This is a genomic window from Natronospira elongata (assembly GCF_034931365.1).
Taxonomy (GTDB): Bacteria; Pseudomonadota; Gammaproteobacteria; order Natronospirales; family Natronospiraceae; genus Natronospira; species Natronospira elongata.
Map to the genome: position 1 here is coordinate 57,672 of NZ_JAYGII010000005.1, position 57,671 is coordinate 115,342.

At 63.1% G+C, this 57,671-nt stretch carries 48 protein-coding genes (2 of these 48 cut by a window edge); 14 read left to right on the plus strand and 34 right to left on the minus strand.

Annotated elements, in window-relative coordinates:
* From secB to VCB98_RS03935, 3 genes are all read right to left on the minus strand, one after another.
* Positions 1–402: the 5' portion of a protein-export chaperone SecB gene (secB, locus tag VCB98_RS03925; protein WP_346050592.1), read on the minus strand. The gene continues 105 nt to the left of window position 1, outside the view; 402 of the gene's 507 nt are visible here — the first part of the coding sequence; it begins with the start codon at positions 400–402; the stop codon falls past the left edge of the window.
* A 99-nt stretch (positions 403–501) separates the two neighbouring features.
* A complete protein-coding gene (gene grxC, locus VCB98_RS03930) occupies positions 502–762 on the minus strand; it encodes a glutaredoxin 3 (RefSeq protein WP_346050593.1) in 261 nt (86 codons plus the stop codon).
* Between the two features lie 63 nt (positions 763–825).
* Entirely contained in the window at positions 826–1,263 is a 438-nt protein-coding gene (locus VCB98_RS03935) for a rhodanese-like domain-containing protein (RefSeq protein WP_346050594.1), read from the minus strand.
* Positions 1,264–1,453: 190 nt separating this feature from the next.
* Between VCB98_RS03935 and gpmI the strand changes: the two genes are divergently transcribed.
* From gpmI to VCB98_RS03960, 5 genes are all read left to right on the plus strand, one after another.
* Positions 1,454–2,989, plus strand: coding sequence for a 2,3-bisphosphoglycerate-independent phosphoglycerate mutase (gpmI, locus tag VCB98_RS03940; RefSeq protein ID WP_346050595.1), 1,536 nt, complete (start codon positions 1,454–1,456; stop codon positions 2,987–2,989).
* Between the two features lie 126 nt (positions 2,990–3,115).
* Positions 3,116–4,282 (plus strand): murein hydrolase activator EnvC family protein, encoded by a 1,167-nt coding sequence (locus VCB98_RS03945; protein WP_346050596.1) that lies wholly within the window; start codon positions 3,116–3,118, stop codon positions 4,280–4,282.
* A 145-nt stretch (positions 4,283–4,427) separates the two neighbouring features.
* A complete protein-coding gene (locus VCB98_RS03950; RefSeq protein ID WP_374729191.1) occupies positions 4,428–5,690 on the plus strand; it encodes a S41 family peptidase in 1,263 nt (420 codons plus the stop codon).
* A gap of 74 nt (positions 5,691–5,764) precedes the next feature.
* Complete coding sequence (locus tag VCB98_RS03955; RefSeq protein WP_346050598.1) at positions 5,765–6,493, plus strand: divergent polysaccharide deacetylase family protein; 729 nt, start codon at positions 5,765–5,767, stop codon at positions 6,491–6,493.
* Positions 6,453–7,007 (plus strand): DJ-1 family glyoxalase III, encoded by a 555-nt coding sequence (locus tag VCB98_RS03960; RefSeq protein ID WP_346050599.1) that lies wholly within the window; start codon positions 6,453–6,455, stop codon positions 7,005–7,007. Before VCB98_RS03955 ends, VCB98_RS03960 begins: the two co-directional genes overlap by 41 nt.
* A 114-nt stretch (positions 7,008–7,121) precedes the next feature.
* Here VCB98_RS03960 and ubiB read toward each other — a convergent pair whose 3' ends face one another.
* The 12 genes from ubiB to ubiD all read right to left on the minus strand — a co-directional run bounded on the left by ubiB (position 7,122) and on the right by ubiD (position 20,250).
* Positions 7,122–8,765 (minus strand): ubiquinone biosynthesis regulatory protein kinase UbiB, encoded by a 1,644-nt coding sequence (ubiB, locus tag VCB98_RS03965; RefSeq protein WP_346050600.1) that lies wholly within the window; start codon positions 8,763–8,765, stop codon positions 7,122–7,124.
* Positions 8,762–9,373 (minus strand): ubiquinone biosynthesis accessory factor UbiJ, encoded by a 612-nt coding sequence (locus VCB98_RS03970; protein WP_346050601.1) that lies wholly within the window; start codon positions 9,371–9,373, stop codon positions 8,762–8,764. Before VCB98_RS03970 ends, ubiB begins: the two co-directional genes overlap by 4 nt.
* A 32-nt stretch (positions 9,374–9,405) precedes the next feature.
* On the minus strand, positions 9,406–10,158 hold the full coding sequence (gene ubiE, locus VCB98_RS03975; RefSeq protein WP_346050602.1) for a bifunctional demethylmenaquinone methyltransferase/2-methoxy-6-polyprenyl-1,4-benzoquinol methylase UbiE: 753 nt from the start codon (positions 10,156–10,158) through the stop codon (positions 9,406–9,408).
* A 420-nt stretch (positions 10,159–10,578) separates the two neighbouring features.
* The gene (locus VCB98_RS03980) at positions 10,579–10,965 is read right to left on the minus strand and encodes a gamma-butyrobetaine hydroxylase family protein (RefSeq protein ID WP_346050603.1); all 387 of its coding nucleotides are present in this window, start codon (positions 10,963–10,965) and stop codon (positions 10,579–10,581) included.
* Positions 10,966–11,179: 214 nt separating this feature from the next.
* Positions 11,180–12,544, minus strand: a complete 1,365-nt coding sequence (hslU, locus tag VCB98_RS03985) for an ATP-dependent protease ATPase subunit HslU (RefSeq protein WP_346050604.1) — start codon at positions 12,542–12,544, stop codon at positions 11,180–11,182.
* A gap of 211 nt (positions 12,545–12,755) precedes the next feature.
* The gene (hslV, locus tag VCB98_RS03990) at positions 12,756–13,289 is read right to left on the minus strand and encodes an ATP-dependent protease subunit HslV (protein WP_346050605.1); all 534 of its coding nucleotides are present in this window, start codon (positions 13,287–13,289) and stop codon (positions 12,756–12,758) included.
* Positions 13,290–13,351: 62 nt separating this feature from the next.
* Positions 13,352–14,299 (minus strand): tyrosine recombinase XerC, encoded by a 948-nt coding sequence (xerC, locus tag VCB98_RS03995; RefSeq protein ID WP_346050606.1) that lies wholly within the window; start codon positions 14,297–14,299, stop codon positions 13,352–13,354.
* The gene (locus tag VCB98_RS04000; RefSeq protein WP_346050607.1) at positions 14,283–14,972 is read right to left on the minus strand and encodes a DUF484 family protein; all 690 of its coding nucleotides are present in this window, start codon (positions 14,970–14,972) and stop codon (positions 14,283–14,285) included. The genes xerC and VCB98_RS04000 overlap by 17 nt, the downstream gene beginning before the upstream one ends.
* 32 nt (positions 14,973–15,004) lie before the next feature.
* Positions 15,005–15,817 (minus strand): diaminopimelate epimerase, encoded by an 813-nt coding sequence (gene dapF / locus VCB98_RS04005; RefSeq protein ID WP_374729192.1) that lies wholly within the window; start codon positions 15,815–15,817, stop codon positions 15,005–15,007.
* A 31-nt stretch (positions 15,818–15,848) separates the two neighbouring features.
* On the minus strand, positions 15,849–16,280 hold the full coding sequence (locus VCB98_RS04010; protein ID WP_346050609.1) for a CoA-binding protein: 432 nt from the start codon (positions 16,278–16,280) through the stop codon (positions 15,849–15,851).
* Between the two features lie 67 nt (positions 16,281–16,347).
* A complete protein-coding gene (locus VCB98_RS04015; RefSeq protein WP_346050610.1) occupies positions 16,348–18,639 on the minus strand; it encodes a diguanylate cyclase in 2,292 nt (763 codons plus the stop codon).
* A 144-nt stretch (positions 18,640–18,783) separates the two neighbouring features.
* Positions 18,784–20,250, minus strand: a complete 1,467-nt coding sequence (ubiD, locus tag VCB98_RS04020) for a 4-hydroxy-3-polyprenylbenzoate decarboxylase (protein WP_346050611.1) — start codon at positions 20,248–20,250, stop codon at positions 18,784–18,786.
* 182 nt (positions 20,251–20,432) lie between these two features.
* Here ubiD and VCB98_RS04025 point away from each other — a divergent pair, with 182 nt between their 5' ends.
* Positions 20,433–21,062, plus strand: coding sequence for a nucleotide-binding protein (locus VCB98_RS04025; RefSeq protein ID WP_346050612.1), 630 nt, complete (start codon positions 20,433–20,435; stop codon positions 21,060–21,062).
* On the opposite strand, the gene VCB98_RS04030 is transcribed toward VCB98_RS04025, so the two are convergent.
* The 11 genes from VCB98_RS04030 to VCB98_RS04080 all read right to left on the minus strand — a co-directional run bounded on the left by VCB98_RS04030 (position 21,025) and on the right by VCB98_RS04080 (position 36,112).
* Positions 21,025–25,230, minus strand: coding sequence for a hybrid sensor histidine kinase/response regulator (locus tag VCB98_RS04030; RefSeq protein WP_346050673.1), 4,206 nt, complete (start codon positions 25,228–25,230; stop codon positions 21,025–21,027). The two genes, VCB98_RS04025 and VCB98_RS04030, sit on opposite strands and share 38 nt — an antisense overlap.
* Before the next feature lie 51 nt (positions 25,231–25,281).
* The gene (locus VCB98_RS04035; protein ID WP_346050613.1) at positions 25,282–26,154 is read right to left on the minus strand and encodes an NAD-dependent epimerase/dehydratase family protein; all 873 of its coding nucleotides are present in this window, start codon (positions 26,152–26,154) and stop codon (positions 25,282–25,284) included.
* Between the two features lie 6 nt (positions 26,155–26,160).
* Positions 26,161–27,393, minus strand: coding sequence for a heme biosynthesis HemY N-terminal domain-containing protein (locus tag VCB98_RS04040; protein WP_346050614.1), 1,233 nt, complete (start codon positions 27,391–27,393; stop codon positions 26,161–26,163).
* Complete coding sequence (locus VCB98_RS04045) at positions 27,393–28,487, minus strand: uroporphyrinogen-III C-methyltransferase (protein WP_346050615.1); 1,095 nt, start codon at positions 28,485–28,487, stop codon at positions 27,393–27,395. Before VCB98_RS04045 ends, VCB98_RS04040 begins: the two co-directional genes overlap by 1 nt.
* Complete coding sequence (locus VCB98_RS04050; protein ID WP_346050616.1) at positions 28,484–29,272, minus strand: uroporphyrinogen-III synthase; 789 nt, start codon at positions 29,270–29,272, stop codon at positions 28,484–28,486. The genes VCB98_RS04045 and VCB98_RS04050 overlap by 4 nt, the downstream gene beginning before the upstream one ends.
* Positions 29,265–30,194, minus strand: a complete 930-nt coding sequence (gene hemC / locus VCB98_RS04055; protein WP_346050617.1) for a hydroxymethylbilane synthase — start codon at positions 30,192–30,194, stop codon at positions 29,265–29,267. Before hemC ends, VCB98_RS04050 begins: the two co-directional genes overlap by 8 nt.
* 86 nt (positions 30,195–30,280) lie before the next feature.
* Positions 30,281–31,021, minus strand: a complete 741-nt coding sequence (locus tag VCB98_RS04060) for a LytR/AlgR family response regulator transcription factor (RefSeq protein ID WP_346050618.1) — start codon at positions 31,019–31,021, stop codon at positions 30,281–30,283.
* 5 nt (positions 31,022–31,026) lie between these two features.
* On the minus strand, positions 31,027–32,112 hold the full coding sequence (locus VCB98_RS04065) for a sensor histidine kinase (RefSeq protein ID WP_346050619.1): 1,086 nt from the start codon (positions 32,110–32,112) through the stop codon (positions 31,027–31,029).
* A complete protein-coding gene (locus tag VCB98_RS04070) occupies positions 32,081–32,995 on the minus strand; it encodes an NAD(P)-dependent oxidoreductase (protein ID WP_346050620.1) in 915 nt (304 codons plus the stop codon). The genes VCB98_RS04065 and VCB98_RS04070 overlap by 32 nt, the downstream gene beginning before the upstream one ends.
* Positions 32,992–34,908, minus strand: a complete 1,917-nt coding sequence (gene speA / locus VCB98_RS04075; RefSeq protein WP_346050621.1) for a biosynthetic arginine decarboxylase — start codon at positions 34,906–34,908, stop codon at positions 32,992–32,994. Before speA ends, VCB98_RS04070 begins: the two co-directional genes overlap by 4 nt.
* On the minus strand, positions 34,901–36,112 hold the full coding sequence (locus tag VCB98_RS04080) for a threonine synthase (RefSeq protein ID WP_346050622.1): 1,212 nt from the start codon (positions 36,110–36,112) through the stop codon (positions 34,901–34,903). The genes speA and VCB98_RS04080 overlap by 8 nt, the downstream gene beginning before the upstream one ends.
* A gap of 135 nt (positions 36,113–36,247) precedes the next feature.
* Between VCB98_RS04080 and VCB98_RS04085 the strand changes: the two genes are divergently transcribed.
* Positions 36,248–37,939 carry an amidohydrolase gene (locus tag VCB98_RS04085; RefSeq protein WP_346050623.1) on the plus strand — a complete coding sequence of 564 codons (1,692 nt, stop codon included), beginning with the start codon at positions 36,248–36,250 and terminating at the stop codon, positions 37,937–37,939.
* A gap of 49 nt (positions 37,940–37,988) precedes the next feature.
* Here the strand turns inward: VCB98_RS04085 and VCB98_RS04090 are convergent, their stop codons facing one another.
* On the minus strand, positions 37,989–39,281 hold the full coding sequence (locus VCB98_RS04090) for a tetratricopeptide repeat protein (RefSeq protein ID WP_346050624.1): 1,293 nt from the start codon (positions 39,279–39,281) through the stop codon (positions 37,989–37,991).
* Between the two features lie 144 nt (positions 39,282–39,425).
* Between VCB98_RS04090 and VCB98_RS04095 the strand changes: the two genes are divergently transcribed.
* The gene (locus tag VCB98_RS04095; protein ID WP_346050674.1) at positions 39,426–40,007 is read left to right on the plus strand and encodes an RNA ligase partner protein; all 582 of its coding nucleotides are present in this window, start codon (positions 39,426–39,428) and stop codon (positions 40,005–40,007) included.
* A gap of 44 nt (positions 40,008–40,051) precedes the next feature.
* Here the strand turns inward: VCB98_RS04095 and VCB98_RS04100 are convergent, their stop codons facing one another.
* Positions 40,052–41,152, minus strand: a complete 1,101-nt coding sequence (locus tag VCB98_RS04100) for an RNA ligase (protein ID WP_346050675.1) — start codon at positions 41,150–41,152, stop codon at positions 40,052–40,054.
* Positions 41,153–41,281: 129 nt separating this feature from the next.
* On the opposite strand from VCB98_RS04100, the gene VCB98_RS04105 reads away from it, so the two are divergent.
* A complete protein-coding gene (locus VCB98_RS04105) occupies positions 41,282–41,992 on the plus strand; it encodes a hypothetical protein (RefSeq protein ID WP_346050625.1) in 711 nt (236 codons plus the stop codon).
* Positions 41,993–42,123: 131 nt separating this feature from the next.
* Positions 42,124–43,047, plus strand: a complete 924-nt coding sequence (locus VCB98_RS04110) for a hypothetical protein (protein WP_346050626.1) — start codon at positions 42,124–42,126, stop codon at positions 43,045–43,047.
* A 27-nt stretch (positions 43,048–43,074) separates the two neighbouring features.
* Here the strand turns inward: VCB98_RS04110 and VCB98_RS04115 are convergent, their stop codons facing one another.
* From VCB98_RS04115 to VCB98_RS04140, 6 genes are all read right to left on the minus strand, one after another.
* A complete protein-coding gene (locus tag VCB98_RS04115) occupies positions 43,075–44,532 on the minus strand; it encodes a glutamate synthase subunit beta (RefSeq protein ID WP_346050627.1) in 1,458 nt (485 codons plus the stop codon).
* Positions 44,533–44,602: 70 nt separating this feature from the next.
* Entirely contained in the window at positions 44,603–49,078 is a 4,476-nt protein-coding gene (gene gltB, locus VCB98_RS04120) for a glutamate synthase large subunit (RefSeq protein WP_346050628.1), read from the minus strand.
* 138 nt (positions 49,079–49,216) lie between these two features.
* A complete protein-coding gene (locus tag VCB98_RS04125) occupies positions 49,217–49,471 on the minus strand; it encodes a Smr/MutS family protein (RefSeq protein ID WP_346050629.1) in 255 nt (84 codons plus the stop codon).
* Positions 49,472–49,480: 9 nt separating this feature from the next.
* The gene (locus tag VCB98_RS04130) at positions 49,481–52,612 is read right to left on the minus strand and encodes a ligand-binding sensor domain-containing diguanylate cyclase (protein WP_346050630.1); all 3,132 of its coding nucleotides are present in this window, start codon (positions 52,610–52,612) and stop codon (positions 49,481–49,483) included.
* Positions 52,613–52,774: 162 nt separating this feature from the next.
* Positions 52,775–53,464, minus strand: a complete 690-nt coding sequence (locus VCB98_RS04135; RefSeq protein WP_346050631.1) for a DUF4919 domain-containing protein — start codon at positions 53,462–53,464, stop codon at positions 52,775–52,777.
* A 15-nt stretch (positions 53,465–53,479) separates the two neighbouring features.
* A complete protein-coding gene (locus tag VCB98_RS04140; protein WP_346050632.1) occupies positions 53,480–54,295 on the minus strand; it encodes a hypothetical protein in 816 nt (271 codons plus the stop codon).
* Positions 54,296–54,456: 161 nt separating this feature from the next.
* Between VCB98_RS04140 and VCB98_RS04145 the strand changes: the two genes are divergently transcribed.
* The 4 genes from VCB98_RS04145 to VCB98_RS04160 form a co-directional block, all read left to right on the plus strand.
* Entirely contained in the window at positions 54,457–54,696 is a 240-nt protein-coding gene (locus VCB98_RS04145) for a DUF4282 domain-containing protein (protein ID WP_346050633.1), read from the plus strand.
* Between the two features lie 154 nt (positions 54,697–54,850).
* The gene (locus tag VCB98_RS04150; RefSeq protein ID WP_346050634.1) at positions 54,851–55,888 is read left to right on the plus strand and encodes a YeiH family protein; all 1,038 of its coding nucleotides are present in this window, start codon (positions 54,851–54,853) and stop codon (positions 55,886–55,888) included.
* Between the two features lie 278 nt (positions 55,889–56,166).
* Positions 56,167–56,946, plus strand: coding sequence for an energy transducer TonB (locus VCB98_RS04155; RefSeq protein WP_346050635.1), 780 nt, complete (start codon positions 56,167–56,169; stop codon positions 56,944–56,946).
* Positions 56,947–57,113: 167 nt separating this feature from the next.
* Positions 57,114–57,671: the beginning of an acetyl-CoA C-acetyltransferase gene (locus VCB98_RS04160; protein ID WP_346050636.1), read on the plus strand. It continues 726 nt past the right edge of the window; the window shows 558 of its 1,284 coding nt (coding positions 1–558); its start codon is at positions 57,114–57,116; its stop codon lies off the right edge, out of view.

The following is a 57,671-nucleotide window of genomic DNA, read 5'->3' on the forward strand; positions in this document are numbered from 1 at the left end:
CCCGTTGACGACCGTGGAGGTGATCACCTCTCGGGCATAGGGGTAGAGCTGCGCGGGGCAGAAGGACCCCAGGACCACATCGGCCTCTTCCTTTTCGAAACCGGTCACGGTGAACAGGCCCGCATGGTGCAGTTCGGCCAGGAACACAGGCTTGTCATCCTGGCGGGCCTCCACCGACACGGTCAGGACCACTTCGTATAGATCCTCACCTACCTGGCGGGCCTGATTGCCCAGATTCATCTTGAACTCCGGCCGGAAATCGGCCTGGCTGAAGACCTGAGGCGACTGGGGGGATTCGAAGGAAAAATCCTTGACGTAAATGCGCTGGATCTGCAGCGATTTCTGGCCCTGTTGATTGGCCTGGGCACCCGCGCCGTTATTGGCATTATCCTGTTCGGCCATACTTCCTCCACGATTCGGTCATAAGCAAGCGGGTGCATCACCCGCGTTCAAAGTAACGCCGGGACTGATGTCCCGGCGGTGATTTCCTGCTGGCGGCGTTCAGGCCGCCAGCAACTGATCCAGGCGACCGTCGCGCTCAAGGGCGGACAGTTCATCATAACCGCCGATGGGCTGGTCGCCGATAAAGATCTGGGGCACGGTCCGTGCCCCTGCCCGGCGGATCATCTCATCCCGCCGTTCAGGTTCAATGATGAGGTCGATTTCCTCGAATTCCACACCCTTGGACTGCAAAAGTGCCTTGGCACGAACACAGAAGGGGCAGGAACGCTTGCTGTACATCAATACGGGTGGATGGTCCATGACATCTCTCCTGGCGGCTGGTGGGTCAATTGAGACGCCGGCACCCAGCTACCGTTACCGGCCTCAACCCTTGCGCAGGGGCAGGTTTTCACGCTGCCAGGCGGTGATGCCGCCCTTTAAGTGGACCACGTCCAGTTCCGCCTGTTTCTTGGCCAGTTGCGTGGCGGTGCGCGCGCTGGTCATGCCCATCTCGCAGTAGAGCAGCACCATCTGGGTCTTGGCCTGCTTGAGCCGCTTGTTGAGCTCATCCTCAAAGGCATCGAATCGATCGGCGGGATAGTTGGCTGCCCCGGCGATATGTCCCCGTTTGAAGACATCCGGCTGGCGAACATCCACGACCACGGCACCGTCATTGATCAGCCGGGTCGCCTGACCGGGTTCCACCTCCCGGTAGGGGCGGGACAGACGCCGGAATTCGGTGAACAGAAACAGGGCGAAAACCGACACCAGGGCCAGCACCAGGATGGGGTGATGGCTGGCAAATTCGAGAACTCTATCCATGGTGGTGAGCGGCTCCAGTTGCGCGCGTTCAGGCAATGTTCATGGCCCGGTCCCGCCGACCGCTGCAGGGTCGCCGGGCGGGAACGGGCGCGCATTATAGCAGGGCCCCGCGAACAGGACCGCCGGGATGCAAATCGGGCCGGATTTCAATACACTTGCGGCCCCCGCAAAGATCAGACCAGGATACGACATGGCCGACACGCCCAGACCCGTGCTTCTCGTCATTCTCGATGGCTGGGGCCAGGCCCCGGATGGCGAAGACAACGCCATCAGCCTCGCCCGCACCCCCAATTGGGACGAGCTGCAGCAATCCTGCCCGCATACCCTGATTCACACCTCCGGGCCGCGGGTGGGCCTGCCGGAGGGGCAGATGGGCAACTCCGAGGTGGGCCACATCAATCTCGGCGCGGGGCGGGTGGTCAAGCAGGAATTCGGCCGGATCAGCGCCGCCATCGACGATGGCAGCTTCTTCGAGAATCCGGCCTATTGTCAGGCCGTCGACGAGGCCATCCGGCGCGGTGGCGCGGTCCACATCACGGGGCTGCTCTCTCCCGGCGGCGTCCACAGCCATGAATCCCATCTCCACGCCATGGTGCGCCTGGCCGCTCGTCGGGGGGCCGAGAAGATCTTCGTGCATGCCATCCTCGACGGTCGCGATACCCCGCCGCGCAGTGCCAAGGCCTCGCTGGAGGCCCTGGAAGCCGTGTTTCAGGAGGTCGGGCGGGGCCGGATCGCCAGTCTGGTGGGCCGCTTCTACGCCATGGACCGGGACAAGCGCTGGGACCGAATCCAGGCCGCCTATCAGTTGATGACCAGCGGTGAGGGCGAGCATCGCTCGGCCACCGCCCTCGAGGCGTTGGAGGCTGCCTATGCCCGCGACGAATCCGATGAGTTCCTCAGCCCCACCTGGATCGACGGTGACGATGGCGTGATCGCCGATGACGACGCGGTGATCTTCATGAACTGGCGCGCCGACCGGGCCCGTGAGCTGACCCAGGCCTTCACCGCCGAGGATTTTGACGGCTTCCAGCGTCGCCGCCTGGCACTGGCCGGCTTTGTCACCACCACCGAGTACCAGGAAGACTTCGATCTGCCGGTGGCCTTCCCCCCCAGCCAGCCGAAGAACAATCTGGGCGAATACGGGGCGGCCCTGGGTCTGCGCCAGCTTCGCATTGCGGAAACCGAAAAATATGCCCACGTCACCTTCTTCCTCAACGGTGGCCGCGAAGAACCCTATCCGGGCGAGGATCGAGTGCTGGTGCCCTCACCGGGGGTCAAGACCTATGATCTCAAGCCGGAGATGAGTGCACCGGAGGTGACCGACAAGCTGGTGGCAGCGATCGAGTCGGGCCAGTACGACTTCATCATCAGCAACTACGCCAATGCCGACATGGTGGGTCACACCGGTAATCTGCAAGCGGCAATCCAGGCCATCGAGACGCTGGACCAGTGCCTCGGCCGTCTGCACAAGGCAATCCGCGCAGCCGGTGGCGAGATGTTGATCACCGCCGACCACGGCAATGCCGAGAAGATGGCGGATGCCGAAACCGGTCAGGCTCACACAGCCCATACCACCAATCTGGTGCCCCTGGTCTATGTGGGTCGCCAGGGCCGTTTGCTGGACGATGGTGGGCTTTGTGACATCGCCCCCACCATGCTGACACTGATGGGCCAGCCCATTCCCGATGAAATGAGCGGCCACAGCCTGGTCGAGCTCAAGCGCTAGCACTCCATCCAGCGACCGGGAAACCATCGCCTGACAGCGTCTGCTGGGTAGACGCCGGGAGTGCTTGCGGGCTCGACCCCTTCGGGCCTATCTTGCACCCTCGGACGAACTCGACTGGACCCTTTCATGGATCGCCATCGCTCACTCGCCTTGCTGCTGTGCTGCCTGCTTGGCCTCGGGCTGGCAATGAGCGGTCATGCCGAGGAATCGAGCGACAGTGAAGCCCGCCAGGCGGAACTGGAGGCGCTGCAATCCCGCATCCAGTCATTGCGCGAGAACCTGGAAGCCGAGCGCGGCCAACGGGACCAGGCCAGTGAAGCCCTGCGTGCGGCCGAAGAGGAGGTCAACCGCTTGGGCCGCGAACTGCGCCGGATCGAATCGGATATTGCCGCTCGCGAAGCCCGTCTGGATGATCTGCAGTCAGAGAAGGCCGAGCGTGAGCAGGAGATCGCCACCGAACGGGAGGCCCTGGCACGACAGATCCAGGGCGCCTACCGGACCGGCCGGGAAGAACAGCTCAAACTGCTGCTGAACCAGGAAGACCCGGCCGCATTCGGTCGCATGCTGGTCTATTACGACTATCTCAATCGCGCCCGCAGCGCCCGCATTGAACGGATCGGCGAACATGTCCGCCGCCTTGCCAGCCTGGCCGAGGAAGTGGATGAGGCGCTGGAGGAGCTGGCGTCGGCCCGCAGTCGTCAGCGGGACTCCCTGCAAGCCATGGAAGCAACCCGGGAATCCCGGGAAGAAGCGGTGGCAGAGATCGAGGCCCGACTCAGGGACCGGGGCGAGAGACTGACCCGGCTGGAAGAGGACGAGGCCGAACTGCAGCAGCTGATCCGTTCCCTGCAGGATGCACTGGAAGACATTCCCTCCGATCTGCACCGTGGCCGGCGCTTTACCGAATTGCGTGGCGAACTCCCCTGGCCGGTGGACGGCCGACTCACGCGCCGCTTTGGGGATTCCCGCGCCGGTGGCCGCATGCGCTGGCGCGGGCTGGTGATCCAGGCCGACCGGGGCAGCGAGGTGCGGGCCGTGTCCCATGGCCGCGTCGCTTACTCCGGCTGGCTGCAGCATTACGGCCTGGTCCTGATTCTCGACCATGGCGAGGGCTATCTGAGCCTTTATGGTCATAATGAAGCCGTCTACCACGAAGTGGGCGACTGGGTTCGGCCGGGTGATGTGATCGCCTCTGTTGGCGACAGTGGTGGCCAGGATCGCAGCGGCCTGTACTTTGAAATCCGCAACGGCCGCGATCCGGTCAACCCCGCCAACTGGCTCGCGAACCGCTGACGAGTCGATCATCGCCGCCGGTCAGCAAGCACTGAAACCTGCGCCTGCGGCGGTGGTCCGATTAAGCGTGGACTTGCTAGTATCAGGACAGGGCTTTCAAGGGCTTGCCTGGGCCTCCCCGAAATAGGGCACAACCATGGATCTGATGTCGATGAAAACACGCACCGCGCTGGTTCTGGCCATCGGCTTTCTGCTGGGAAGCCTGTTGTCGGTCACCCATGGCGTCTTTGCCGAGCGGGAGCGACAGGCGGAGCTGCCCTATGAGCAGGCGCGGCTGCTGGCGGAAGTACTGGAACGGGTACGCCAGGGCTATGTTGACCCCATCGACGACGAGGAGCTAATGGAGCATGCCATTCGCGGCATGCTCTCCAGCCTGGATGATCACTCCGGCTTTCTCGATCCCGAGGAGTATCGCCAGATGCAGGACACCACCTCCGGCCGCTACGGTGGGCTGGGCCTGGAAGTGACCCAGGAGGACGGCGTGGTGACCGTGATCGCTCCGATTGCGGGCAGCCCTGGTGAACGGGCTGGCCTGAAAGCCGGTGACCGGATTCTCAGCGTTGACGGCGATTCCCTCGAGGGCATGAGTCTGGATGAGGCGGTACGCCTGATGCGCGGCGAACCCGGCAGCTCGATTACCCTCGGCGTGCTGTCGCCTGACAAGGACGCGCCCCGGGATGTGGAGCTGGTGAGAGAACGTATTCAGACCCGCAGCGTGCGTTCCCGTCTGCTGGAGCCGGGTATCGGCTATCTGCGGGTCAGTCATTTCCGTGACCAGGTGGGGCGTCAGGCCAGGGAGGCCATCGCCGAGTTGACCACCGAGAACGGCGGCCATCTTGAAGGTCTGGTGCTTGATCTGCGCAACAACCCCGGGGGCATCCTGCGGGGCGCGGTGGAAATCAGCGACCTGTTTCTGGAAGAAGGGGTGATCGTCTCGGCGGAAGGACGAACCCGCTCGGCACGCTTCAGTCACAAAGCCAGCCAGGGTGACCTGATGCTGGGCGCCCCCATCGTGGTGCTGGTCAACCGGGGCAGTGCCTCGGCCTCGGAAATCGTTGCCGGTGCCCTGCAGGATCACGGGCGGGCCACGGTCCTGGGCAGCTCTTCCTTTGGCAAGGGCTCGGTCCAGACCATCATGCCCCTGTCCGGGGAAGCGGCCATGAAATTGACCACGGCACGCTATGTCACCCCTCTTGGGCGGGCCATCGAAAAGGATGGCGTGCATCCGGACCTGGATTTTCGCGACGATGAAGCGGTGCCACGGGAAGGGGCTGCCATGGGGGAACGTGCCCGGCAGGCCTGGCAAACGGCCGAACCGGTGGCCTTTGATGACGATGACGAGGTCCTGGGGCACGCCGTGCGTGTCCTCCGTGGCATGGACGGCAAGCGGATGGCGGAAGGCCAGTGAGGTTCGTAAGCAGGCTCTGGGTATTATTTCTGCTGAGCTGTCTCCCGGGCCTCACGGTCGGGGAGACGCCCCGCATGGCGGTCATCATTGACGACCTGGGTGACCGCCTGCTGCTGGATCGTCGGGCCGTTGACCTGCCCGTGCCCTTGAGCTGCGCCATTCTCCCCCATACCCCGCATGCCCGGCGGGTCGCCAGCGATTGTGCCGAGAACGGCAAGGAAGTCATGCTGCACCTTCCCTTGCAGGCGAAGGAAAATAATCAGCTTTTGGGGCCCGGGCGGCTGGAACTGGACATGGATGAGGCCACTTTCCGCGAGACCTTCCGCCGCAGCCTGGCGTCGGTTCCGGGCGTTCGGGGCGTCAACAATCACATGGGCAGCCTGCTCACCCGCCATCCCGGAGCCATGGCCTGGCTGATGGAGGAGTTGCGTGAGGCGGGCCTGTTTTTCATCGACAGCCGCACCACGCCGCACAGCGTGGCCTATGATGTCGCCCGTGAACACGCCGTGCCGGCGGGCCGTCGGGACATCTTCCTGGATCGCAGCCGGGATCCGGCGGAGATTGAAGCGGCCCTGGACCGAGCCATTCGCATTGCCCACCAGCGGGGAGAAGTCGTTGTCATTGGCCATCCCTATCCCGAGACCCTGGAGGTGCTGGAGGCACGGCTGCCCTGGCTGGAAACCGAAAGTGGTGTGGAATTGATCAACGCATCGGCCCTGCTTGAAGGCGGGGACGATCCTGTCCTTTCAGAGGGGGCGAGCGATGAGCAAGCAAGTGCTGGTGCCACTGGCGGACGGCTGTGAGGAACTGGAAGCGGTCACCATCATTGACCTGCTGCGACGCGCCGGTGTCGAGGTAAGCATTGCCGGGCTCGACGGCACCGCCGTCACCGGCAGTCACGGCATTCGTTTGGGCATCGAGATGAATCTGGACGAGGCCCTGGAGAGGGACTTCGACATGGTGGTATTGCCCGGTGGCATGCCCGGTGCGAGCCATCTCCAGGAAGACGAGCGGGTGATCAAGCTACTCAAGCAGATGACGGAGTCGGGCAAGTTCACCGGGGCCATCTGCGCCGCGCCCAAGGTGCTGGCCAGCGCCGGCCTGCTGCGCGGAAAGAAGGCCACCAGCTTTCCGGGCTTTCTCGACCATACCGATAATCTGGTGGGGGAGTACCGTGAGGAGGCGGTGGTCCAGGACGGCAAGGTCATTACCTCTCGCGGGCCGGGCACCGCCATGGATTTTGCCCTGCATCTGGTCGAGCTGTTGCTTGGCCGTGAGAAACGGGAAGAGGTTGAAGGCCGCCTGCAACGGCCCTGACTCAACCCCAGGCGGTACCGACGCGGGCGAGGATAAACAGCGCCGCCATGATTACAGCAATAACAAGAACGGTTCGGGGTTTGGGTCGCCACATATCGTGCTCAATCTCCCTGCTTATTTCTCGCCTCGATAAAGCCCGAACAGCAGTAACAGCCCGCCCAGACCGGCACCGCCCAGGCTAGCCCAGACCGGCAGGCTGCCAAGGCTGAAGCCGGCGGCGACGATCAGGCTGCCACCACCGATCACCGCCCGGGTGGCACGGTGCTGGCGGCGGGTATCCCGCTGTATTTCAGTCAACTGCCGACTGTGGGCGCGGAAATCCAGCTCGCCACTCTCCATCCGACTCAGGACCTGCTCGGCCAGTACGGGGACACGATGAAGGGCATCCCCGAGCTCGGGTAAGGCATCGCGGAAACGCCGAAACACCGCCCGCGGACCAATCTGCTGGCGCATCCAGTCTTCCAGGAAGGGCTTGGCCGTCTGCCACAGATCCAGGTCAGGGTAGAGTTCCCGTCCCAGGCCCTCGATATTCAGCAGGGTCTTTTGCAGGAGTACCAGTTGTGGCTGGACCTCCATCTGGAAACGCCTTGCCACCTGAAACAGGCGCAACAGGAGTTTGCCGAAGGAGATCTCCTTCAGAGGCTTGTCGAAGATGGGTTCGCAGACGGTGCGGATGGCGGTCTCGAATTCGTCCACCCGGGTCTCCGGCGGAACCCAGCCGGACTCCACATGCAGTTCCGCGACCTTGCGATAGTCGCGATTGAAGAAGGCGAGAAAGTTTTCCGCCAGGTAATGCTGGTCACGGGGACTCAAGGTGCCGACGATGCCGAAATCCACTGCCAGATAGCGGGGATCCCGGGGATCCGTGGCATCGACGAAGATGTTGCCTGGATGCATATCGGCATGGAAGAAATTGTCGCGAAAGACCTGGGTGAAAAATATCTCCACCCCCCGCTCTGACAATGTCTTCATATCCACGCCGGCGGCTCTCAACTCCTCGGTGCGACTGACCGGGATGCCGTGGATCCGCTCCATCACCATCACATCGGGATGGCAAAGGGGCCACTCCACTTCAGGAATGTAAAGCAGCGGCGAACGCTCAAAATTGCGTCTCAGCTGAGAGGCATTGGCCGCCTCCCGCATGAGGTCGAGCTCGTCGAGAATGGTCTTCTCGTACTCAGCCACCACCTCCACCGGCCGCAGTCTCGGGCCTTCGCTCCAATAACGTTGGGCAAGGCCGGCAATCAGGTAGAGCAGGGCGATATCGCGCCGGATGAGACGTTCGATGCCGGGACGCAGGACCTTGATGACCACGGCCCGGCCATCGCGAAGCTGTGCGGTATGGACCTGGGCGATGGAGGCGGAGGCCAGCGGGGTTTCATTGAAGTGATCAATGACGGCATCCACCGGCTCTTCCCAGGCCCGTTCCACCACGGCCCGGGCCATGGACCCGGGAAAGGGCGGGACCCGGTCCTGGAGCCGGGCCAGTTCATCGGCCACATCCTGAGGCAGAAGGTCGCGCCGGGTGGAAAGCATCTGGCCAAACTTGATGAAGATTGGCCCGAGATCTTCCAGGGCCCGACGAATACGCACCGCCCGCGGCGTGCGCCGGCGACCAAACCAGTGCCAGGGGGCGAGAAAGAGCAAAAAGCGAAACGGCCTGAAGACACGGGTGGCGAACAGGACTTCATCGAGCCCATGACGCAGCAGGACCCACTGGATATGTATCAGACGCAGGAGATGGCGTGGACGAATCAAGAACGGCGCCCCTGTCCGAAATGGTCAAAACGGGCGGTGAGCCGGTCCACATCCTCGCGCAGTTGATCCACGGCGTCCAGGTAGGCTTCCACCTCGCTGCGGTCCGGCACGGCCCGCAATTCGTCCCGCAGGTATTCGGCCAGATTGCGGGCCAGGATGTCACGGCTTTGCCGGCCCCAGGCCAGGACCTGGCGAGTCGCCTGACCCAGACCATGGGCCACGCTGTCGCCAGTGATCCCCGCCAGGGCTTCTTCCCAATCGGGATCAATCGCAGTCAGCAAGGCCTGCACCTCGCGGGCAGCCTCCATATTGCCCTCGACGGTGACTTCGCGCGGGAAGCTGCCGCCGGCACGGCCTTCCAGCGCGGCCTTGAGCAATTCAGGGGCGCGCCCGGAGAGCTTGAGATCCTGCCGCTGGGGATCCACCGCCGACAGGCGCAGGCTGCGGCCGTTGGAGGCAATCCAGACCGAAATATCCAGATCTTGAAGGTACAACTGGATGACGCGACCTTCCAGGCCCTGGATGGCAGCGGGACCGCCGGCCGCGCTGGCCAGGACGCGGTTGATGGAGCGCTCCAGTGTTGTCAGCAGGATGTTGGGTATTTGCATTGACGCCCCCCAGGCGTTTCCTGGTGCCGGAATCAGAGACGATAGCCGCGATGCAGGGCCACCACCCCGCCAGTGAGATCAAACCACGCCACCCGCTCGAAGCCGGCGGCCGTCATCATGGCCTTGAGCGTGGGCTGGTCGGGGTGCTTGCGAATGGACTCGGCAAGATAACGATAACTGTCGGCATCACCCGCGACCCACTGCCCCAGACGAGGCAAAACCTGAAACGAATACAGGTCATAAAAGGGCCTGATCAGGTCATTGGGGCGGGAGAATTCCAGCACCAACAGCCGTCCACCGGGCTTGAGCACGCGATGCATTTCCGCCAGGGCGCGGTCCTTGTGGGTGACATTGCGCAGGCCAAAACCGATGGTGACGCAGTCAAAATGCCGGTCCGGGAAGGGCAGGACCTCGGCATCGGCCTGGACCACGGCAAGGTTCTCGCCCGCACCTTCATCCACCAGGCGATCCCGACCACGGCCCAGCATGCTGGCATTGATATCCGACAGAACCACGGCGCCGCTGTCGCCCACCTGCTTGAGCAGGCCCCGACTGAGGTCACCGGTACCGCCGGCCAAATCCAGGGCCCGGTCGCCGGGTCGCAATCCGGTCCGGGCCAGGGTGAACTGCTTCCAGATTCGGTGCAGGCCGCCGGACATGAGGTCATTCATGACATCGTAGCGTTCGGCCACGGAGTCGAACACGCCCCGCACCCGCTGGGCCTTCTCACCCACCGGTACTTCCTGGTAACCGAAATCCACCGTTGCGCGGTCCTGCTCGGCCATACCCGGCTCCTCTGTCTCGGGCGCCCATTCTAGCAGTTGGAAGTCGGCTTCGGGTGCGAAGCCTGTTCGCTTTTGATCCTTGCGGGATCGGATCTGTTTCCGCGTACGGAGATCGTGATTGAGGAAGGCTGGAGCGGCACAAACGATTGCTGCGTGTGTTTGCTTTTCATTGGGAGCTAACGGCCAAGTGAGCCTTAGGACCGTTCCGCTTCGGTGATGGGTGTGTCCCGACCTTGATGCCGACAGCGATTTGCAAGGACGCTATGGATACATCCCTGTACGCTCTGGGTTCGGCATCCTGCCTCACACAGCCTTGCAAATCGCAGCCGGCACCAAGGTCTACTGTTGTGGGCGATCACCTGGGCAGTGCCGACCGCAAGGCTAATTCAGGTCGCAAAGTATCTTATGAGCTTTTTCGCTTCACTTACCAGGATGGCGCTTGACGCCACCGCTGGCGGCGCGCTCGACGCGTTGCTTGTAGTCGGCCCAGTTCTTTTCGAAATCACGGCCCATTTCAAACAGGAACTGCCAGGTGTAGAGGCCGGAGTCGTGGCCGTCATCGAAGACCAGGCGCACGGCATAGTGACCCACCGGCTCGATGCGATCGATGGCGACCGCTTCCTTGCCGGTCACCAGCATCATGGGCCCACCATGACCCCGGACCTCGGCCGAGGGCGAGAACACCCGCAGATATTCGGCAGGCAGTCGATAGACCTCCCCGGAACGAAACCTGACCTCCAGTTCCCGGGACCGGCGGTGGTAGATCAGGTCTGTGGGGCGAGGGGTTGGGGGGTTGCTTTGGGTCATGGTGCGTCCAAAAAAGTTGGGTCCAGAGGTTTAGGGCTCGGCTTCGAGCCTCGCCAGCTACGAGCTACGAGCGGCGAGCGCAGAGCTGGCCGTGCTCCTTCCCTTGCCGTGCGCGTCATATAGCCACCGGCGGGCTCAAGGCGGGGTCACGGCACGGCCTGTCAAACTGCACGGCCAGCTCGAAGCTCGAAGCTCGAAGCTCGAAGCTCGAAGCTCACAGAATATACCTTGATAGATCCTCGTCCACGGCCAGGTCTGCCAGATGGTCATCGACGTAAGCCTGGTCAATGGTGAATGTCTGTCCACTCTTGTCGGGGGCGTCGAAACTGAGTTGCTCGAGCAGCCTTTCCATGACGGTATGCAGACGACGGGCACCGATGTTCTCGGTGCGTTCATTGACCTGAAAGGCAATCTCCGCCAGCCGCTTGACGCCATCGTCGCTGAACGTGAGCTTGATCCCTTCGGTCTGCAACAGCTCCCGATATTGACGTGTCAGGGAGGCGGACGGTTCGGTGAGGATGCGCACGAAATCCTCAGCGTTGAGCGCTTCCAGTTCGACCCGAATCGGCAGACGGCCCTGGAGTTCGGGGATCAGGTCCGAGGGCTTGGACAGGTGAAAGGCCCCGGAGGCGATGAAAAGAATGTGGTCGGTGCGCACGGTGCCGTGGCGTGTGGAAACCGCGGCACCCTCTACCAGCGGCAGCAGGTCCCGCTGCACCCCCTCTCGGGAGACGTCGGCACCACCGCGGTTTTCATGGCCTGAGGCGACCTTGTCCAGCTCATCCAGAAAGACGATGCCGTTCTGTTCCACGTTCTCCAGCGCTTCCTGCTTGATCTCCTCGTCGTTGACCATGGCAGCTGCCTCTTCCTCGGTCAGGATCTGCATGGCATCGACGATGCGCAGCTTTCGCGTGCGGCGCTTGTCCTGCCCCATGTTCTGGAAAAGCCCCTGCAACTGGCTGGTCATTTCTTCCATGCCGGGGGGCGCCATGATTTCAACGCCGGGCGGCATGGCCTGAACCTCGACCTCGACCTCCCTTTCATCCAGTTCACCGGCGCGCAGCTTGCGGCGGAACTTCTCCCGCGTCTCCGAGCCACTGCTGCTGTCCCGTGCCGGGGCCGGTTCATTGGTGAATCCGGGCTGAGGACGAGGGGGTGGGAGCAGGGCATCCAGAACCCGTTCTTCGGCGGCAACCTCGGCCCGATGGCGGACATTGGCCATGGCCGCTTCGCGGGTCATCTTGATGGAGGCATCCACCAGGTCCTTGATGATGGAGTCCACTTCCCGGCCCACATAACCGACTTCGGTGAACTTGGTGGCCTCCACTTTCACGAAGGGTGCATCGGCCAGCTTGGCCAGACGCCGGGCGATCTCGGTCTTGCCCACACCGGTGGGGCCAATCATGAGGATGTTCTTGGGGGTGATTTCGGGACGGAGTTTTTCATCCACGTTCATCCGCCGCCAGCGATTGCGCAGGGCAATGGCCACCGCCCGCTTGGCCTGTTCCTGACCAATGATGTGCCGGTCCAGCTCCTGCACGATCTCCCGCGGGGTCATTATTGGGGGGGTTGTTGACATCTCGGGGCTCCGATTGAATCTGGTTCCAGTCTGGTCTTCTCAGGAATTCTGAGGGATAGCTACGAGCTACGAGCGGCGAGCGGCGAGCTGGCCCTGCCGGCCCGCGGGGCCGTGCTCTCTAACTCGCTCATCGCTGACTGAACCGCCGCCATGGGCACGGTCCTTAGGGCTGCACGGCCAGCTCGCCGCTCGCAGCTCGAAGCTCGCAGCTCTACAACGCTTCAAGCACGATATTCCGATTGGTATAAACACAAATATCCGCCGCGATCTCCAGCGACTTTTGCGCCACGTCGGCGGCGGGCAGGTCGGTGTTTTCCATCAGGGCTCGGGCCGCAGCCTGGGCGAAGCTGCCACCGGAACCGATGGCCATGATGCCTTCTTCCGGCTCGATCACATCGCCATTGCCGGAAATAATCAGCGAGACCTCCCTGTCCGCCACACAAAGAAGGGCCTCGAGTCGCCGCAGGGCACGATCGGTCCGCCAGTCCTTGGCCAGTTCCACCGCCGCCCGGGTGAGATTGCCACTGTGTTTCTGGAGCTGACCTTCAAAGCGCTCGAACAGGGTAAAGGCGTCGGCGGTACCACCGGCAAAGCCGGCCAGGACCTTGTTGTCGTGCAGCTTGCGGACCTTGCGGGCATTGCCCTTCATGATGGTATTGCCCAGGGAAACCTGGCCATCGCCGGCCATGGCCACCTGCTCACCACGGCGCACACTGAGTACGGTGGTACCTCGATACTGCTCCATTGCTGGCTCCTGCTTGTCCGGGATGGGGATGATGCCGGGAAATGGCGGCTACTGAAACCCGGTCACTCCTGATCGTCGACGGCCTGTGGCGGCTTGCGGCGACGGGCGCGCGGATGCGCCTTGTCATATGTGCGGGCGAGATGCTGAAAATCAAGGTGGGTGTAGATCTGGGTGGTACTGATGTCGGCATGGCCGAGCAGTTCCTGCACCGCGCGCAGGTCGCCGCTGGACTCCAGCAAGTGGCTGGCAAAGGAATGGCGCAGCAGATGGGGGTAGGCAGGGACGGGCAGCCCCAGGACCCGGGCCCAGTGACGGATGCGGGCCTGAATATTGCGATGGCTGAGGCGGGTCCCGCGCTGGCTGACAAAGACCGCCTGCTCACCTTCCTCGGCCATGGCGCTTCGATCCCGCAGCCAGTCCCTAAGGGCATCGGCTGCCTTGCGCCCCATGGGGACGATGCGGGTCTTGCTGCCCTTGCCGGTGACCCGAACCATGCCCTCGGCAAAATCGATCTGATTCAGATCCAGGCCAGCCAATTCGGCCAGACGCAGGCCGGCGCCATAGAACAGCTCCATCACCGCCCGGTCACGACGCGCCAGCACCGTGTCGGCAGGCATGTCCAGCAAAACCCCAACCTGATCGGCATCCAGGGTGGCCGGAAGTCGCTTGCCGGCCTTGGGGGCCGTCACCTGCTCGGCCGGGTTGTGGCTGAGTCGGCGCTCGCGGATCAGATGCCGACAGAGATTGCGGACCGCCGACAGGCGCCGCTGGATACTGCGCGCGGACTGGCCCCGGCGACGCTGGAGAGCGGCCCACTGGCGAACATGTTGACTGTCGAGCGCCGTCCAGCCAGTGATGCCCTGGGCAGCCAGCCAGTCGAGAAATCCAGCCAGATCGCGGCGATAGGCGTTTAGGGTGCGGGGCGAAAGCCGACGCACATGGGCAATGTAGTGAAGGTAGGCATCAACGTCCCCGGCCAGCGGAGACCGGGATTCAGACGCCACGCTCACCCGGGGCCGGTTGCCGGGCCAGGGTGGCGGCCACCAGGTCGGCCATCCGCTCCAGGAAGAGGGTTCCCTGGGTCGCGCTGAAATGGTCCTTGTTGCGGCTGCCGATGGCGATCATGCCCTGGCTGGCATCGGCCCCCAGGGGTACCAGGGCAGCCGAGCCCACCCGACCCTCGGCCTTCTCGCCGAAGAGAAAGGCGAGCTGGGCCTCGCTCAGACGGCCCAGTTGGGGGCGGCCACCGCGAAGGAAATTGCGGAAGGCTGACAGCCCGGGATCCTCCGGATGCACCAGGCGGGCCGGTGAATCGCCGCCGTCATCGGAGCGATCGGCAAACAGGCAGATGATCACCTCGTCGGCGTCGAAACGGTTTCTCAGCACATCGTCCAGCCCGGCGACCAGTTCCTGGCGATCGCTGGCGGTGACCAGGGCCAGGGCCAGTTGGTGCATGCGGTCGATCAGACTGTCATTGCTGCGGGCCACATCCACCAGGTCCACCAGCCGGCGCTCCAGCTGGCGATTCTGCTGGCGCAGCACGGCCACCTGCTTTTCCACCAGGGAGACAGCCTCGCCGCTGTGGTGGGGCACGCGCAGCCGACTCACCAGCTCCGGATGGCGATCGAAGAAATCCGGTTGGCTGTTGAGGTAGTCGATGACCGACGCTTCATCCGCCGCCATCGAATTATCATTTCCAAGTTTGCGCTCTGTGCTCATAACCGAATACTTCCCTTGAATACGTACTCGGCCGGGCCCTGCATCCAGAGCGGCCTGCCGTCTCCCTCAAAGCTTATCACGAGATTTCCACCTTGCAGCCCCATATCCACCCGTTCATCAAACCAGCCGGCCCGCCGACCAGCGGCCATGGCGGCACAGGCGCCGCTGCCACAGGCCAGGGTCTCGCCCGCGCCACGCTCCCAGACCCGCAGGCGGGCCCGGTCACGACCGCGGACCTCCAAAAAGCCCACATTGACCCGCTCGGGAAAGGCCGGGTGGTTCTCAATGCGCGGGCCCAGCTCGCTCACCGGCGCCCGCTCAACATCCTCAACGCGAATCACCGCGTGGGGATTGCCCATGGAGACCAGGTGCAGCGTCACAAGCTGCTCGTCCAGCTCAAGGGTAACCGGGCCCGGGGCGGGCTGATCGAAGCGGGCCGGCAGGCTGCCCGGGCGAAAATCCGGGCGGCCCATATTCACCTTCACCCCGGCCTCGCCGGCCAGTTCGGCAATCATGACACCACCACGGGTGCCAAGGCGGATGGGGCCGTCAGCGGCATGGCCGGCGTCTACCGCCAGGCGCGCCACGCAACGGGCCCCATTGCCGCATTGGCTGACTTCGCTGCCGTCGGCGTTGAAGACCTGATAAAAGAAATCGCTGTCCCGGTCACGCGGCGCGGCCAGCACCAGGATCTGGTCACAACCCACGCCCAGGCGGCGATGGGCAATCCGGCGAACCTGTTCGGAGCTGAGTGAAACCGGCCTGGCCACCGCGTCGAAGACGACGAAGTCATTGCCCAGGCCCTGCATTTTGAAAAAATCGCGCGCCAAGTAAGCAGCCTCAGTTCGCATCGGCCTGCATCAGGGGCACGCCATCGCGATAGATGCAGCGATCCATGACCACAAACAGGCCGGCATCCACGGCGCGTCTTGCGGCATCCCGGTCGATCACGCCGTCCTGCAGCCAGAGCGCGGGCACACCGGCGGCGATGGCGTCATCCACCACCTCGGCCACATGCTCGGGTCGGCGGAAGACCACCGCCATATCCACCGGACCGTTCAGATCCCGAAGGCTGGGCACTGCGGGTACCCCCATCACCTCGTGGCTGCCGGGCCGCACAGCGGTCAGCTCGAAACCGAGGCGCTTGAGGGCAGCGCCCACGCCGTGGCTGGGACGCCCTTCCTTGGGCGAGAGGCCGACCACCGCAATGCGGCGGGTGCGATTCAACTGCTCTGCAATGGCTTGCTCGTCGGGATTCCTGAATCCACTCATCCGTGATCCTCCTGCGCTGGGCGATTGCGCCCCATTATGGGGCCGACCCCCTGCGCTTGCCACCGGCTCAGGCGCCGGCTGGCAAATCCGGCGCCGCAATTACCCGATTGCGCCCCCCTCGCTTGCCCGCATACAGGGCTTCATCGGCCCGGCGAATGCTGTTTTCCACCGCCTGAGCGGGGTCCAGCGGGGCCACGCCGAAACTGAGGTTGACCGCGATCCGGTCATCCTGATAAGGCACCTCGCTGGCGGCAATACGGGCACGGAGGGCCTCGGCAAGCTCCACGGCGCCGGCGGTATCGGTTTCCGGCAGCAGGATCAGGAATTCCTCGCCACCCCAGCGGGCGACACTGTCCTGAGCCCGCAGGCGTTCGCGGAATTGAGCGGCCACGGCTTGCAGGACCGCATCACCGGCTTCATGGCCCAGACTGTCGTTGATGCGCTTGAAATGATCGATATCGCACAGTATCAGGGCCGCCGGCCGCTGACTGCGCTGAATCCTTACCCACTCGTCGTCCAGACGCTCCTGCATGCAGCGCCGATTCGGCAAGGCGGTAAGGCTGTCGCTGCGCGCCAGCCGCTCCATCTCGCAACGCGCATGTTCAGCAGCTTCCTTTTCAACGGCCAACTGTTCCAGGTGCCGTGCCCGCCGGAAGGCGGAAACCGCATGCTCCCGGAAACGCCGATAGCTGTCCCGGTCGGCCACGTTAAAGGCATCTTCATACTTCTGACTCTGAAGAATGAGATAGCCGGCCACTTCCCCATCCATGGTGATGGCGATGGCCAGCATGGCGAGACTGGGGTCTTCCTTCTGAAGGGACTCATGACCGCGGATGCCTTCGGGCCGACGACGCAAATACACACCCTCGCAGAGGCTTTCCGCATCATTCAAGTAGCGGGCCCGAGCCTCGGCCTCGCTAAGCCGTACCTTGCGAATGCCCTGGTAGCGGAACCCCTTCCAGACCGCCGGGTAGAAAGTGCCTTCCGGCGATCTGACCATGAAGGCCCCTCGATCAGCCGGCTCGAAAAAGTCGGTGGCCTCTTCCAGGATGCGGGAGAGCAGACTGGCGAACTCTTCCTCATTGTTTAGGGCCGCCACCAGACGGTCCATGGCATTGAGTTCATCGTTTCGGGCGGCGATGAGCCGGTTACTGCGACTCTTGATGAGAAAGCGGTTCCACAGCAGGATGAGGATCAGCGCAAGGCCGAGGGCACCGATGAGCAAGGCATTGCGTACCACACGCTGAGTCTGGCGTTCCTGCTCCAGCAGGCGAATCTCCTGTTCCCTTTCATCGGCCTGAAACAGGGCACGCATTTCCGCAATCTGGCGTTGCCGGTGCTCACCCTGCAGTTCCTGCACCAGCTCCAGCTGGCGGGTGCGGGCCTCCAGGGCCGCCGGGTAATCACCGCGAGCGGCATGCAGCTCGGCCATTCGATTGAAATGCCCAACACGGAGATTATCGGAATCGATCTCCTCAATGATTTCCCAACTGGCCGCCAGGTATTCTTCCGCCCTTGGGAAATCCTCCTGCAGGATGTAGGTGTAGCCAAGGTTATGCAGGGAGCGGGCCTCGCCTCGTCGATTGCCCACCTCCTTGTAAAGTGCCAGCGCCCGCTGATGCCAGCGCTCGGTCTCCGCCAGCTCACCCTCAAGCCAAGCCACCACGGCGAGATTGTTGTAGGACGCCGCCATGCCCTCGCTATCGCCAATGGCTTCGCGAATGGCCAGGCTTTCTCGATTGAGCGCTTCGGCGCGCGCCAGATCCTGATGGTGGCGGGCGATCACCGCCAGGTTGTTCAGGGCCGAGGCATAACCTTCCTGATAATCACCGCCCTCGAAGCGCTCCCGCATGCGTTGGAAATAATTTTCGGCAGCATCCAGGTCCTGGGTATGAAAATGTACTTCCCCGATCCGGGCCTCCAGTTCACCGGCAGCCTGTGGTTTTTCCAGGTTATCGGCGAGACGGAGGGCGTCATAGAGAACTTCCAGGGCACGATCGTATTCCTCCAGATCGGTCAGGGTATTGCCGAGACCGGTCAGGGCCTCGAGCGCTCCCACCTGATCCTCGCTGCGGCGAAAGGCATCCAGGGCCCGTTGAAAAGCCTGACGTGCCAGTGACGGCCGCTCGAGCTCCTGGTTGATCTGGGCACGCTCGATTTCGGCCTCGGCAAGTTGCTGGAAGTCGCCGACCTGCTCGGCAGCGGCCACCCTGTCTTCGACGGCGGCCAACCGGGCCTGAATATCATCTGCCTGCGCCGCCCGGGCGGCGACTGGCATCGCCGTCAAAAGCAGCAAAAGCCCCAGCAGCAAGCAGCCGGTCCAGGCACGCAGTTTGTCATCCGGGGCAGGGATCCCCATGTCGACACCTCAGGCGCAGGCGAAGGAGCAGCGGGCAAATCCGCAAAGGCCTTCTCACAACATAGAATCCGCATCCCTCGAATTGTCAGATTTCGAGGACTAACGGATCAACCACGAGTACAGGCGGCGGCAATGCCGTCATCGTCAATCGATGCCCAACTCATCCCAGATGGCATCAACACGCTGCTTGGTCTCGACATCCATGTGGATTGGCCGACCCCATTCCCGTTGCGTCTCTCCAGGCCATTTGCTGGTGGCATCCATCCCCATCTTGGAGCCGAGTCCGGATACCGGGGAGGCGAAATCCAGATAGTCGATGGGCGTGTTCTCCACCATGACGGTATCCCGAGCCGGATCCATGCGTGTGGTCATGGCCCAGATCACGTCCTGCCAGTCCCTTGGGTTGACGTCCTCGTCGACGACGATGACGAACTTGGTGTACATGAACTGGCGCAGAAACGACCAGGTTCCCATCATCACCCGCTTGGCGTGGCCCGGATACTGTTTCTTCATGCTGATCACCGCCATGCGATAGGAGCAACCCTCCGGCGGCAGGTAGAAGTCGATGATCTCGGGAAAGGTCTTCTGTAGGATGGGCACGAAAACCTCGTTGAGGGCGACCCCCAGCACGGCCGGTTCATCCGGCGGCCGGCCGGTGTAAGTGCTGTGATAGATGGGTTCTTTACGCCGGGTGATGCGAGCAATGGTAAAGACCGGAAAGCGCTCGACTTCGTTGTAGTAGCCGGTGTGATCACCGAAGGGGCCTTCGGCGGCCATGTCATCGGGATGGATATGGCCTTCCAGCACGATCTCCGCCGAAGCAGGGACCTGGAGATCCGAACCCAGGCATTTGACCAGTTCGGTACGGGCACCACGGAGCAGGCCGGCGAAGGCGTATTCAGACAGACGATCAGGCACCGGGGTCACGGCGGCCAGGATGGTCGCCGGATCAGCCCCCAGGGTGACGGCAATGGGAAAGGGCTCTCCCGGGTGGGCCTGCTGCCAGGACTGAAAATCCAGGGCACCCCCGCGATGGCCCAGCCAGCGCATGATGACCCGGTTGCGGCCGATCAGCTGTTGACGATAGATGCCCATGTTCTGGCGGCCGCCATCCGGTCCCCGGGTGGTAACCAGGCCCCAGGTGATCAGCGGCCCGGCATCGCCGGGCCAGCAGGTCTGCACCGGGAGCTTGCCCACATCCACATCCTCGCCTTCCAGGACCTCATCCTGGCAGGGCGCCTTCTTCACGACCTTGGGCGCCATACTCATGACCTTGCGGAATATCGGCAGCTTCTCCCATGCGTCCCGCATCCCCTTGGGCGGATCCGGCTCCTTGAGAAAGGCCAGCAGGCGCCCGATCTCACGCAGGGACTCGATCGACTCGGCCCCCATGCCCAGGGCCACGCGTTCGGTGGTGCCGAAGAGATTGGCCAGTACCGGCGTGTCATGACCGGTGGGATTCTCGAACAGCAGTGCCGGGCCCCCGGCGCGCAGGGTGCGATCACCGATTTCCGTCATTTCCAGTTTCGGATCCACCGGATGGCTGATCCGCTTGAGCAGGCCGCGCTGTTCCAGTTGATCGATGAAATCGCGCAGGTCTTTGTATTCCATGCCATTGCACCCTGGGTCGCTTGAATGAGCGCATGATAGCAGCCCGTGCGTTTGCGAGCCGCTGGTTCAATCGGTTCCAGCGTCGCAAGCGGAGGGTGTTCGGGGGATGCTTCCGACGTTTGCCGCGAGTTCTTCTATACTTCAGGCGACACACACCGAGGAAACGGACCGAAGGAGCCGGCATGCGCCAGATCATGGTTCTGAATCCCAAGGGTGGTTCAGGTAAGACAACACTCGCCACCAATCTTGCCGCCTATTACGCCAGCGAGGGACACGATGTGGTTCTTGCGGATTTCGATCCCCAGGAGTCGAGCCTTGCCTGGCTGGAACGTCGAGACGAGAAATGGCCGGATATCCGCGGCATGGTCGCCCATGAAGAAGGCCTTCAGGGGGTGGGACAGCCGGATTATCTGATCATTGATGCGCCGGCCGGGGTGCGCGGCCCGGCATTGACGGAATTGCTGCGGCGGACCGAAACCGTGCTGATCCCGGTGCTGCCCTCCCCGGTGGACATGGAGGCAGCCACCCGTTTCGTCAAGGAATTACGAGAAAACGCCCGCTATGATCGGGTCAAGACCGCCCTGGTGGGTAATCGGGTCAAGGACCATACCCGCATTACGGCCAGCCTCTATCGTTTTCTCGAGCGCCAACGGGTCCCCTATGTCGGCGCCCTGCGGGATACCCAGAACTACGTCAGGGCCTTTGACCGCGGCATCGGTGTCTGGGAGATGGCGCCCTATATGAGCTACCAGGATTGGGAGCAGTGGGACCCCATTATCGAGTGGCTGGATTCGGCTCGGAGTCGTCCCTGAGCGCTCCAAGCAGGGCCTGGCGCAATGCCTCAAGCATGGGCCCAGGATTGCCGTCCTTGACGACCACCCGATCCATGCCGGCTCGACGACATTCGGCGTGTTCCTCACTGGAAATGGCGGCCGTCAATCCAATCACCGGCAGCTCGGTGTAACCCTGTTCACGCAGGGCGCGGGTGGCGGCGAGGCCGTCCATATCGGGCAGGTGGCGATCCATGAGTACCACCGCGGGCTGCCACGCCTGAACGGCAGCGAGTACGGATCGACCGTCGCCCACCAGATGTAATTGATAGCCGGCCGTCTCCAGAACATCGCTGATCACGCGTGCATTGACCGGATTGTCTTCGGCCACCAGAACGCGGGCGCCCTGAGCGGATGATTCGACAGCCGCTGAGGACGGCTCTTCTTTCCCTCCAACCGCCTCAAGACCCGAGAGTCGATCCAGCAATTCCGCCAGACGCGCCTCCCGGATCGGCCAGTCCAGCCGCCATTCCGGTTTTTCTCGGGGATAAAGCCCCTGCTCATCGCAGACCAGGACGATCTCGTCAGCCGGCATGTTGCGGTCCAGCGCCGTTTCCAGGCGGACCTCCAGGCCGGACTCGGACAGGCGAAGCGCAATCATTTTGCCGGCCGGTCCTGGTGACGCCAAAATGGTGAACCGCCGCGTACTGCGGGTCAGCGCCCGTTTGCCGCCGGCACTTTCGGCCCGAAAGATCACCTCGAAACGGCTGCCCGCGCCCGGCTCGGTATCGAGACGGATCTCACCGCCCATCAAGCGGGCCAGCTCCCGGCAAATGACCAGGCCGAGCCCCGTACCGTCGACCTGGGCCACCTCATGGGCACGGGCAAAGGGCTGGAACAGGCGTTCCACTGCCTCATCGGTCATACCGGGACCGGTATCGGCAACGCTCATGCGCAATCGCTCGGCATCAAAGCGATCCAGTTCGACGGTAATCGCCCCTTCGGTGGTGAACTTGGTGGCGTTACTGAGCAGATTGCCGAGGATCTGGCGCAGGCGGACCTCATCGGTGACCACACGGGCCGGCAGCTCACGATCGATGTGCGTGACCACGGCCAGGCCCTTGGCGCTCGCCTGGCCGGCGTGGAGGGCGGCGGTATCCTCGACCGCCGCGACCAGGTCGAAGGGGGCCGGATGGATTTCCACGCGCCCGGCCTCCAGCCGCGCATTGTCGAGAATGTCACTGAGAATGGCCATCAGGCTGCGCCCGGAGCTGGCGATGGCACGGGCATAATCGCGGCTGCGCTCGTCCAGTGATTCGCGCAGCAGCAGGTCGGCAAGGCCAAGGATGCCACTCACCGGTGTCCGGATCTCGTGGCTGAGCTTGGCCAGGAACGCTGTCTTGGCCCGGTTGGCGGCATCCGCTTCGGCAACCAGCAATGCCGTATCCAGGGCCTGGGCGGCCTGATCGGTGAATGCCGATACGGCCGCCCGGTCCCGTGCCTTGAGTGGCCGGCCGGCCAGGGGGCGTAAATGCAACTGACCGAGATGACGGCGTCGCGTTTCCAGGGGCAGAGCCATGACCCCCGCATCCTGGCTGCTGAGTGGGGACTTGCCTTCCCGGGATCGGGTCACCCGGGTCGGTGGCAGATTGCCGTATCGTTCCAGGCGGACGGCTGCCGCTTCCACGGGCAGCACGGCCAGAAGCTGGGAGAGGAAACGATCCAGCAGTCGGCTGCGATCGGCCGGCTCGGCGAGACGACGGGAAAGCTCGTGCAACTGCTCGATCCATTGGCGCTGCTCCCGCTCTCGTTGCAGGGCCCGTTCCCGCAAACCGCGGCGACGCCAGAGGATGAACAGGCCGGTCAGGGCAAAAACAGTGAAAATGGCATAGGCGAGCATGGCCTCGGGACGGCGCCAGGGCGCAGCCGGCAGCTCGATCAGCAGGGGCGCATCCAATTCCCGCCAGGCACCGCTGGCATCGCGCACCGCCAGCTCAAATCGATAGTCACCAGGGTCCAGATTGGTATAGGTCGCCGTGGGCCGGGTGGCATCGGTGTATTGCCAGTCATCATCCTGACCCAGCAAGCGGTAGCGGTACTGATGGGACCGCGGATCGCGGTAGTCAAGCAAGGCAAAGTCCAGCGACAGGGCGGTCTGCTCATGAGCGAGCCGCAGGGAGCCTTCAGTCCAGACCGCCTGATCATTGTCACCACCCCGCCATCGGTCTTCGCCCATTACCCTCAGCGCGGTCAGGCGCAGGGGGGCGTCCACCTCCTGCACCGTCACCACCGCCGGGTCCACGACCAGAATGCCGTCGGCTGCCCCGAACAGGGGTCTGCCGGCCGGGTCCAGGCCATGGGCACCGGCATGAAAAGTCAGCTCGGGCAGACCCTGGGCAGCACCCAGACGGGCGAGCCGTCCGTCCGGGTCGATTCGAGCCAGCCCGGTGCTGGTCATCACCCAGACCCGGTCCTCGGCGTCCACTTCCAGGCCGACCACCACATCGCTGGGCAGGCCCTCGGCCTGACCGAAGACTCTGATCTCGCCATCGGGGCTGAGACGGGCCACCCCGCCGTCATAGGTGGCAACCCAGACACGGCCCTGTTGATCGTGGCGGATAGCCTCGATGACGCCGCCCGGCAGTCCCCGGGGTCCAACGGGGATATGCCGAAAACGGCGCTGATCCGGGAGCCAGACATAAAGGCCATCCCCCTCGGTCCCGACCCAGATCCGCCCCCGACTATCCTCGTGCAACACGGTTACCCGATCACTGCCCAATCCATGCTCCTCGGACTGGTCGGCACGAAAGGCGCTGACGACCTCACTGCCCGGATCCCAGCGGTGCAGTCCATCGCCATTGGTGCTGATCCACAGCCTGCCCTGACTGTCCTCGAGCAAGTCCCAGAGGGCGGCGGAACGGCTGAGTCGGATATCGGCCAACAGGGCAGAACGGTCCTCGACGCCGCCGTCAGCGATCAGATGGAGCTCCTGCTCGTCGGTGCCCACCCAGACACCCTGGCCGCCGGTCGCCAGACTCCAGATATTCTCGCCTTGGCCGCGGTCCGCGTCATAGAGCCAGGCCCGCTGCAGCCGGCCCTCGGCATCCAGCGCCAACACCCCGTCCCGCTCGGTGCCCACCCAGCTCCGCTGCTCGTCGCGAGCCAGGGCCCAGATGGAAACGGTGTTGCCGCCGTGTTGCAGTCGATGGACATCAAGCCCGGGCGGTATCGGCAGGGCGCGAATCAAGCCCGCGGCTTCACTGCCCAGCCATAACAGGCCCTGGCGGTCGATCAGGGCCGTGCGCAGGACCTGGACAGGCAGACCCGCCTCCCCGGGCGACGCAGCCCCCAGGTGGCTGGGCTCACCATCCGGCGGAATGGAGAACAAACCATGCCGCGAACTGAGCCAGATCGTGCCGTCCTCATGCCGGGCAATGGCCGACAGCGAGGGGCTGACCTCGCCCTCCAGGGGCAGGGGAACCCGAGTCAGGCTGTTCGCCTCGCGGGAACCGCGCCAGAGGCCGGCGCCACCGGCAACCAGAACCTCCCGGTCGGGTCCCAGGGCAATGCTGGTGATGCCACGATAATCGCTGTCGCTGTCGGCCTTGGGCAGCTCCACCGTGCGGGCTTGATGAGCGCCCCAGGGCAGAAAATCCAGACCGGGACCGCTGCCGATCCACAGGCCCTCGGTATCCGCGGCCAGGGCATGGGCACCGGGGCGGTCATTATCCTCACCCCAGGAACGGAGCCGAGGCGTGGCGGTCATTCGGAGTGGGTCAATTCGGCTCAGGCCGGCCGCCGGGTGGGCGGCCCAGATGCCACCGTCCGGGGCCACCGCCAAGGCACTGACATGGGGGTCGGCCAGGCCCTGCTCCGGGCCGACACGCTCGACCCGCCCCGTGCCGCCATCGATGCGCGCCACCCCACCGCTGAGCGTGGCGACCCAGATATTGCCGGCCCGGTCTTCCACCAGATCCCGCACATGACTGCCCGGCAGACTGTCGGGGTCATGGCGGTCGTGGCGATAAAGGCGCATACGGTGGCCATCCCAGCGCGCAAGCCCGCCCTGGGTACCAATCCAGATGAAACCATGTCGGTCCTGGAGCAAGGCTTCGATGCTGTCATGGGGAAGGCCGTCATCACTATCGATGACAAAGAAGTTGGGCTCGGGGGGCAGGTCCGCCAACACGGACAGCGGCGCAACCAGCATCAGCAACACTATGATGACTCTGCTAGCCCCCAAGATACCCCCTCAAACGCTTCAGGCTGGTGCCGATGATTGAACGATGGCGGGCACGGCTACGGCCGGGTCAGGCCAGCGAAGCCGCAGCCCTAGCTCACGCTGCAGACGGCTGGCATCAAGCGCTCGCTGGGCCTGCAGAAATCCCGCCGCCGAGTCCCCCTCGGTGGATGCGCGCGGTGGACGCGGCAACCCCATCAGATCGGCGCAAAGATCGAGATAGTCACCAAAGGCGATGGGGTTATTGTCACTGACATTGTAGACCGAGTCAGCCGGGGCCCGGAGGGCAGCCAGGAACAAGGCCTCGGCGAGGTCGTCCCGGTGAATTCGGTTGGAGGGACGGCTGGCCAGGATGGGATCCAGCGACTTGCCGGCCCGCAAGCGGGCCTCGGGCAATCGCCCCGGGCCGTAGATCGCTGCAATACGCAGTCGGACCACGGTCATGCCCTGTTCCCGACCCAGTGCCAGCGCGGTGTTTTCCGCGTCGAGCCGACGAAGGCCACGATCATTGCTGGGTTGGGCGGGGGTGGATTCGTCTACCCGGCCCTCGGCACGGCCATAGACACTGGTGGTGGAGGCATAGACAAGGCGCTCGGGTCGTCCGCCCTGCAACAGCCAGCGCATGCCCTGCAGCAGACGAGGATCCGTTCTGCCCTGCCGGGGCGGCGGGGCCAACCAGACCACGCGGGTATCCGGGAGGATGGCCGGTGGCGGGGATTGCAGTCGATCCAGATCGATGCCCTGCCACGCCATGCCCTCGGGGGCGTCGCTTGGCGGGGTTCGTGACAGGCCCAGGACGGCGCCGCCAGCGGTCAGCCATCGGCGGGCTAGGGCATCACCGCTATAGCCATAGCCAACGATCAGCAGCGGTGGTTGGGTTTGCTCCGCCTGCATGGCCGCCTAGCGGGGCGAGGGAACAATGGGTGCCTGGGTGCCCGGCTCGCCGACCTGCCGTCGCACAGCCAGCTCCAGGCCCTGCCGATAGGCCGTAGCGGCGCGATCCTGCTCTCCCAGATGTTCCAACAGGCGCCCCAATTCCTCGAAGCCGTCGGGACTGGGCTCAAGCGTCAGGCTCTGGTCCAGATACTGGCGCGCCTTGCCCCAAAGCTCATTGCGAACACACAGACGGGCCAGGCTAAGCAGCAGGCTGGGGTCTTGCGGGTGATAGCGGAGCCAGTCCTCGGCCCGTTTCAATCGCCGGGCCGGGTCGCCACCTTCAAGCGCGCCATAGAGCAGTACCAGCTCAATATCCCACTCCGCCTTGAGGTAATCCTCAATCGCCCGTTCGGCGGTCTGCTGGGCATCCGTGGCCAGCAGGGCACGAATGTAATCACGATACAGTCCCTGTTCCCGACGCAGCCGCCGCGGGACCTTTTGCCAGAGCTCGGCGACCACATCGTGACGGCCTTCACTCCCCCGTTGCTGTAGCAGACGACGAAAGCAATCGCGCTCGATGGTCTCCATTTCCTCGCGGCGAAACACGTCCTGGCGCCGCAATTGGGGCAGGATCTGGTGCAAGGAGGCCCAATCCTCCACCGCCTGGTAGGCACGGGCCAGAAGACGGAGACCGAAACGGTGGCCGGGGGACAATTCCTGCAGCCGCCTCAGGGTGGCCAGGGCGTGCTCGTGCTGGCCGTGGGCCAGTTGCAGTTCCGCCTGGGTCAACAGCACCGCCACGGTCGCCGACGGGGTCTGTTCGTAGGCATTCTTGAGATAGACATCGCGACGCTGATGGGCCCCTTGCAGTTGCGCCGCCCGGGCCGCCACCAGGTAATTGATGAGCGGGGTTTCACTGTCCTCGGCGGTTCGGCCAAGGGTTTTTTCCGCGGTCTGCCAGCGGCCTTCGGCCAGATCAATCAGGCCACGAGTCAATGCCCGCCGGGCGCGACGACGACGCCAGCTGCGCAGGCCGGCCCGCAGGCGCCGAGGCATCCGAAACAGACCGCGCAGCAAGCGCAGCAGGTAATAGAGGACGGTCAGACCAAGGAGCAGGAACACCGCCAACATGGCCAGGCTCATCTCCACCGACCAGCCTGCCCAGCTCATCAGGGCATAACCGGTGTCCTGACGCAGCAGCAGGCCAATACCGATGGCCAGCAACAGGATCAGCAGAAACCAGAGCAGGCGGCGCATCAGTCCCGGGCCTCCATGAGGCCCTGCAGGCGCTCAAGACTCCTGGCGATGTCGGGCCGCTCGCTGACGATGCGTTGCTCGGCCAGCCGCGCCAGCTCTTCGTCCATGGCCGCGACGGCATCGTCATCCAGGTCATACCAGCTTTCCAGCCAGTCCCGGGCCTCGCTCAAGGTCGCCCGCCAGGTCTCGGGCTGGCCCCGCAGCAGGGCGAGACGGGCACTCTCCAGTTTCAGCTCCAGATTGCGGCGCAGAAAGTATTCCTGCTCCGGGGCCAGCAGGGGCCGGATGGGCATGTCCTCGTGGCGGATGGTCACCATCTCCCGCAGGACGCCGCTGCCGCGCTCGCGCAGGCGGTCCCAGAGCCCGTCGGCGTCGTCGCCCGGCGGCCGCTCGGCCGGGTCACGCTGCAGTTGATCGCGACGAAAGCTGAGCCGATCGACACGCTCGATCAGACTCGCCAGGGTCATCGCCATGCCGGTCACATCCGGGTCGGCAGTGGCGCGGAGGCGTTCTCGGTCGCTGGCCAGGGCCTCCCTGACCGGGGTCAGGGCCGGATCGGCAAGGGCCGCCAGACGCTCGTCGGCCGCTTCCAGGGCCGCCATGGCGGTGTCATGGCGACCGGCCAGTTGCAGTTCGGTGGTCGCCAGACGCAGGAGATACTCCACCTCCGCAACCCGCCAGGCAGACCGACCGGCATCGACGAAATCGCGCAGCGCTTCGGTGCGCTGATCCAGACGGCTGATCTCCGCCTCCAGTTCGGCCTGGGTCGAGGCAACCGCCGCGGTGGCTTTACGGGCATCGTCCACAGTATCCGGCAGGCCCGCCAGCTCAGCGGTGCGGCTTTCAAGCTGCTCCAGCCGGTCCGCCTGCTCCCGCTGGCTCTCGGTCAACTGGTCCAGGCGGTCGAGACGCTCACCAAGCTGCTCCCAGGCCCACCAGGCCGCCGCCAGCAGACTCAGACTCAGCAACAGGGCCAGGACGGACAGGCCGTTACCAGCGCTCTGGCGGGCCCGCCCCCTGGAACGGCCTGCACTGGCGGCAGAACGCTGATCGGTTCGCTTCCCGGATTCCGGCTTGTCGTCTTTCTCGCTCATGAAACAGTCCTGTTGCCCTGCCACCAATCGGCGGCGGTTCGCACCATGGCACGGTCACTGGCGTCGGGCGCGGCAAGCAGCGGACCCGTAAATCCCGCCTCGGCCGCCATTTTTAACACACGCTCACTGGGGGCCACCACCGCCAGGCGCTGAAGCGATGGCAGCAGAGACGCATCGAGACGGGCCAGCAGCGCTTCAAGACTGCTGGCGCTGGTCAATAGCAGGCAATGAAGGCGCGAGGCCTTGAGCCATTGCCCCAACCGAGCCGGATCGGACTCTGCCGGGGCACGCCGGTAAAGGGTCAGGGCCAACACCTCCGCGCCCCGGGCCGGGAGTTGCTGATCCAGAACACGCCGACCTCCCTCTCCGCGACAGATCAGAACGCGGCGTCCGTCCAGGTCCTTGAAATCCGGACTGGCCAACAGCGCCGCGGCGCCATCGCCTTCCGTGGGTGTTGCCGAGACCTGCCAGGCCTGCTCACGCAGGGCCTCGGCCGTGGCCTGGCCCACGGCGGCGGCACGCAGGCGGGGCAATGCCGGCCTGCACCCGGCCAGCCAATGGCCGAGGGCTTCCACCGCCCCGGGGCTGACCGGCAGCAACCAATCGTCTTCCTGCAACTGCGCCAGGGCGGCCGTTTCCTCTGCCGCCGGTTCGCGCCACTCCAGCTTCAAGAGGGGAAAGGCCAGGGCGTCGCCGCCGGCGTCTGCCACTGCCCGGATGGCGCCCGCCAACTGTGCCGCCGGGCGGGTGACCAGAATGCCGGCACCGTGCAGCGGGCTATCCATGATCCTCGGCCAGGCGCTTGAGGATTTCCCGTCCGCCCGCCGCCAATATTTCCCGGCCCACCGCGTCGCCCAGTGCAGTCGCCTCACTGGCGTCTCCCTGGCGCTCGGCGCGGACCACCTGGCTGCCGTCCGGCCAGCCCACCATGCCGCGGATCCGCAATGCCTGCCCGTCCAGCTCCGCATAGCCGGCAATCGGCACCGAGCAACTGCCTTCCAGCGTGGCGTTCATGGCACGCTCGGCACTTGTCCGGGTCCAGGTCTCGGCATCGTTAACCGCCTGCAGCAACTCGATGATCTCATGATCGTCTTCCCGGCATTCAATACCGATGGTGCCCTGACCCACGGAAGGCAGGGACTCTTCCGGGCTCAAACGGCGACGAATTCGCTCATTGAGATCCATGCGATCAAGCCCGGAGGCGGCCAGGATGATAGCGTCATATTCACCGGCATCCAGTTTGGCCAGGCGGGTCTGGACATTGCCGCGCAGGAAACGGACCGTCAGTTGGGGATATTGCTGCTTCATCAGGCATTGGCGGCGCAGGCTGGAGGTGCCCAGCACGCTGCCCGCCGGCATGTCTGCCGGACTGGCGTATTGATGGGAGATAAAGGCATCCCGAGGATCGTGGCGCGCCAGCACCGCCGGCACCCGCAGGCCGTCCGGCAGGTGGGCCGGGAGGTCTTTCATCGAATGCACGGCAATGTCCGCCTCTCCCGCCAGTATGGCCCGCTCCAGTTCCTTGATGAACAGGCCCTTGCCGCCAATCTCCGACAGCGGTGCCGACTGAAACTCATCGCCCCGCGTTGACAGGGGGACGAGCTCCACTGCCAGGCCGGGCCGTGCCCGGGACAATTGATCGGCGGCAAACTGGGCCTGCCACAGAGCGAGTTTGCTGCGGCGGGTAGCGATGCGAAGGCGATTCATCGGCGACGTCCGTTGGGGTTTGGCGATATTCTAACTGAATGAGACGGGGACCACGGCGAGGGGGGGCGCTCCACATCCAGGGCGTACTACAGCCCCAATCTCTCCCGGACAGCGGGGAGCATTCTGCGTGAGACCTCCAGGCAATCATCGCAATCGCGCAGATACAAGCGAAACCGCCCCCGGCCGACTTTCTCCAGCCTCGAAACCTGGTCAATGGCCACCAGGGCGTTGCGGTGGATGCGCTGGAAGCGGCTGCCGAATTCCTCTTCCAGTTGCTTGAGGGGCTCTTCCACCAAGACCTCGCCATTACGATGCCGGACGACCACGTATTTGTGCTCGGCACGAAAGAAGAACACATCTTCGATGGGAATGAGGTGAAGCTGATCCCCCATGCGGGCACGAATATGGGCCCGGCCCCCGTCATCGTCCTTGTTGTCGGATTGCAGCTCCAGTTCGGCGAGCTGGGCCCGGGTAGGCCGGCTGGCCCGCTCCAGGGCCTGACGCAAACGGTCGGCGCGGATGGGTTTGAGAAGGTAATCCACCCCCTGCACCTCGAATGCTTCCATGGCAAAGCGGTCGTAGGCCGTGGTGAATATCACCGCGGGCGGGCGGTCAAGCTCCGCCAGCTTGCGGGCGGCACTCAGCCCGTCCATGCCGGGCATGCGAATATCCAGCAGGACGACATCGGCGCCGGTGCGGGCAAAGGCTTCCAGCGCGTCACGACCATTACCCGCTTCACCCACCACCTCCCAGTCCGCCATGCCCTCGATGAGGTGGCGGAGGCGACTGCGGGCCAGGGCCTCGTCATCCACGATCAGCACTTTCATGCAGATTACCCCTCGCTCTCTCTTGGTAGCCGCAGGCGGGTAAGAAACTCCTCCGCCCCACGCTCCGTTTGCAGACTGGCCTTTGGCCCCATGCGCAGCTTGAGTCGTTGCGTCACATTGTCCAATGCCATCTGGTGACCCTTTCTGGCCGTGGGACGATCATCGCTGTCCGGCAGGGGATTGCGGATGGTTATCTCCACATGGTCTTCATGCCCGCGTGCCACGACTTCCACATCGCCACCTTCCGGTCGGGTCTCTATCCCATGATAGACCGCATTCTCCACCAGTGGCTGGATAATCAGCCGGGGAACCCGCACGCGCTCCACGGCCGATTCCGGCACATCCCAGTGCAACTTGAGGCGCTCATCCAAACGCAGAGCCTCCAGATGAAGATAGCGCTCCGCCAACTCCATTTCCTCCTTGAGCGTAACACCGTCACCGGCATCGCTCAGGCTGGCGCGGAAAAGATCGGACAAATCCTCCACGGCTCGCTCGGCGATCTCCGGCCGCACGGCAATCAAGGCAGCCACGGTATTGAGGCTGTTGAAGAGAAAATGGGGGCGGATCCGGGCCTGCAGGGCCTCCACCCGGGCTTCTGCCTCGCGCTGGATGTTGTGTTTCCACTGGTACTGGATGTAGAAATAGCGCAGGGCCACGGCACTGACGATGGCGCTGATGGCGGTATTGCGCAGCAGGAAGAACCAGGGACTGTCAGGCGTCCACTCCCCGCCAAGACCTGACCACTCGGCCAGAAACCAGGCCAACAGGGAGAGCAGGAAGGTGGTTGTGACCAGGGCCAGATAAGCGAGAGCGGCCGACACATGGCGCGGGAGCCGGCCCAGGGGAGCCCGCAGGGCACAGATCACGGCGGCACTCACCAGCGCGATCCACTGCAGAAACAGGGAAATCACCCCCAGATCGACCCAGAAGGCCTGCCCGAACTGGCTGCGCGCCAGGGCCAGCAGGAAGGCAAGCAACTGCGCTGCGAGGACCAGCAGCAACAGAATCGGGGGGGCACAAAAATCGGGCAGAAAACCCGTGTTGCCGTTCGGGTCCTGCTTATTGCTGCTGCTCGGCGTCGTCTCCGCCACGCTGCTCCCCTTCTTCCAGTTGTTCCAGCTTGAGTCGGAACAGGGACGATACATCCTCGTCGCCATGACCCGCCTCGATGAGCCTTCGGTAATGCAGGCGCGTCATCTCGATGATCGGCAGTCGCACCCCCATGGCCTCGGTCAGGCTCTGGCAAATGGCCAGGTCCTTGTCATGCAGACTCAGCCTGAACCCCAGAGGATAGACGCCATCGCGCATATTGGGTGCCCGTTTCTGCAGAAACCAGCTATCGGCGGCCCCTCCGGAGAGGGCCTGGATCACCTGGTCCAGGTCCAGGCCCTGACTCTTTGCCAATGCCATGGCATCGGCAACCGCCTGATTGACGCCGGCAACGGCAACCTGATTGACCGCCTTGGTGGCCTGACCGCTGCCCGCCGGCCCCATGTGGACCAGACGGCCCGCCATCGCCTCCAGGATTGGACGAGCGCGGGCCAGGTCTTCACAACGCCCGCCAATCATCATTGACAGACTGCCCTGCTCGGCACCCTCGGTGCCACCACTGACCGGGGCATCCAGGAAGCCTGCGCCCACTTCGCTGAGCATTTGAGCAATGCGCCTGGCGGTCTCGGGTCGCACCGTGGAGCAGTCCACCACCACATGATCCCGGCCAAGGACCGGCAGCATGGCGTCCACCACGGCCAGAACATCCTCGTCGGCGGAAACGCACAGGACCAGGATATTGGCCTGGCGGGCCAGGTGAGCGGGATCATCGGCCCGGGGAAGGCCATGGGCCTGGCTGAACGCCTCGGCGGGCCCGGGACTGCGGTTCCACACCGCCGCCAGCAGCCCCTTGGCCTGAATATTGGCGGCCATGGGACGGCCCATGCTGCCAAGACCGGCGAAGGCGGCGAGGTTCTGACTCATGACATGCCTCCATTGGCAGGATCGCTATCCTGTTCGACCGGGGTGGCGAGATAGGTATAGGCACGCAGTCCCCGCTCGAGGATGGCCTGGAGCTCATCCGCCCGCTCGGGGGCGGCCCGCTCAATCTTGGCACGGAAACGCTCGGCCAGCTCTTCGGGGCGAAAATGCACATAGCGAAGCAGTTCGTCCGCGCGATCCCCCTTTTCGGGATCAGAGAGGGAAAAGCCGTCCGGGGCCTCGGGGTCGGTGTCCACATCCACCGAATCGGTGTCACCGAACAGATTGTGCATATCGCCCAGAATCTCCTGATAAGCCCCCACCATGAAGAATCCCACCAGGTCACGGCCGTCACCGCTCAGTGGCGGGAAGGGCAGGGTCGCCTCCAGGCCTTCACCCTCCACATAGAGATCAATCCGGCCATCGGAGTCACAGGTCAGGTCCCTTAGCACCACCCGGGTGTCCAGGTCCTGATCCAGCTTGGCCAAGGGCATGATGGGAAAGACCTGCTGAATGGCCCAGACGTCCGGCAGGGATTGGAACAGGGAGAAGTTACAGAACAGGCGGTGAGCCAGTTTCTCGTTGAGCTCGTCGATAATGGCGCGGTGATGGCGCACGCTGGGCCGCAATCGAGCACGGACGCGGCGGCAGACAGCCTGGTAGAGGGCCTCGGCCTGAGCCCGTTGGGCCAGATCGATCACCCCATGGGTGTGCATGGCCTGACTTTCCGACAGCCAGTGCAGGGCATCGTGATAGACCTCCACCGGCGGGCGGTGATCGCCCTCCCGATAAAGCTCCCAGAGATCATGCAGAATCAGGGGCGCCTTCGGCTCCGGTTCAGCGGGCGCTGTTGCGGGTGGGGATTCCACGTCCACCACATTGGTCACCAGCACGGCATGATGCGCGGTCAGGGCCCGGCCGGATTCACTAATGATGTCCGGGTGAGGCAGGGCCTGTTCTTCACAGACCTCCCAGAGACTGCGGACAATGGCCTGGGCATATTGCTGGATGCTGTAGTTGATCGAGCAATAGCTGCGTGAGGCCGTGCCTTCGTAATCCACCCCCAGGCCACCACCCACATCCATCACCTTGATTCCAATGCCGCGGGCGTGGAGTTCGGCATAGAAGCGGGCCGCCTCGCGCAGGCCCCGTTGAATATCCCGGATGTTGGCAAGCTGGGAACCGAGATGGAAATGCAAGAGCTCCACGCTGTCGGCCATGCCGGCTGCCTCCAGCTCCTCGATGGCGGCCAGGATCTGGCCGGCGGAGAGTCCGAACTTGGACTTCTCGCCACCGGTGTTCTGCCAGTTGCCGCTGCCCACACTGGCCAGTCGAATGCGCATGCCGATGCGGGGGCGGACCCCCAGCTTGCGGGCTTCGTCCACCAGAAGGCGTACTTCGGAAAGCTTCTCGATCACGATGTAGACGCGATGACCAAGCGTCTCGCCGATCAGGGCCAGCCGCAGGTAGTCACGGTCCTTGTAGCCATTGCAGACAATCACCGCCTCATCGGGGGCCAGGCCCAGCACCGCCATCAATTCAGGCTTCGAGCCGGCCTCCAGACCGACACGGGCACCGCCATGGGCGACGATTTCCTCCACCACCGCCCGCTGCTGATTGACCTTGATGGGATAGACAGCGGTGTAGCGACCACGATAGCCATCGTGTTCGCAGGCAGAGACAAAGGCCTGGCAGAGGGCATCCACCCGATCGCGCAGAATACCCCGGAAGCGCAACAGCACCGGTAACTGCAGACCGGCCTGTGGCAGTCGCCGAACCACATCCACCAACGCCACCCCGGGACCGTCCCGATCCGGATGCACACGCAGCCTGCCCTGCCCGTCGACCCGGCAATAGCCCTCACTCCAGCGACTGACGGCATAGGTCTCCTCGGCTCGCTGCGGGCAGTCAGTCATGGGCGAATATCCTTCTGTCACTGTCAGCCGTGTGTTCCGGATGCGTACTGTTGGGCCACAGATGAAGATACTTGAGGGGGCTGCCGGTGTTGAACAGCACCACCCGCTCGTCAGCGCCGATCCAGCCTTCCTCCACCAGCCGGACCTGGGCGGCCAGGCAGGCCGCCCCTTCCGGGCAGGGGAAGAGGCCGAGCCGGGATGCCATCAGGCGAGCATATTCCAGCATTTCTGCATCGCTGACGGTCAGGGCGCGGCCACGGCTGCGACGCATGGCATCGAGTACCAGGCGATCGCCGAAACTGCGCGGCACCCGCAGACCGTCGGCGCAGGTCGCGCCCGCCGGCCAGGGGTCGGCCTGGTCGGCGCCCACGTCGAAGGCCCTGACCAGGGGCGCACAGCCGGCGGACTGGACCATGACCAGGCGGGGCCGTTCAGGGCCGATCAGGCCCAGGGATTCCAGTTCATTGAATGCCTTCCACAAGGCGACGATGCCGGTGCCGCCACCGGTGGGATAGATGATCACCTCGGGCAATCGCCAGCCCATCTGCTCGGCAATCTCGAAGCCCATGGTCTTCTTGCCCTCCACGCGGCCCGGCTCTCGGAAGGTGGCGAGATTGAAGCTGCCGTCACGGTCGGCCATGGCCTGGGCGCGCTGGCCACAGTCATCAATCAGTCCGTCCACCAGCTCCACGCGGGCTGCGTGGGCACGGGCCTCGACCTGGAAGGAGCGGGGCACATCCGCGGGCATGAATACGGTCAGGGGCAGTCCGGCCCGGGCAGCGTAGGCCGCCGCCGCACAGGCGGCGTTGCCGGCACTGGGCACCACCAGACTGCCGGCACCCAGGGCCTTGGCCCGACCGATGGCCACGGCCATGCCCCGGGCCTTGAAACTGGCAGTGGGATTGGCCGACTCATCCTTGATCCAGGTGGGGCCGCTGTTCAGCCATTCACCGATACCTGTGGGCAACAGGGGGGTATCACCGGCCCCCAGCTCGAAGCGCCCCGCCTCGGGCACCGGAAGCAGGCCCGCCCACCGCCACAGGCCTCGGCCGGCATCGGGAATCCGATCGGCACGGGCACGGGCGGTGTCATAGACCGCGAGCAATGGCCCGCCACAGGCCCGGCAGGTCCCGATCAGTTGATCCGTGGGGGCCGGGGCCGCGCAATGGCCGCATTCCAATCTGTCCAGGGCGGAATCGCTCATTTCCACTTCCAACAATGGTTTCCGGACCGGGCATTATCGCCAGACTGACTCCCGGATGACAGCCTTGATCCGCGCGCGGTGGCCAGTGTCTTGCTAGACTGCGCGCTGTTGCCGTATCCGACAGGGGAGACAATCATGAAGGGAATGCCACGAAGCATTGCTGCATTGAGTCTGGCCGCGGTGTTCGCACTGCTGGCTTGCGAGGCCGATCAACCGCGGGCGGACAAGATGCTGATCAATGGCAACATCCACACCCTTGATCCCGATCAGCCCCGGGCCGAGGCAATCGCCATTCGAGGCAACCGCATCCTGGCGGTGGGCAGCCAGGAGGGCCTGGCCGCCCACCTGGGCGAGGATACCCGTCTGGTGGATCTGGGCGGCGCGACCGTGGTGCCGGGCCTGGCCGACGCCCATGTCCATCTGGCCGGCATCGGTGAGCGGGAGCTGGGCCTGGACCTGGCCGGCATCGACAGTCTGGAAGGCTTTCTCGACGCGGTCGCCGATGCCGTTGACGAGCGCGAGGACGGTGAATGGGTGGTTGGCCGCGGCTGGCTGGAGACCCATTGGGACCCGCCGAGCTTCCCTGGTCGCAAGGATCTGGATGCGATTGCCCCCGACAACCCGGTCTGGCTGACCCGGGCCGATGGTCACGGCAGTGTGGCCAACAGCATGGCCCTGGAAATGGCCGGGGTGGACGAGGAAACCGCCATCCCCGAGGGCGGCGACATCCTGCGCGACGAGGATGGCCAGCCCAGCGGCATGCTGCTGGGCCGGGCCCAGTGGTTGGTGGCCCAGCATGTGCCGGAACCGGAGGCACCGCTGGCCGAGCGACTGCGCCTGGGTGCCGAACGCAGTCAGGCCATGGGCTGGACCCAGGTTCATATTGCCAGTGGGGATTTTGAGGAAGTCGAGACCCTGCGGGAGCTGTTCGCCGACGGCAGTCTGCGGCTGCGGATCAATCAGGCCCTGCGCGGACCGGGGGAGGACGCCCGCCGCCTGGTCAGTGAAGGCGGCGTCACCGGACTCTATGAGGGCCGCTACAGCCTGCGGGGTGTCAAACTGGCGGCGGACGGCGCCCTGGGCTCGGGTGGTGCCGCCCTGCTGGAAGACTACGAGGATCGGGATGGCCGGGGCTATCTGCAGTTCCAGCGGGAAGAGGTGATTGAGCTACTGGAAGACGCCCTGCGCAATGGGGTTCAGGTCTGGACCCATGCCATCGGTGATCGGGGCAACCGCTTTGCCCTGGACCTGTATGAGGAGGTATTCGACAAGGTCGGTCCGGAGGAACGCGGCATCGCCGAGCCCCGCTGGCGGATCGAACATGCCCAGGTACTGCATGAGGACGATCTGCCGCGCTTCGCCGAACTGGGGGTGATCCCCTCCATGCAGCCCTCCCACGCCATTGGTGACCTCCACTATGCCCACCGTCGGGTGGGTGTCGAACGACTGCGTCATGCCTACGCCTGGCGGGATCTGATCGACAGCGGCGTACCCATCGCCGGTGGATCCGATGCGCCGGTGGAAATGGGCGATCCCCGAATCGAGTTCTATGCCGCCGTCAGTCGTCGCGACCTGCAGGGCCATCAGGACGAGCACTGGTACCCTGAACAGGCCGTCAGCCGGGAAGAGGCGCTCAAGATGTTCACCCTGTGGCCGGCCAAGGCAGCCTTCGAGGAGGATGTGCGCGGCACGATCGAAGCGGAGAAGTACGCCGACTTCACGGTCTTCGCCGATGACATCATGCAGATTGAAACTGCCGAGATTCTCGAAACCACCGTCACCATGACCGTGATTGGTGGTGAGATCGTCTATCGGGCCGAAGACTAGGCCAGGGAAACCGGCCCGGCTCGCCCTGCGTGTGGAGAGCCGGGCCGGATCAGGCGCTGATTCCGGTGATGCGCAGCAGGGCCCTGGTCTCGGTGATCGGGGAAAAACCCAGGTATTCGTAGCGGATACCCGCCGCGTCGGCAAAGCGTTGCCAGGCCCGATACTGACCATCCTGCCAGCCGGGGTAGGCCAGATAATCACCGAACAAGAGCACGGTGCCGGACTGCATTCGGGGCTTGAGCAGCTCCAGCACCTGTTCGGTGGAGCTGGCCAGGGCGCAGTCCATGTGAACGAAGCTCAGCAGACCGTCGGTCTCGGCCAGAAACGCGGGCAGGGTCTGCTGGAAAAGCCCGGTATACAGACGGGCATTGTTGGCCAGATGCGTCGGCCCGCCCGGCGCCGCCTGGCTGCCGGCCCGAAAGACACCCTCGCTGTCCGGCAGGCCCTGGAAGCTATCAAAACCGTGAACCGTGCCCTGGCTCCGAACCGCAATCTGGTTCAGGCTGCGCCCATACTGAACACCGAACTCCAGGATCAGCCCATCTTCCGCCTGGGCGGCCAGGCCCGTTTCCAGCATGGGCACCGGAGTGGTAAACCAGCGGGCATCGGGACCATGGTCCCGGGCATAGCGCATTGACTCCACACGGGCCGGCCATCCCCCGCCGTCGGGCAGGTCCCGGATCAGGGCCTCGGCCCCGGCGTCGTCGCCCTGAAGCAGGGCAATCCCGGCCAGTGCGGTCTGGCGCAGGGGATCCCCTTCCTTACCCGCGCCACGAATGCGCTCGGCACTGCCCGCCAGGTCATCGTGATCGAAGCGATAGATCGCCGCCAGCAGCTCGGCCTGGTCTCCCAGGGGCAGTCGTTCCAGCACCCAGATGGCATGCTCATCCCGCCCCAGGGCGACATAGGCCCGGGCCAGGGCGATGGAAATCTCGTGGACCTGGGGCGCATTGTCCGCGGCGTATTCGAAATGCTCCAGTGACTGCTTGTATTGGCCGGCCCCCCAACAGGCCTGGGCCAGGCGGTATTGCTGGTCGGGCGACAGCGGTCTTGGGAGCTTATCGAGAATATCCAGGGCCTCCGGATAGCGGGCCAGGCGAAGGCCCAGATTACCCACCGCGTAACGAAGATTGGGGCTGTCTGGCGCGATCGCCAGTGCCTGACGGGCAGCCTGCCAGGCAGCCTCTGGCTTGCCCTGTGCCAGACTGGCCCGGCTTTGCAGAAACCAGGCATTGGGGTCGCCCGGCTCGGCCTGCAGGTATTCAGCCAGAGCGGCGACCGCCTCCTGGAGACGGCCGGCTTCGACGGCCTTGGTAATTTCAGCTAACGGTTGTTCCGACATGTGCTGCTCATCCGGGGAAAAGCGGGTACTTTACAAAGAATCAGGCCACCGTGACAGCACGACCACCGGCCTGCAGCGGGATTGACCTATCGCGGCGCCCAAGCCAAGCTTGGCGAAGACACTGGAATGCCGGGAGTAACCATGATGCGCCGATTCGTGCTGGACACCAGCATCTTCACCAATCCCACCACCATGGCGCAATTTTCCGATGACCCCATGGAATGCATCCGGGTATTCCTGTCTCTTGCCCGGGAAACGCCCACCGAGTTTTACATGCCTCTGTCGGTCTATGAAGAGTTTCAGCGGGTCCGTGAGATGGGAGAACTGGCGGCGGATTTCGAAACCGAGGTCTGGATTCGCTCACCCCGCCGCTTTCAGCTGACCATCCCGGCGGAAGTGATGTATGAGTTCATCAACGAGGTCCGCGAGCGGATCGATCGGGGCCTGCGTATTGCCGAAGAGCACACCAAACGGGCCGGTGAACTGTCGACCATGGAGCCGGAGATCATCACCGAGCTGCGTGAGCGCTTCCGCAGCGCCATGCGCAAGGGCCTGCTGGATTCTCGGGAGGACGTGGACGTGGTGCTATTGGCCATGGAGCTGGATGCAGAGCTGGCCTCCGCCGACCAGGGCATGCGCAAGTTCGCCAATCGTGTGGGGGTGAAACTGGTGACCCCGGAATATCTGCGCCGCATCATGGAGAACCTGGGCACGCAGCGCTCCTAGCAGACGATCCGCGCACAGGGTGTGGCCCTGTGTACGGGGATTGGTCAGTCAAATTGCCGACCACCCTGCAGAGCCTGGTTCAGAAAGCCGGTCATTCGCTGGTGCACACGCTCGAATTCCAGCAGCCAGTAATCACCCTGGCGCTTCGGCATGCCCTTGTAGACCTTGACCCGATCACCACCGGTTTCCTCGATATGCCGGATGAAGGCGTCGGCACTGTCGCGCCGATTGAAACGGCAACGATAAAGGGAGCCGACGCGGCTTTGCCGACGTGAGATATCAATGCCGCGAAATAAGCCCAGCATCAAGGCATGACCCAATTCCGCCAGCCGCTCATGGTCCTGCTGCTGGCCGTGCTCGGCCATGAACAGGCCCATGCGCAGCAAACGGTTGGTAAAGTACTCCGGGGGAAGATCCAGTAGGCCCTGGCCGGTAACGCTGAAATCATATGTGTTTGAGCGCCCGGTCACATACTTGGCACGCTGACCCTGGTCCTCGGGCTTCAGAACCAGACCCTCCTTGCCCTCTTCATCCAGGCGCAGGATCAAGTCGGCGATCTCGGGGCGCTGCCCGGCGGTGAATCGGCCGAATATCTCCGCCCTGGGCAAGGCATATTGATCCAGCAATTCCATCCGCCGTGACTGGGTCAGAAAGCCTTCCCGATTCTTTTCCATCATGTCGAAGACAAACAGTCCCACATCTTCCTGGACCTGGGGCGAGTGCCCCTCCAGGTAGGGGTTATCGGGTCCAACCAGCTCGGCACAAAGAACAAGATCGGGATGATCCTGGAAAATACCCTCATCAAGGAGATCCAGCATGCGATCAGTGGCAAAGGGACAAATGAACCCCCCCCGTGACAGGGCATAGACCTGTTCACCGTGCCGGAAGATGCGGATGTTGAAGCCGTCCATCTTCTCTTCCGCCCAGAAGGGCCCCGCAAACTGCTTGGAAAGACCCGGGTCAAGGGCCTGAATGCGAGCGATGGAAGGATATCCCGGAATGATGCTGCCATCTTCCAGAACCACACTGCCCTTGGGGACCTTCTTTATCTGATCAGTTATCCGGGTATAGCCAATATCCTGAAACTGCCTGTGATCGGCCTTGCCCTGATCCTGGGCACGCTTCAGGCTGTCGGAATCCAGCAGGCTCATGGCATCCCTCTAGTTGGCAGTCTCGCTCAGGACTGACAGAATGGTTTTTCCAATGCTACAGATTTGCCCGCCGGAGGGCGATGGTGTGCCGTGCCTGCGGGATGATCTTGAGGGGAACAGGCTATGCGAATGGTTTTGCTGCTTTTGATTGGATTCATCTGCTTGCCGCTGGTGGCGAGTGGGGAGGGTTGGCAGTCAGGCCTTTGGTTCACTGAGCTGGATGAAGAGCGGCAGCTTGAGATCGATCAATGGCTGATGGGGCGAGGGTACAAGGCTCCCATTTCCAAGGGTCCCGGCGCCGAAGAGGACTTTGGCGAGTATGGGATGATGCCGCTTGACCGTCTGTCGTCCGTCGCCGCTGATGGGGACCACCGGGCACGCTATATTCTGGGCCGGCGCCTGGTTGATCCTGCGGATGAGGAAGTCGAGGACCGAGAGGCCGCCCTTGAACAGGGTGAGAGGCATCTGCAGCAATCTCTCGTCCATGGTTATTCAGCAGCGACCTTTCACTTGAGCCAACTCTCGCTACAGCAGATGTTTGCACCCGGACGCACCCCGGAAGGGCGCTCCGAGCATCGCATTGCCATGCATGGCTGGCTGGAGCTTGGCATGCTGATGAATGATCCTGTCACCCAGGCAGTCAGTAATATCTATTCGGACAATCCCATGCTCGGCGTGGATGAACAGGAGCTTGAACAGGCCCGTGAACTCGCGGAAGAGCATTATGAGGCTATTCGCCAGGAACGCCATGTGCGTGAACTTGATGTTGAGGACGAGCGCCCCTGGTTCCACGACGACATCATTGCTGATTTGCAAAGATTGCTGCAGATGTAACTGTCGACCCAGCGATGGTCCGTCCAGACCGGTTTCGCCTTGCCTCCGGTGAATTCTGGGAACCTCTATACAGGGCTTCCTTCAGTTCGAGCAAGGTCAAAGCGATAGCTTGGTTTCCCCAGGGAATGTAAATGAAGAGGATATTGATTGGCTCAATGTTGATTCTCCTCCTTGCCGGTCTGGCCTGGCAGTGGCCTGTGGCTGTCGGCGAGTCAGAACCGAAGTATGAAACAGCGGAAGTTGCCGATGAAAATGGAACACTGGCTGAAGAAACGTCGGCCATTGAACAAACCCATGGAGACGGGTCGGTCCCATTGGACAGGGAAGAGAAGGACGTGATGGAGGCTAATGATCTTGAGCAAGACTGTTTCGATGAGTCGGAGCTCTGGATTGCCAATCTCAGTCCGATGGAAGAACGGGCACTGAGCCAGTGGTTGGAAGGTTATGGCTATTACGGCGAGATCAATCCCACCGGGCCACTGGGACAAGAGCGTTTTGGCGACTATGCGACCTATTCGGATACAGATCTGGCGTCGCTGTCAGATAATGCCAATGATGCCAAGGCACAACTGGTACTCGGCGAGCGCCTGTTGGAGAAAGGCAAATGGGAAGCGGCTGAAGAGCGGCTCTGGCAGGCCGTGGTAAATGGCTACACCAGTGTCGTACTACAAATGCCCTGGCATCATCTGACTTCGGATTCCGATTTGTCGCCCTCGGAGCGTTCAAAGCGGAACCTGATCCAGCTGGTGGCTTATCAGCGACTCTATGTGAAACTGGACGGTCCCATGGCACCGCTGGTGGCCATGAATCTTCGGGAGATGGAGGATCCTGATCCAGGGCACATGGGGCGACAGCTTGATTCCGAGGGTTTCGCGGAAGCCAAGGCCATTGCGGAAGGGATGTTGAACCGGATTGAAAGGGAACGGGCAGAGAAGGGCATTCGACTCTTCAGGCCGATTCCACCCCCGGAGGCGGAACGATTCAGGCAGGACCTGCTGGAGATCATTGCCAATCTGGACCAGGGCCGAGAACCCTGCCAGGCCGTTTCCCATTGAAAAACCGTCGTGTAATCAGATGCTTCTCTAGACGGCCGTTTGATAGTCGAGCTGTTGACCCGGCAACTCGATCCGACCCAGGCCGAGATATTCAATGATGCCCATGGCGGCCTGACGCCCCTCATAGACTGCAGTGACCACCAGGTCAGCGCCCCGAACCATGTCGCCGCCGGCAAAGATCTGCGGATTGGATGTCTGCATGTAGAAAGGACCCCGAGGTGCCGCGAGCACACGGCCATCCTCGTGCACGGTGATGCGGTTTGCCTTGAACCATTCAGCCGGCTGTGGCCTGAAACCGAAGGCCACGACCACGGCATCCGCGTCGATGACCTCCTCACTGTCTTCGACCTGCTCAATGCGGGTCTGACCATCTCCATCCGTGGTCAGTCGTGTACGCATGAAACGAACCCCGACAGCCTTGCCATCCGCCTCGACAATGGCGACCGGCTGTCGATTGAAGAGAAACTTCACACCCTCTTCGCGAGCGTTCTTGTATTCCTTGCGGGAGCCACGCAATTGGCCCTCACCCCGGCGGTGGACACAAGTGACCGAGGCAGCGCCCTGACGAATAGCGGTGCGGTTGCAGTCCATGGCGGTGTCACCGGCACCGAGGACCACTACACGCTTGTCCTTGAGATCGATGTAGCCCGGCCCCTGTTGTGCCCAGCCTTCCACCTGACGGATATTGCCGATCAGATAATCCAGTGCCGGATGCACATTGGGCAGACTCTCCCCCGGAAAGCCACCGGTGACGGCCTGATAGGTACCCATGCCCATGAACACGGCATCATAATCGGCAAGCAATTTCTCCATGCTCACATCACTGCCGATTTCGGTGTTGAGCACGAACTGAACGCCCATTTCCTCCATGACGGCGCGACGGGTACGCACCACATCCTTTTCCAGCTTGAAGGGAGGGATGCCAAAGGTCAGCAGACCACCAATTTCCGCATAGCGGTCGAAAACCACCGGCTGGACACCATGACGAATCAGGACATCGGCACAGGCCAGTCCGGCCGGGCCTGCGCCGATGACGGCAACCTGTTTACCACTGGGCTCAGCATCCACGGTGGGACGCCAGCCTTGTTTGAAGGCCTCATCGGTAATGTACTTCTCCACCGAACCGATGGTAACCGCCCCATAACCATCATTGAGGGTACAGGCCCCTTCGCAAAGTCTGTCCTGGGGGCAGATCCGACCACACATTTCCGGCAGGGAATTGGTCTTGTGCGACAGTTCGGCGGCCTCGAACAGGCGGCCGTCTTCGACCAGGCGCAGCCAATGGGGGATATAGTTGTGCACCGGACATTCCCACTCACAATAGGGATTGCCGCAGTCGATACAGCGGGCAGCCTGCTCGGAGGCCTGATCTCGATCGTACTGGCCGGTAATTTCCTTGAATTCCTGGATCCGCAGGGATGCCGGCGTGGTTCTCGGCATCTGTCTGGGGACGTTCAGGAAATGCAGGGGGTCCTTTCTAGCCATTGTCTCTGCTCCCGACGATTGGCGACATGCCCGGTTGGTAGCGATAGCGCTTCATTTCCAAGGTGTTCATTTACGCGGCGCTGCTCAAGGTATCCAGCAGGGATTCAATATCCTCGGCCTTGGGCTTGACCAGCCAGAACCGGCCGATCCAGGCGCGGAAATCATCCAGGATTTCCTGGCCCCATTCGCTGCCCGTGTATTCCACATGACGCTCTATCAGCTCGCGAAGGTAATGAACATGCTGCTCCAGGTATTCCAGTGAAATACGGTGGATATCGATGAGCTCGTGGTTGTAACGATCAACGAAGTACCTGTGTTCATCGAGGACATAGGCAAAGCCACCGGTCATGCCGGCACCGAAGTTGAGTCCTGTCTCACCAAGTACCACCACCACGCCGCCGGTCATGTACTCACAGCCATGGTCACCACAACCCTCGACAACGGCGGTTGCCCCGGAATTGCGCACGGCAAAACGCTCACCCGCCTGGCCGGCGGCGAATAAGTCACCACCGGTGGCCCCATAGAGGCAGGTGTTGCCGATGATGGCGGAATCCCGGGCCGTAATGACACTGCCCTCGGGCGGATGAATGACGATCCGGCCGCCGGTCATTCCCTTGCCGACATAGTCGTTGGCCTCTCCGGACAAGGTGAGGTGAAGACCACCGGTGTTCCAGACGCCAAAGCTCTGACCGGCCGTGCCGCTCAGCTTGATATTGAGGGGGTGCTCGGCCATACCCTGGTTGCCGTGGTGACGGGCAATCTCGCCAGCCAGACGGCCGCCAATGGAACGGTGATAGTTCTCGATGCGGTAGTGGAATTCGCCACCGGCATTGGCCTCAATGGACGGACGGGTATCGTCGAGCATTTCCTCGGCCAGCTCCCCCCGATCCCAGGGCGGATTACGTTCCTGCTCACAACGGCGCGGACGAGTCGTCGGCAGGCCACCGTCGGAGAGTATGGCACTCAAATCGAGTCCCTGTTGGCGCTCGGATTGGGGCGCTATCTTTTCAAGATATTCCGGATGGCCGATAAGCTGGTCCAGGCTACGGACACCCATGGCCGCCATCCACCGCCTGACTTCCTCGGCAATGAAGCAGAAATAATTGACCACTCGCTCCGGCGTCCCGCGGAAGGCGTCACGCAGTCGCTGGTCCTGAGTGGCCACCCCGGTGGTGCAGTTGTTGAGGTGACAGACCCGCAGATAGGTACATCCAAGGGCAATCATGGGAGCAGTGCCGAAGCCGTAGCTTTCGGCACCGAGACAGGCGGCCTTGATCACGTCCAGACCGGTCTTGAAACCGCCATCGGCCTGCAAGCGGATACGCCCGCGCAGATCGTTGCCCCGCAGGGTCTGCTGGACCTCTGCAATGCCCATTTCCCAGGGGCCACCGCAGTACTTCACCGAGGTCAGAGGACTGGCGCCGGTACCCCCATCGTAGCCGGCGATGGTAATCAGGTCGGCATAGGCCTTGGCGACACCGGCGGCGATGGTACCCACCCCGGGTGCCGCCACCAGCTTGACCGAGACCAGTGCCTCCGGATTGACCTGCTTTAAATCAAAGATCAGCTGGGCCAGGTCCTCGATGGAATAGATATCGTGATGGGGGGGTGGCGAGATCAGGGCAACACCGGGGCGCGCGTAGCGCAGGCGGGCGATCAATTGATTGACCTTATGCCCGGGCAACTGCCCCCCTTCACCGGGCTTGGCGCCCTGGGCCATCTTGATTTGCAGCACCTCGGCATTGACCAGGTATTCGGCGGTGACACCAAAGCGCCCGGAAGCAACCTGCTTGATCTTGGAGATGCGTTCATCACGGAAGCGGGCGGCATCCTCGCCCCCTTCCCCGGAGTTGGAACGACCGCCGATCCGGTTCATGGCAATGGCCAATGCTTCATGGGCCTCGGGCGAAAGGGCGCCCAATGACATGGCGGCCGTGTCAAAGCGGGGCAGAATCTTTTCAATCGGCTCCACTTCCTCCAGCGGGACGGGCTCGCTGGCCTGTCTGGGCTGCATCATGTCGCGGAGGACCATGGGCGGTCTGTCGTTGACCAGTTGCTGGAAGGCCTCCCAGTCAGACCATTCGCCGCTCCTTACCGCTCGCTGCAGGGCGTGGACCACCGCCGGGTTCCAGGCATGGTATTCACCATCATGAATCCATTTCAGTAGCCCGCCCTGGTCACGCAGGGCGCGGCTATCCCAGGCCCGGTCGGCGAGCTGGCGCTGGTCCCGGTCGAGATCGGCGAAGCCGACACCGCCAATGCGGCTGGTGGTGCCGGCGAAACAGCAATCCACCACCTCGTCATTGAGACCGACGATTTCAAACAGGGCCGCGCCCCGGTAACTGGCGATGGTGGAAATACCCATCTTGGAGAGGATCTTGAAAAGACCCTTGCGGATGCCGCGGCGAAAGGCTCGGCCCGGCTCCCGTCGTCTCTGGGGATCGAGTTCACCGGACCGGACCATGTCGGCGATCACTTCATAGGCGAGCCAGGGATGCACGGCGGTGGCGCCATAGCCGATCAGGCAGGCAAAATGGTGGGGATCCCGCGCCGTGGCGGTCTCCACAACGAGATTGACCGAGGCCCTGAGACCCGTTTCCACCAGCCGGCGGTTGATCGCCCCGGTGGCCAGCAGGGCATGGACGGGTAGCTGATCGCGGGCGATGGCCCGGTCACTGAGAATGAGGATGCGGGCGCCGTCCCGTACGGCGGCCTCGGCCTCTTCGGTGAGCCGGGCCACCGCGGCCTTCTGGCCCAGCCCCCGCTCCACATTGAGGTTGATTTCGTGACGAGGCCAGCGCTCCGGATCCAGGGCCCGAATCAGTTCAAATTTCCGGGTTGAGAGCACCGGCGAACCCATCAACACCCTTTCACCCAATCGCGGGCCCGGCTCGAAGGGATTGAGTTCCGGCCCCAGACGAGTCTCCAGGGACATGACCAGGCGTTCCCGCAGGGGATCAATGGGGGGATTGGTCACCTGGGCGAATTGCTGGCGGAAGCCGTCGTACAGGGAACGCTGCCGACGGGAAAGCATGGGCAGAGGGGTATCGTCACCCATGGACCCGACGGCTTCTGCCTCATTCAAGGCCAATGGGCGCAGGATGTGGTCTCTTTCCTCGAAACTGAGCCCAAACAGCTTCTCCGCCCGGGCCAGGGCCTCGGCCTCCAGAGGCTCGATGCTCAACGTCTCGTCAACCAGGATGGAGCCGATCCAGGTGGTACCGTCCTTCAACCATTGTCGAGCCGGCCAGCGTGCGGCGATTTCCCGATCCAGCTCGTCCGGGTAGATCAGTCTGCCTTTGGCCGTGTCGACGGCGATCATCTGGCCGGGGCCCAGGCGCCCCTTTTCCACGATCTCGCCGGGCGCGGCGTCCATCACACCGGCCTCGGAGGCCAGCATGATGATGTCCTTGTCGGTGCGGCAATATCGCGCCGGCCGCAGGCCATTTCGATCCAGGGCGCAGGCCGCGTAGCGGCCGTCGGAAAGAACCACTCCGGCGGGGCCATCCCAGGCCTCCAGATGCATGCCCACCATCTCGAAGAAGGCGCGAACGTCAGCAGGCCGGGTCTCGTCGTTTTGCCAGGCGGGCGGAATCAGGACCCGCATGGCGAGTGGAAGATCCATGCCGCCGGCAATCAGCACTTCAAGCAGGTTATCCAGGCTTTCGGAATCCGAGCCATCCATTTTCACGAAGGGGGTCATGTCTTCCCAGCCCTCGAGTGGCTTGCCGTCTTCGCCCCGGGGTATCCAGATTCGCTCCCGCGCCTTGGCCCAGGCGCGATTGCCCGCGATGGTGTTGATCTCGCCATTGTGAGCGAGGTAGCGGAAGGGCTGCGCCAACCGCCACTGTGGCAGGGTGTTGGTGGAAAAGCGCTGGTGGAAGACCACCGAGGCAGTCGCCAGTTCCGGATGGGTGAGGTCGGGATAGAGCAGCGGGAGATTCGCCGGCATCACCAGACCCTTGTAGCTAAGGGTATCCGGAGAGAGGCTGGGGATGTAGAAATACGGATTGTCCGCCATCATTCCTTCGGCGCGACGACGGGCGAAGGTCAGGGCGAGTCGAAAACGGCGATCACTGAGCGCCGCCGGCCGATCCACGAATACCTGCTCGATCTGCGGCTGACTGCGAGCCGCTTCCTTGCCAAGGGCCTCGGGATTGCTGGGCACCTTGCGCCAGCCCGCGGCGCTCAGGCCATGAGCCTCAAGGGCAGTCTGCAATGCCGCGCGACCGGCATCGGCTGCCTGGGGGTCCAGAAACACGCAGCCGACGGCAAATCCATCTTCGAGATCCAGACCCTGCTCAGCGGCAAGGGCGCGGAGAAAGGCCTCTGGTCGTCGCAACAACAATCCGCAGCCATCGCCGGTCTTGCGGTCAGCGGCGACCGCGCCACGATGGGTCAGGCGCTCCAGGGCCCGAACGGCGACTTGAACCAGAGAGCTGGATGCCCGGCCCTGCATATCGGCAACCAGGCCAAAACCACAGCTATCGCGCTCGAAATGGCGGCGATAAAGGCTGTTTCGCAGATCAGCGGGGGTATCGGTCACAGGCGCTTCTCCCTGGTCTAGCGCTCGAACATGGGGCTCACCCCCGCCGTGGCGGCAGGGGTCAAACAGTCGTTTGACGATGAGAAACAGTGTCGGTTCAAACGGGGAACAAGACAAGTCCCGTTTGCCATATGGGAATCAGAACTTGAAATAGACGAAGAGACGACCGAAATTGCGGCTATCCTTGTCAATTCGGTGATAACGCTGCTTGATCTCCGGGCGCTCCAGGAACTTGAGGACGCGTTTCTTCAGCTGACCGCTGCCCTTGCCGGGAATGATTTCCACCGTCTTGATGCGCTTGCGCTCGGCCTCATCGATGATGTCATTGAGGGCGGCCTCAATACGATCACCCTTGTTAAAAATGTCATGTAGGTCGAGTTTCAGCTTCGCCATGGTTCTGACTTAACGCTTGAACTTGCCGTCATCCTGCACCGGCCTGAGTGGCTTCAGCCAACTGGCGGACAGGCTGGCACGACCATCCTCGACAGCCGCCTCCAGATCATTGCGCACCGTGCGCAGAAACTCAATGGGATCCTTTTCGCTGCCCGGCCGGACCACGGCCCAGCCGTTGCGACCGTGATTCTTGCAGGCATAGAGAGCATAGTCAGCCAGATCGACGATGGCTTCCCAACTGAGACTTGCCGAGTCGCTCTCCGAACGCAGGGGAAACTCGGCATAGCCAATGGAAACGCTCACCTGACTGCTCTTGTCCTCATCGATTCGATAGGGCTGTTCAACCAGATTGCGCTGCAGGCGATCAATAATCCTTTCGGTGTGGGTTCGGGCCATTTCACGGAACACCACCAGGAATTCCTCGCCACCCCAGCGAACCACGTAATCCCCGGTCCGGACTAGAGCAGACAATCGCTCACCCAACTGTTTCAGGACCAGGTCTCCGGCACGGTGGCCATGCTCGTCATTAACCTGTTTGAAGTGATCCACATCCACCAAGGCAAAGACAAGGACGAGGTCGCCTTCCGGCAAGCGGTCACGGAGACGCTCGAAATGGGCAAGGTCGCGGGTCATCTGGCCATAGAGGTAACGGCGATTGCGCAAGCCGGTCAGCGGGTCGGTCTGGCTGGCGTCCCGCAGGGCACGATTGGCCTCCACCAGGCGATTATTGGTGACTCGCAATTCCTCGGTCCGCTGTTCCACCTCCCGCTGGAGCTGCAGTTGCTGGCGGCGCAGGCGGCGAACCCGCCAGCGATAGCCGGCCAGGAACAGCAGCAACAGCGCCACCAGGGGCAAGGCCTGGAACCAGAGGGTCTCATGAAAGCGGGGGGGAACATGGAAATCCAGTGTGGCGTAATCCTCGGCCCATACACCGGCATTATTCGCGGCTCGGACCTGGAATTGGTAGTCGCCGGGCGGCAGGTTGGTATAGGCCGCGCTGCGCTGGAGGCTGCTTTCCAGGGCCCGCCAATCATCATCGTATCCCTGCAGGCGGTAATTGATCCGAACACTGCGTGGGTCCTGAAAACTGAGGGCAGTGAATTCGAAATTCAGATCCCGCCGACCTATGGGCAAGGACAGTGTTTCATCCGCGGTATGCACATGCCACTGGTCGCCGTAGCGTACCCGTTCGAGGCGGATTGGCGGGGGGACCGGGTTGCGGTGAATGGCCTCGGGGCGTATTCGTACCGCGCCGCCGCGTGTGGGGAGCCAAAGCCCGTCTTCGCGCAACATGCCCTTGGCGTGACCCGCCCCATTGCAGCAGTAGGCTTGCTGGCTGCCGATGTGGTGGCCGCTTTCGCTCAAGATCATTTCCGCGCCGATGCGCTCCGGACCTCGCCCTTGGGCGGCGGCAATGATTTCGTCCACCGGTGCACGGTAAAGGCCGTGAAAACCGGCCACCCAAAGATGGCCTTGATCGTCATGACTAAGAAAATAGGCCGCATTGGTGGGCAAGCCGTCGGCGGTATTCAGATGGTGCCACTCACCGTCTCGACCGACATACAAGCCACTATCGATGGAGGCGAATACCACCGTGTCGCGATCCAGTCGAAGGATGGCGGAATAATCGGTTTGCGGATCAAGGCCATGGCGGTGATCCAGTCGGACCAGGTTATCGGGGAAGCCGGCATAGACGCCCTGTTGGGTGGCGACCAGCAGGGTGCCGTTTTCCTCGACCTTAAGCTGACGGACCATGGTACTGCCGATGCGCTCGGAGATACGCCGGAGTTGCTCATCATCCCCCCACAGCCAGAGTCCGCCGGATGTGGCGATGAAATAGCGGCCATGTCGCCCGGCCGGGACAATACCGTTGATCTGGTGGGCGTCCAGTGGCGCAAGGGCATCGGGGCGATGGGTTTGCCGGGTTTCAGGGTCCATTAACACCAAGCCACGGCGGGTGCCGATCCACAGGCCCTCTTCGGCCATGGTCAGGGTGTAGGCATGGGGGTGGGGCAGATCCTGGCCCGGCAGGATCAACTGGTATTGGCCGTTACGAAGGAGACTGAGGCCATCATTGGTGCCTACCCAGACGTCGCCATCACCGGCGTCGGCAATGCTCCAGATCAGGGGTTCGTGCAGACCCTGGGGTTCATTGAAACGTTCTGCCCAGCCCGGCCAGTAGCGAGCCAGTCCGTCACGAAAGCTGCCTAGCCATAAACTGCCTTCGTGGTCCTGGTAAATACTCTGGATTTGACGATGGGCGTTGGGGTGATCCGGGTCAATCCGCTCATATAAATTTCCGGCCCGCAGACGTAGCAGGGCCCGGTTGGTGCCGACCCAGAGATTGTCATGGGAATCCTCGCGAATGGCGTCCACCGGCTCGCCCGGATCCCAGCCTTCGGGGGCAAAATGGACAGTCCCGTCCTGGTCGTGGCGGAGCAGTCCCGCACTGGTACCGAGCCAGAGACCACCGGCATGGTGGGCAAAGCCAGTCACTCGGGCGGCACTCATCCCTTCCGGCAAATCATGACGGTTACCGAAACCTTCCTCGTCAAGCACGCGCCAGGTTCCCAGCCCGCCAATATAGACGCGGTCATCAAGACGAGTCAGGGCGGAAATGGGTTGTCGACTAGCCGGGCCCGCCAATTCCAGCCCGTCACCGTCAACCACGAAAAGACCTTCGTCGGCGCCCACAAGAATACGGCCATCGGGTGCTTCGCTAATGGCCTGGATGGTGATTTCCCGCGGTCGACCGTCAGCTGCCAGGGGACCGGTGATCGGAGCAAAGGATCTATCCTGATACAGCGTAAGTCCCTTGTAAGTGCCGATCCACAGCCGGCCACGACTGTCCAGATGCAAGTCATTGATGAAACTGCCATGCAGCGCCGGCTCCTGATCGGGCGTCCAGGTGCGAAAGCGGACGCCATCGAAGCGGGCCAATCCCTGCTGGGTCCCGACCCAGATATAACCTTCGGGACCTTGGCTAATGGCGCTGACGGTAATCTGGGGCAGGCCGGCTTCCAGGGACCAGCTGTCACGCACGAAGTCCTGGAATCGCTTCTCGGCACGGGGGTCCGGCTCTGACCCAAGGGCCAGACAGGGCAGCAAGAGTAGCGTCAGGCTGATGGCGATGGCTCTCAAGCGGACCTCCCGGGATAAAAAAACGCCCGCTTCCGATCAAGGAATCGCGGGCGTCCCTGCCTGGCAACAATCTCTTATTGCGGGGCTGCTCGAGCCCGGCTCCATGACCCAAGCATAGCCTTTATGGCGCCACTGTCGAAGCAGTAATGCCGAGAGACCGGCCTAGAATCCATCAAAGCCCCGCCGCCATTGGGTTGAGATGTCGAACCAGAGCTCGAATTCCTCATTGGAATCAGGGTCCCGGGCCGTCACGCGATCATGCGTACCGATCTCGTCGGCCTCCAATTCACTGTCGATCAGGTTCAAGCCATAGAGGGCGACAAAGCTTTGAATCTCGCGGCTGCTGATGACCTGAAAGGCCGCACGGCGGCTTTCACCACTGCCACTGTCGCGGATGGCCGCAAACAGTGCCCGCAGAATGTAGTCGTGGCGTTGATGCCGACGCTGGTCACCGCGGGCTGCATAGACCTGACGAGCAACGTAATGGGCATCGAGGGAAACGTAATTCTCCTGGAGAATGCGACTGGCCAATGCAAGGGCACGCTGATGGCGGCCATCGTCGAGGGCCTCGAACATGGCCTGGGAGAACTGCTGCTCGGCGCCGGCATAGGGCTGGTAATAGGGGGTGCGAACATAGACATCACGGAGTTCCGCGTAATCCACATCCCGAGCGCTGTGCTGTGCCAGCTCCACCAGCTCGACATAGCGCGCTTCCGCCATGGGGTCGGGGTGCCAGCTATCATCCATCGTCGCCGGCTCGGCCTCTTCATCGGGCGCCGGCTCCACCGTGGCGCAAGCAACGAGAGCGAGACCAGTGAGCAGGAGCAGAAGCATTTTCAGCATGCGGGCCATACATTGGGATCTCATTCAGTAGCGAAAAGGGACGGTGAGCTTGAGGGACAAGGATTGGCGGGCCAAACCACCACGCACGGCGGCAAAGGACTGTGGCTGCCAGTCCTCGCCGTCGAAAAAGCGACCCTCGCCAGAATCGCTTGCGTAACCATCCAGGGCGTCATGCTGCCAGAGCAGCCCCACGGTGTTACCACTTTCGAAGCGCCAGTCCACGCCAAGGCCGAGCCGTAATAGATAACCACTACGATCACCACCTTCAGCCTGCCAACGCTGGTCTGCTCGAAGACGTTGCAGGTCGCGTACAGCCACGCGGGCAACGCCGACGCCAGCATTCATATTAAAACCAAGACCGCCGGCGATGCGAGGAAATTCCCTCTGCAGCTGGAGAAGTGCGTAGTCACTGCCAAGGCGTCCCTGCAACCTGCCGCCGACGGCGTCGGGCATTTCGCCGTCGAGATTGGCCGGGCCGTGCCGACCCAGGCGAACGCCCAGGTGCCAACTGCCCTGACCGGGAGTGGCAATCAGTGGTACATCCACGCCAATGGCCCAGCTGCCACCCCGATCACCATTGAAACTCAGGGGCCGATGGCAACGCAGGAGGGGTTCACCATCGGTCAGATCCGGGCAGTCGCCATCCTCGGGGAGTACCGCATGGAAATCAGCGGTTCCCAACTCAAGCACCCAGCGTGCCTGGCGAGGCTCCTCTGCATGAAGGGCGTCATTTGCCAGCAGGCCGAGCAGAATCGTCAGGCTGCCCAACAGGAACAGTCGCGGTCCAGGAAGGGGCCGATCGGAGGCCCCGGGCTGGCTGGTGGGTGTTTGGCGTTTCACGTCGTTCTCTACTCCATTAGTGCCGCAGTGTAAACGACCGATGCACTGCCCAGGAATGCTCGGGCGGCAAGCGTGGCGATTGTGGTCTATCTTATCTCTCATGGGCCGCACGGGCTCAGAAACGCTCAACAATGATTTGGTCAGCTCTTTAGGGAGGCTGCATGCAGGAATATCTCACCTTTCGAAAAATGATAACCCCTGCCTTTATCCAGATTATCTTCTGGATTGGCGTAATCGGCATTGTCCTTGGTGGCCTGTTTGCCACCAGCCAAAGCGTATTGGGAGGACTGGTGGCGATTGTCGTGGGTCTGCTGGTCTGGCGGATCTACTGTGAACTGATGCTTATTCTGTTCAAGATTCACGAGCGACTGACGGAAATCTCGGATAAGACCGGGGTCTAGGGTATTTCCCTGGAGAAGCCGGAATTCGCCCCTGGGCCGTTATTCCGGTTCAGGGGCTTTTTGCTGGGACGCAGCAAAGGACTCCACGCCCTGAATCCTCGGGCGTGTCCCGCTATCATAGGCTGCCAATTTTTGTCGCCAGGTTGCCTTGATCATGTCTGTTTCCCTCCCCCCCAGTTTGCCGGGTCTGCTGCCGCTGTTCGCAATCGCCTTGCTGGCTTCGCTGTTAACCGCCATCCTTGGCACCAGCCTGCCCTGGTTGCCGCTCAGCCCGATCCTGCTTGGCATCCTGGCCGGGATGGCGCTCGCCCCCGTGGCCCAACAGCGACCAACGTGGAGCAGTGGCATTGCCTTGGCAGCCGGTCCGCTATTGAAGCTGGCGGTGGTGTTGATTGGACTAAGGCTGAGTCTGGCGGAACTTGCAACCACGGGGATGGCAGCGCTGCCCGTGGTGCTAGGGGCCATCATCGTGGGTCTCGGCGTGAGCGCCCTTCTCGGACGAATCCTGGGCGTCAGCGGCCGGCTGACGGCCTTGCTTGGCGTGGGCACCGCGATCTGTGGTGCGTCCGCCATTGGGGCAACGGCACCGGCCTTGCGAGCGCGTGCCGATGAGATTGCCTATGCGATCGCTTGCGTAGCGATGTTCGGGCTCGCGGCAACATTGGTCTATCCACCCTTGTTCCAGTGGTTGCTGGGCGATAGCCTCCGGGTCGGTCTGGCCCTGGGCGGTGCCATCCACGACACCGCCCAGGTAATGGGTGCGGCGGCCTTCCACGAGAATATCTTCCAGACGGAGGGGACCGTGGAGGCGGCAACCGTCAGCAAGCTGCTCCGCAATCTGTCCATGGTGGCGGTGATTCCCCTGGTAGTGATGCTGGCGAGCAAACCGGGAGACGGCCCGGGCCGCCTGCCGAAACCGCCGCTTTTCATCGGGCTGTTCCTGCTCATGGTCATGGTCCGCTCGGCCGGCGACCTGTGGCTTGAGGGCGCCTGGCTGGAAAACTGGCAGGCACTGCTGTCACTTGCCGCTCATCTCAGCGCTTTTCTCTTCATCATGGCAATGGCGGCACTGGGGCTCGGTGTGCGGGTCTCGGTGTTGCGCAGTCAAGGCGGGCGGCCAGCGTTGGTCGCGATTGGCGCAGCGATCCTGGTGGGAATGACGGTACTCCTGCTGAGCTACCTGTTGGTCTGAGGAAGATGCCGACCAAAAAGGGATCCTCAATCGGGCGAAGATTGGGCTTGTGAGCCCAAGGGAACTCTGTAAAAATCGATGCCGAGCGAATCCATTGATCTTGTCTGACAGAGCGGTGGATAACGTCCGAGGCTAGGCAGACTCAAACGAAGCGGATTCGCTCCTTCGTGGGGACATCGGCTCACTCGATGACTTGCCTGGTGCGGCTTCCTGGCTGCCATCATGGCGAGGACGAGCGCCTGATTGTCCGGAAATGGAACTTCAAGGAGGGGGAAAGCATGTCTCGTTTGCTTACGACCATGTCCGTGTTGCTGTGTGCGCTGCTGTCCTGGCAGTGCAGTACAACGCCAACACCGATGATCTCGGAATCCCAGCGAGCATTGCCTCTGATCGAGGAGCCGGATGCCTTGTTCCAAGGTGTTGACCGGGGGGTGGTGCAGTATTCCAGCAATCACGGTGGCCTCGACGCGCCGAGCTATGTCGTCTTTGAAGCGGTCGTGGATGAGAACGGTCGTCTTCAAGCCTTTGAGGTTGTTGATTCGGATAATGCGGGCCGTTATATCCAGAGTGCTCGCGAGGTCTTCCGGCACTCCCGGTTCCAGTGGCGGGATGATGTGGAGCCGCGGACCGTGCGGATTCGCGACACCATTGGACTGGGTGCCTACCACGTCCTGCTACATGGTGGTCTGGATCCGCTGCAGGAATCTGATCGCGGTCGGGCCGCGAGTGAGGAGGACATTGCAGCACTGGTCCTGAGTCGCCATGTCATGCCCCAGATTCCCATGGCCGCCTATCGTCAGCCGGGCCCTGCGGAAGTGGAGGTCGCTTTCGTGGTGGACGAGGATGGAATGATTCGGCGCGGCTCGGTTCTAAACGCCGATCCCGAAGGGATCTTCGATGAGGCGGTCCAGGCCGCGCTCCGGCAGTGGCGCTTTGAATGGTCAGAGGATGCCGAGCCTCGTCCGGTGTTGCTGCGCCAGCGATTCGAGTTTGACGTCAATCTGGAACGGCAGACGGCCTTTCAGTCTCCGACCTATACCGCGACCCGGATTCGCTGAGTTGAGCCTGCGATGATTGTCCCGGGTCGCCCGTGAGGGACGGGCGGCCCGGGCCCCGCTGACCGCGCGTGGCCCTCGTTTCAAACAAGCGTTCGACTCAATGGCCTTGGCTGTGGCATCATCCGGGCATCATTACCTTTCCCTATCTGCCAGCCGGAGGTTGAGTCATGAGCGACAAGCCCATGCGTCGAGTCGCGATCCTGGGGGCGAACCGTATCCCCTTCTGTCGCGTTGGAACCCATTACGCCAGTGCCAGCAATCAGGAGATGGCCACGGCGGCCGTCCAGGGCCTGGTTGAGCGTTGTAGTCTCAAGGGCGTTCGCCTGGGCGACGTCAGTCTGGGCGCGGTCCTGAAGCACTCCCGGGACTGGAACCTGGCGCGTGAAACGGTTCTGGGCACGGACCTGGATCCGGAAACGCCCGGTTTCGACGTCACGCGGGCCTGCGGGACCAGCCTGGAAGCAGCCAACCTGATTGGGCTTAAGATTGCGGCCGGTCAGATCGAAGCGGGGATTGCCGCCGGTACCGACACCGCCAGCGATGTGCCGGTGACGGTCAGAGACGATTATCGCCGGATTCTGATGGAGATGCGCTTTGCCCGCAGCGGTGGACAGCGCCTGAAAGCGCTGCTCAAGCTGCGGCCCAGGCATCTGAAACCTGCCTTCCCGGGTGTGGGCGAGCCGCGCACCGGCAAGGGCATGGGTGAACATTGCGAGTTGATGGCC

Excerpts from the sequence above, each read along its gene's own strand:
- VCB98_RS04085 (WP_346050623.1), top strand. The coding sequence starts at position 36,248 with ATGAAGGGAATGCCACGAAGCATTGCTGCATTGAGTCTGGCCGCGGTG.
- VCB98_RS03960 (WP_346050599.1), top strand. The coding sequence starts at position 6,453 with ATGAGCAAGCAAGTGCTGGTGCCACTGGCGGACGGCTGTGAGGAACTG.
- hemC (WP_346050617.1), bottom strand. The coding sequence starts at position 30,194 with ATGAATCGCCTTCGCATCGCTACCCGCCGCAGCAAACTCGCTCTGTGG.
- VCB98_RS04090 (WP_346050624.1), bottom strand. The coding sequence starts at position 39,281 with ATGTCGGAACAACCGTTAGCTGAAATTACCAAGGCCGTCGAAGCCGGC.
- VCB98_RS04115 (WP_346050627.1), bottom strand. The coding sequence starts at position 44,532 with ATGGCTAGAAAGGACCCCCTGCATTTCCTGAACGTCCCCAGACAGATG.
- VCB98_RS04135 (WP_346050631.1), bottom strand. The coding sequence starts at position 53,464 with ATGGCCCGCATGCTGAAAATGCTTCTGCTCCTGCTCACTGGTCTCGCT.
- VCB98_RS04025 (WP_346050612.1), top strand. The coding sequence starts at position 20,433 with ATGCGCCAGATCATGGTTCTGAATCCCAAGGGTGGTTCAGGTAAGACA.
- VCB98_RS03980 (WP_346050603.1), bottom strand. The coding sequence starts at position 10,965 with ATGACCCAAAGCAACCCCCCAACCCCTCGCCCCACAGACCTGATCTAC.
- VCB98_RS03945 (WP_346050596.1), top strand. The coding sequence starts at position 3,116 with ATGGATCGCCATCGCTCACTCGCCTTGCTGCTGTGCTGCCTGCTTGGC.
- VCB98_RS04155 (WP_346050635.1), top strand. The coding sequence starts at position 56,167 with ATGTCTCGTTTGCTTACGACCATGTCCGTGTTGCTGTGTGCGCTGCTG.
- VCB98_RS03935 (WP_346050594.1), bottom strand. The coding sequence starts at position 1,263 with ATGGATAGAGTTCTCGAATTTGCCAGCCATCACCCCATCCTGGTGCTG.
- VCB98_RS04030 (WP_346050673.1), bottom strand. The coding sequence starts at position 25,230 with ATGCTGGTTGCGCCGCTGTCCGTGTTGGCGGACCTGCCCCCCGAGCCC.
- ubiE (WP_346050602.1), bottom strand. The coding sequence starts at position 10,158 with ATGGCCGAGCAGGACCGCGCAACGGTGGATTTCGGTTACCAGGAAGTA.
- gpmI (WP_346050595.1), top strand. The coding sequence starts at position 1,454 with ATGGCCGACACGCCCAGACCCGTGCTTCTCGTCATTCTCGATGGCTGG.
- VCB98_RS04060 (WP_346050618.1), bottom strand. The coding sequence starts at position 31,021 with ATGAAAGTGCTGATCGTGGATGACGAGGCCCTGGCCCGCAGTCGCCTC.
- VCB98_RS03970 (WP_346050601.1), bottom strand. The coding sequence starts at position 9,373 with ATGCAAATACCCAACATCCTGCTGACAACACTGGAGCGCTCCATCAAC.
- VCB98_RS04105 (WP_346050625.1), top strand. The coding sequence starts at position 41,282 with ATGCGAATGGTTTTGCTGCTTTTGATTGGATTCATCTGCTTGCCGCTG.
- VCB98_RS04045 (WP_346050615.1), bottom strand. The coding sequence starts at position 28,487 with ATGAGCGAGAAAGACGACAAGCCGGAATCCGGGAAGCGAACCGATCAG.
- speA (WP_346050621.1), bottom strand. The coding sequence starts at position 34,908 with ATGACTGACTGCCCGCAGCGAGCCGAGGAGACCTATGCCGTCAGTCGC.
- VCB98_RS04015 (WP_346050610.1), bottom strand. The coding sequence starts at position 18,639 with ATGGGGATCCCTGCCCCGGATGACAAACTGCGTGCCTGGACCGGCTGC.
- VCB98_RS04125 (WP_346050629.1), bottom strand. The coding sequence starts at position 49,471 with ATGGCGAAGCTGAAACTCGACCTACATGACATTTTTAACAAGGGTGAT.
- VCB98_RS04050 (WP_346050616.1), bottom strand. The coding sequence starts at position 29,272 with ATGGATAGCCCGCTGCACGGTGCCGGCATTCTGGTCACCCGCCCGGCG.
- ubiD (WP_346050611.1), bottom strand. The coding sequence starts at position 20,250 with ATGGAATACAAAGACCTGCGCGATTTCATCGATCAACTGGAACAGCGC.
- hslU (WP_346050604.1), bottom strand. The coding sequence starts at position 12,544 with ATGTCAACAACCCCCCCAATAATGACCCCGCGGGAGATCGTGCAGGAG.
- VCB98_RS03955 (WP_346050598.1), top strand. The coding sequence starts at position 5,765 with ATGGCGGTCATCATTGACGACCTGGGTGACCGCCTGCTGCTGGATCGT.
- VCB98_RS04010 (WP_346050609.1), bottom strand. The coding sequence starts at position 16,280 with ATGAGTGGATTCAGGAATCCCGACGAGCAAGCCATTGCAGAGCAGTTG.
- VCB98_RS04070 (WP_346050620.1), bottom strand. The coding sequence starts at position 32,995 with ATGAGTCAGAACCTCGCCGCCTTCGCCGGTCTTGGCAGCATGGGCCGT.
- VCB98_RS04040 (WP_346050614.1), bottom strand. The coding sequence starts at position 27,393 with ATGCGCCGCCTGCTCTGGTTTCTGCTGATCCTGTTGCTGGCCATCGGT.
- VCB98_RS04095 (WP_346050674.1), top strand. The coding sequence starts at position 39,426 with ATGCGCCGATTCGTGCTGGACACCAGCATCTTCACCAATCCCACCACC.
- grxC (WP_346050593.1), bottom strand. The coding sequence starts at position 762 with ATGGACCATCCACCCGTATTGATGTACAGCAAGCGTTCCTGCCCCTTC.
- VCB98_RS04110 (WP_346050626.1), top strand. The coding sequence starts at position 42,124 with ATGAAGAGGATATTGATTGGCTCAATGTTGATTCTCCTCCTTGCCGGT.
- dapF (WP_374729192.1), bottom strand. The coding sequence starts at position 15,817 with ATGCAGGGCCTGGGCAATGACTTCGTCGTCTTCGACGCGGTGGCCAGG.
- hslV (WP_346050605.1), bottom strand. The coding sequence starts at position 13,289 with ATGGAGCAGTATCGAGGTACCACCGTACTCAGTGTGCGCCGTGGTGAG.
- VCB98_RS04150 (WP_346050634.1), top strand. The coding sequence starts at position 54,851 with ATGTCTGTTTCCCTCCCCCCCAGTTTGCCGGGTCTGCTGCCGCTGTTC.
- VCB98_RS04145 (WP_346050633.1), top strand. The coding sequence starts at position 54,457 with ATGCAGGAATATCTCACCTTTCGAAAAATGATAACCCCTGCCTTTATC.
- VCB98_RS04000 (WP_346050607.1), bottom strand. The coding sequence starts at position 14,972 with ATGGCGGCGGATGAAGCGTCGGTCATCGACTACCTCAACAGCCAACCG.
- VCB98_RS03950 (WP_374729191.1), top strand. The coding sequence starts at position 4,428 with ATGTCGATGAAAACACGCACCGCGCTGGTTCTGGCCATCGGCTTTCTG.
- VCB98_RS04080 (WP_346050622.1), bottom strand. The coding sequence starts at position 36,112 with ATGAGCGATTCCGCCCTGGACAGATTGGAATGCGGCCATTGCGCGGCC.
- VCB98_RS04035 (WP_346050613.1), bottom strand. The coding sequence starts at position 26,154 with ATGCAGGCGGAGCAAACCCAACCACCGCTGCTGATCGTTGGCTATGGC.